We start from the raw sequence: 47,626 nt of genomic DNA on the forward strand, positions 1-47,626 counted from the left end.
GAATGGCGCAAGGTGTCGCAGAGCCTCACGCTGCAGTACGACAAGACCATGTACCTGCTGGAAGACCGCCCCGAGCACCGGGGGCTGATCCACCGCTACATCGAGGTGGCCGAATATCCCGACGGGCGGGTCGAGCTGTGGGCCGATGGCGCTTCCCTGCCCTACACCACGTATCACCGGTTTCCGGAGATCGACCAGGGGGCGGTGGTCGAGAACAAGCGGCTGGGCCACGTGCTGGCGATTGCGGCACGGGTGCAGGCGCTGCGCGACAGCCGGCATCAGGCGGGCCCGTCGCGCACGCTCTCGGGTGGGCCGCCCAGTGCGGTCAAGGCGCCCTTGAACGTCAAGCGCCAGCGGCTGATCAACCGGCTGGATCTGGAGCGCGCCATCGCGGGCACGGACGGCCCCACCCTGCTCCAGGCTCAGGTGCCACCGGCCAGCCCCACTGCCTTACGGGCACCCCACAAAAAGCATCCCGCCCCGCACAAAAAGCACGCTCGGCCTGACATTTCTATTTAGCGGACGGGGTGACCTTTCAGAGCCGCCTGGACAACGCATGTTGGCCGTTTTTTCTGATGTCGTACTTGGGATCAATCTTCAATGGCCCTTCTGTACCAGGAACCCGCGAGAATGGTCGCGCAATCCGGATCAACGTGCCGCAGCAGATCAAACTGCCACCACGATCTTGCCGAACTGCTCGTTCGACTCAAGAAAGCGGTGCGCATCGACGATCTGGTCAAAGGCGAAGGTCCTCGCAATCACCGGCCGAAACGCCCCCGATTCCAGTCCGTCGATGATGAATGCCTTGGCCGCCTCAAGCCTGGCCGGGTCGCCGGTTATCTCGTGCACGAGATAACCGCGCAGCGTCAGGGTTTTGCTCAGTACGTCAAACAAGGGAAAAGGCGTCGGCTCCGTACTGAGGCCGCCATATTCGATGAGTATTCCGCCGCGCGACATCGCTGCCGTCAGCGGGTGGAAGATCGGGCCGCCGATTGCGTCCAGCACGACCCGCACGCCAGCCGGGCCTGTTATCTCCTGCAACCGGGCGGCGAGATCGACGTTGGCAGTGGCAACCACGTGGGCGGCGCCTGCGGTCAGCAGGGCGGGCGCCTTGGCCGAGGTCCGGGTGATCGCGATCGGCGTCGCCCCTACCCTGTTCGCGATCTGGATCGCGGCCAACCCGACGCTGCTGGACGCCGCCGTCACGGCCACAAAGTCTCCCGGGCCGAGTTTGGCGATGTCGATCAGCGCACCATAGGCGGTGAGATACGGCATCCACACTGCAGCGGCCTCCTCCCAAGCCAGCGTTCGCGGATGTCTGACGACAAGTGGGGCGGGAAACGTCACCAACTCGCCGTACGCGGGCCAGCGAACCATCGACTGCGGCGGCACAACGCTGACGGCATCGCCCGGCGCAATCGCCGTGACACCGGGGCCCACCGCCGCGACAACGCCCGCGGCCTCAAGCCCGAGCCCGGACGGAAACGTCGGCCTCTCGATATACGTCCCGGCACGCAGCAGCGCCTCGGCACGATTGAGCCCCAGCGCCTTGACTCGAATTTGTACCTCCCCCGGGCCCGGCGGCGGAACATCGACGTGCTCGATGCGCAGGACCTCGGGTCCCCCATGCTGATGAAACCGGACAACGCGTGCCATGAATCCCCTCCAGTCGAAACTTGTTGAAGTGAATCCACTGTAGTCCCACACGTTTCGCGGATAAATGGCCGATAATCGACGGCAGTCGAAACCAATGGTTTTTAATATGGACCGTCTGACCAGCATGGCCGTATTTGTAAAAGCCGTCGATCTAGGCTCGTTTGCGGCCGCCGCTGATGTGCTGGGCCTATCCGCCCCAATGGTCGGCAAGCATGTTCAGGCATTGGAAACCCGCCTTGGCGTGCGCCTACTGATTCGCACCACGAGACGCCAAAGCCTGACGGACTTCGGGCAGGCCTACTACGATCGCTGCAAGGTCGTGCTGGCGGAGGCCGAGGCCGCAGATGCGCTTGCGGCCGATCAGTTCGGCGAACCGCGCGGGAGGCTGCGTGTCACCATGCCCGTGCACTTTGGCCGGCGTTGCGTGGCCCCGGTGCTCCTGCGATTTGCGCAGACATATCCGGCGCTGGAGCTGGATCTCTCATTCAATGACCGTTTCGTCGATCTGGGCGAAGGCGACTTCGACATCGCCATCCGTACCGGCGATCTGGACGACAAGGCAGGCGTGATCGCGCGTCGTGTCGCACGCCAACCAATGATCGTCTGCGCTTCGCCCGCCTATCTCAAGGCGCACGGCCAGCCCGCGACTGTCGACGCGCTCCAGCGGCACCAAGCCATCGTGTACAGACGCTCAGGCCGGGTCAGCCCGTGGCTTTTTCCCAGAGACGGGCTTCCGCCGGAAGAGATGATTCCGCTCAACCGGATCCGGATGGATGATCTCGACGCCATTGCCGAAGCCGCGACACTGGGCATGGGACTCGCCTGGCTTCCCTATTGGCTGGTCAGCGATCGCATCCGGTCGGGGGCGCTGGTCGCTCTATTGCCGGACCGGCGTGCATTTCTCTACGACGCCTACGCGTTGTGGCTGCGGGCGCCTCACTTGCCACGCAAAGTCCGCATGGCCGTCGACGCGCTCTTTGAGGCTTTGCCCGCGCTGATGACGTAAGTGGCAGGTTCAGGAAGTCGAACGCATGTTGCACCGCGCAACGCCCCAGTCGGACACCCGTTTGAACATTGGCGTGACGTATCGCCGCGGTTACATTGGCCGGGCGTTGAGTCACGCGGGGGAAGCATGTCGTGAAAGCATGATGGCGGTCGAGGACGCGTGCCGACGCACTCCCACACGCACGATAAAGAAGACAGAGGAGACATCATGCATCGCGTATTCCAGAGCACTGCCCTGGCGTTGGCGGCCGGCTTCCTGCTGTACGGCTGTGGTGGCGGCGACGACAACGGTTCGGCCACCACCGCATCCACACCCACTCCCACAGCGCCGACGGTCCAGCCCGAAGAGGTGCGTCCGCAAGACAGCCGGACCTTTACCGTCGATACCAACGCGCTGGCGGCCAAACTGGCGCCGCTGGCCGGCGCGCCTGCGTCCGACCGCTGGTCCGGTCAGCTCGGCAATGCCGGTTATGTCGTGGAAGTGCCCGCCGCCTGGAACGGCAAGCTCGTGATGTATGCCCACGGCTACGCCGGGATGGGGTCCGCGCTGTCCGTCACCATTCCGGGCATCCGCCGGCATCTGCTGGAGGCCGGCTACGCGTGGGCCGCGTCCACCTATTCGACCAACTATTACGACGTCCGCGCCGGCCTGGAGGACACCAACGCGCTGGCGCTCGCGTTCACCGATATTGCGAAGAAGAACGGCCGCACGCTGGCCGCGCCCACCCGCACGTATATCGTTGGCCATTCGATGGGCGGGCATGTCGCGGCTGCCGCCGTGGATGCCGAGAACATCCAGACCGCCGTGCACAAGGTGTCGTACAACGGCTCGGTGCCGATGTGCGCCGTGCTGGGCGACACCGAACTGTTCAACTACTTCGGTGGCTATCAGACCGCCGCGCAGCAGTTGGCCGGCATGCCGGCCACATCGTGGCCGGTCACGAACTGGACGCAGATCGTGACGCCGCTGATGTCGGCGTTGTTCACCACCTACCCCTCGGCGACGACCGCCGCGGGCGACAAGCTCAAGGCCGTGGTCAAGAACCTGACCGGCGGCGAGCGCCCGCTGTTCGAACTCGGCTTCGGGCAAAGCCCCGCGTCGAAGGCTTACCAGGACGCGGTGTGGAGCACGTTCGGCTCCGACGGCACCGTCAACGGCATCCTGACGCAAAACGTGGTGGACACCACTGCCCTGCTCTACCAGTTCGACAACGACCCGGCCCAGTCCGCCGAGGAACAGGCGTTCAATGCGGCGATTTTCCGCGTGCACCCGGTCGCCGATGCCAACCGGCTGCGCCGCGACGGCCTGCGCTGGATTCCGCAGAACGCCGCGAAAATCAGCGTGCCGGTGCTGACGCTGCATACGCTGGGCGACATGTACGTGCCGTTCAGCATGGAACAGATCTACAAGCGCCGCGCCGACGCCAACGGCACGGCGTCCTGGCTGGTGCAGCGCGCAATTCGCGGCATCGCGCACTGCGATTTCACGGTGGCGGAGCAGACCAGGGCCTTCGACGACATGGTGACGTGGGAGCAGACCCACACGCGACCCGCTGGCGACGATGTACTGACAGCGTCCGTGGTGGCCAATGCCCGGTATGGCTGCACGTTCACCGACAACACCGTGGGTGCCGACGACGACCCCGTGACGAAGAACCTGCGACTGGTGATCGCAGCGACGCCCGGCACCAGCTGCCAGTAGCGAGGAGAGACGACGCTCGGCGGCATCCGTCACGCGCAGGCGGATGCCGCCGTCCGCCCGGTCTTCCAGCCCCGGGCAATCCCCGGCGTTGTCGACGCCCCCATTGCCGAATGGTCGCCGCACGCGCTGCCCGCTAGGACGTTGGTCCAATGGCAGCACCGCCCGGATCGGTCTACCGTGTCCTGACCCGTTGCTGGCACATGGGGAGGAACCAGCATGTCGGCTATCAATCCATCACAGAGCGACAGCGTCGAGGATCGGGCACCGGCCCTCGACGTGGTCGACCGCGTATCCGAAATGTGTTTCGGGCTGTACATGGCGCTGACGTTCGTGGGCGCGGTGTCGTCCGCCACGGCCGGGCCCGATGCCGCCCAGACCATGCTGCGAGCCGCCCTTGGCTGCAATCTCGCCTGGGGGCTGGTCGACGCGATCATGTATCTGGTACGGACGCTGGCCGGGCGCGGCATGTTGCAGAAGCTTGCCCTGACGGCCAAGCATGGCGACGCGCCATCGGGCATCGCGGCGATCCGCGACGCACTGCCGCCCGCCATGAATCCGCACATTGCCAACGAGGATCTCGAACCGGTACGGGTACGGCTCGTGTCCGGCGCCACCGTGCCGGACCGCCCGACGCTGCATGGCGGCGACTTTCTTGCCGCGATCCGCATCTTCTTCATCGTCGTGCTGTCGACGTTCCCGGTCGCCCTGCCCTTCGTGCTGCTGCACGACCTGTCCACGGCGCTGGTCGTCTCCAGGGTACTGACGCTGATCATGCTGTTCGTCGGCGGCGCGGCGCTGGGCCACTACGGCGGCATCAACCCGTGGCGGGCCGGATTCTGGATGATGGCGCTTGGCGTGGCCGTCACCATGGCCGTCATCGCGCTGGGGGGATAAGATGCGCGCGCCCCTCGTGGCAGTTGCGCTCTGGCTCGCGGCAAATGGCGTGCAGGCCCAGGAGGTTGCCGTTATCCCGCCGGCGCCCGCGGCGGATACCCCGCCGCCCGCCTGGAGTTTCCTGGCGACCGGCTTCTGGAACATGCCGCGACACGAAGACAGCTACGCTTCGGGCATTTTCGGGGCCGATCATGGCCAGCTGCATCTCGAAGCGCGCGTCAACTACGAGGCGAGGCATGCCCAATCGGGTTTCGTCGGCTGGTCGTTCTCGGGCGGGGAAACTTTCCAGTACAAGGTCACGCCCATCGTGGGCGTCGTGGTGGGCAGCGCGCACGGGCCCATTGCCGGCGTGGAGGCCAGCCTCGCGGTCAGCAAGTTCGATTACTACATCGAAGCCGAATATCTGCCCGGCACGGGCTCCACCACGCCCTATACCTATGCGTGGAGCGAACTGGGATTTCGCCCGGTCCAGTGGCTGCGTGTGGGGCTGGTCGCCCAGCGCACGCGGATCTACGGCGGCGATCGCGAGTTCCAGCGCGGCGGCCTGGTACAGCTCACGTTCGGCAAGGTCACGGGCAGCGTCTACTGGTTCAATCCGGCATCCCACGATCAGGTGGTCATCGCCGCCATGACGTTCGCGTTCTAGCGTGCGCCGCCTGCCGGAATCCAGCCCGGCTACCGGCAGGGGGCCAGATCGTCACGTATGCCGTGGGTGCGGTCGCGCGCCGTGCCTACATGACCCGATGCGAAAAATGGCCGCGCCGCGCTTCGGACATCAGCTGCGCGAAATCGTCCACGTTCATATGGACCAGCGCTTCGCGGTCGCCGGCCTCGAAGTAGACGTCGTCGTGGGTCAGCAGGCTGTCGTCGATCCAGGTCAGCGTGCCATAGGCCATGCCAACCGGCGGCAATGCCTGCCGGTCGCAGTCGCGGCACACCTCGCGCACGCCATCGGCATGGGCGTAGGCCACCTTGCGCCCGGTCTGCTCGCGCAGTTCGGCCAGCTTCAGGTGATGGCTGGCAGGAATCACGGCGGCCAGGTAGCCCTTGTCGTCCTCCAGCAGCACCGTGCGGGCCAGCCGGTCGGCGGGGATGCTGCGGGCTGTGTCGTCGCCGGGGTGGGCCAACTGTCCGGGCCGCCCGGGGCGACGCACGGTCTCGAACCGGGCCTCGGTCCTGCTCAGGCATCGCGCCAGCTTCGTCGCCATGGTCATGATTGCCGCCTCCCGGCGTCGCGCGCCGCAGTGGTCTGGTGTACCGGAACTATAGGTCAGGCGCCGCCCCGAATGGTCGGTGCTAACCCGAATCGTCATGGCGCAACCCCATAGCAATGCCCTATCGCGCCGATTGCAAAGCTCTCATGTTGTTGGCATGCGCTCTCGCCTATATTTCTCGTGCGACAGGGTCTGCCCAGGCAGAGCCTCGTGGAAGTGTTGACGCGTGAAGACAGACAAGAACTACCGTTTGGATCCCCCAAAGGAGAGAGCATGTCTAACGAAAAGTGTCCCTTCAACCATGCCGCCGGCGGCGGGACCACCAATGCGGACTGGTGGCCGAAACAGCTGCGGCTGGACCTGCTGGCCCAGCATTCGGACAAGAGCAACCCGCTGGGCGAGGAATTCGACTACGCCGCGGCCTTCAAGAGTCTCGACTACGCCGCGCTGAAGCAGGACCTGGCCCACCTGATGACCGATTCGCAAGACTGGTGGCCGGCCGATTTTGGCCACTACGGTCCGCTGTTCATCCGCATGGCCTGGCACAGCGCCGGCACGTACCGCATCGGCGACGGCCGTGGGGGTGGCGGACGCGGCCAGCAACGTTTTGCGCCGCTCAACAGCTGGCCCGACAACGTCAGCCTGGACAAGGCCCGCCGGCTGCTATGGCCGGTCAAGCAGAAATACGGCCAGAAGATTTCCTGGGCCGACCTGATGATCCTGGCCGGCAACGTCGCGCTGGAAACCATGGGCTTCAAGACCTTCGGCTTTGGCGCGGGCCGCGAAGACACCTGGGAACCGGACCAGGACGTCTACTGGGGCGATGAAAAGACCTGGCTGGGCGGCGATATCCGTTACGGCAAGGGCGCGGCCGGCAGACAGGACGATGGTGGCGTGCTGGTGGCCGATGTGGAAAAACACGGCGAGGAAGTCAGCCGCACCGATCCGGGCCGCAATCTGGAAAACCCGCTGGGCGCGGTGCAGATGGGCCTGATCTACGTGAACCCGGAAGGCCCGGACGGCAACCCCGACCCCCTTGCCGCGGCCTACGACATCCGCGACACGTTCGGCCGCATGGCCATGGACGACGAGGAAACCGTGGCGCTGATTGCGGGCGGCCACACCTTCGGCAAGACACACGGCGCAGGCCCGGCCAGCAACGTCGGGCCGGAGCCCGAGGCGGCCCCGCTGGAACTCCAGGGGCTGGGCTGGCAGAACAAGTACGGCACCGGCAAGGGCGCGGACACCATCACCAGCGGCCTGGAGGTGACGTGGAGCAGCACGCCAACCCAATGGGGCCAGGGTTTCTGGGAAAACCTGTTCAACTTCGAGTACGAGTTGACCAAGAGCCCGGCCGGCGCCAACCAGTGGGTGGCCAAGGATGCACCCGAGACGGTGCCGCACGCGCACGATCCGTCGAAGAAGCTCAAGCCGACCATGTTGACCACCGACCTGTCGCTGCGCTTCGATCCGGTCTACGAGAAGATCTCGCGCCGCTTCAAGGACGATCCCAAGGCCTTCGCCGATGCCTTCGCCCGTGCCTGGTTCAAGCTGACCCACCGCGACATGGGCCCGGTGGCGCGCTACCTGGGGCCCGAAGTGCCCACCGAGGAACTGCTCTGGCAAGACCCGATCCCGAAGGTGGACCACCCGCTGGTGGACGACAAGGACATCGCCGCGCTCAAGCAGCAGGTGCTGGCGTCGGGGCTGTCGATCTCCGAGCTGGTCAAGACGGCGTGGGCGTCGGCCTCGACCTTCCGCGGCTCCGACAAGCGCGGCGGCGCCAACGGTGCCCGCATCCGCCTGGCCCCGCAGAAGGACTGGGCGATCAACGAGCCCGATCAGCTTGGCAAGGTACTGTCCAGGCTCGAAGCCATCCAGAAGGACTTCAACGGCGCGGCGTCGGGCGGCAAGAAGGTCTCGCTGGCTGACCTGATCGTCCTGGCGGGCAATGCGGCCATCGAGAAGGCAGCGGAAAAGGCCGGCAAGACGCTGACCGTGCCGTTCTCGCCGGGCCGCATGGATGCGTCGCAGGACCAGACCGACGTGAAGTCGATGAGCGCCATGGAGCAGACCGCCGACGCGTTCCGCAACTACATCAACCCGCGCGTGCGCGTGCCGGCCGAGCACATGATGATCGACAAGGCGCAGCTGCTGACGCTGACCGCGCCAGAGATGACGGTGCTGATCGGCGGCCTGCGCGTGCTGAACGTCCATCATGGCAAGGATGCGCACGGGGTGCTGACGGACCGGCCCGAGACGCTGACCAACGACTTCTTCCGCAACCTGCTCGACATGAGCCTGGAGTGGACGCCGCTGTCGCGCGACGTGTTCGAGGGCGCCGATCGCAAGACCGGCGCGGTCAGGTGGACCGGCTCGCGGGTCGACCTGGTGTTCGGCTCGCACGCGCAGTTGCGGGCGCTGTCCGAGGTGTACGCCAGTGCCGACGGCGCAGACAGGTTCTACACGGACTTTGTCGCCGCCTGGGCCAAGGTGATGGACCTCGACCGCTTCGACCTGCGCCAGTGATGTAGCCCGGTGGCATGCGGGGGCGCCGATCGGCATCGGCGCCCCTTTTTCCTTGGCTTTTCTTTGGCTTTTGGCGCCGGGGGCGTTCAGGCGGTGCACGCCCTCAGTGCCTGCAGGCAAAATTCCGCCACCACGCCGGCCATCTGGTCGATGTCGAGCGGTTCGGCCGATACCGCCGATAGGCGCGCGTGGCTGGCGGTAGCGGTGGCCAGGCCGTGGGCGGCGATCCAGACGGCGAAGGCCAGTTGTTCTTCGGTCAGGTGGGCAGGCGCCTTGCCGTCCAGGCACGCGGTCACGGCCTCGCGCACGCGCGAGAACGAGTCGCCGGCGGCCTGCGTCAGTTCCGGGTAGTCGCTGCGGCGCGCGACGCCGGGGCCGAACATCAGGTGGAAGCGCGCCGGATAGGTGTGGGCGAATTCCGCATAGCCCACCAGCAGGCCGCGCAGCCGGTCGGCCGGGGTGGCATTGGGCAGCCGGGCGGCGCGTTCGCTCCTGAAATGCTTGAGTTCGCGGAACGCCTGCGCGGCAATGGCTGCCAGCAGGCCATTGCGGTCCTGGAAGTGGTGCGATGGGGCGCCAGCCGACACGCCAGCAAGCCGGGCGGCGGTGCGCATGCTCATGGCGGCCACGCCTTCGGTATCGATCAGATGCAGGCCCCAGGCGATCAGCGACGCGCGCAGATCGCCGTGGTGCCACTGCCCTTCCGGCTTGGTGGCCGCCCCGGTGGGCGTCTTGCGGGGCCGGGGCGCGCGGGCCGCCTTGGATGGCTGGGTCATGCCGGGTTGCTGCCTGGTTCGCGGGGTTCCATGCTACAGCGGCCGCCGCGGATCTGGCGGCTACAGGGCCGCCTGGCTGTCCAGCGCGGCCTCGCCGTCGGCGGCCGGGGCCGGGCGCCGGCGCAGCGCGGCTTTCACCACGCCGTACTGCACGCAGAACAGCACGCCCTTGGACACCGCCGGATAGACCGCGATAAAGGCCGGCCACGACGCCGGGTGCCAGATCGCCACCGCGGCGTTCAGCGCGGCGGACACCAGCATCAGCACCGCCCAGGCGTAGCCGAAGAACGTCATCTCGGGCTGCACGCGCGGTGCGATGGCGGGCGGCACATAGCGGTTCATCCAGCCGCCGCGCAGCATGACCACGCCGATCACCAGGAACAGGATGCTCGGTTTGGCCATCACGAAGCGCGGATCGGACGTGACCCAGGTGGCGATCGACGACACCACGACCGACGCCAGGCTGATCCACTGCAGCACTGCCACGCGGCGCCGGTGGACGATTTCCCGGCCGACCACGGCCAGTGCCACCACCAGCCCGGCCAGCGTGGCCATGCGGACATCCACGTTCAGCGCCATCAGCACGGCAAACACCAGCACGCCCAGCGTGTCGAGCATGACGGGCCACGCCACCCGCAAGAGCCGGCTCATACGCTGGCTCCTTCCACCCAGTTGCCGTGGAAGCCGAACGGCACGCGCTGCGGCAGTTCCACCGTGGCCACCGGCCCGGCCTCGATGTCCACGGCATCGAGCACCAGCAGTTCACTGGTATGCGATGCGGCGCGCCACACCACGGCCAGCAGCCAGCCGTCGCCCTCGGCACGACCACGCGGCGCGAACACCGGCTCGGAGGTCGCGTCGCCCGGCGGCAGCCACAGCGTGGCCTGGGCGCCGGTCACGGCGTCGAGATGCACGATGCCCTGCCGTTCCCCCTCGTCCGATGGCCCCTGGCGCGCGGCTTCCCCGGGCACCGACGCGGCGAACCAGCCATGCCGGTGCCGGCGACCGGCAAGCCGGTCGTCGATGCGCGGAAATTCGCCCGGGATGTCGCACAGGCGCTGACTCGTGAAGGTGTCGCGGCCATCGGCCAGATCGAAGGTCCAGCGGGTCAGGTAGGCCAGCTGGCGCGACCGGTCGCCCGGCGACCCGTCCGGGCGTGGAAACAGCGGCGCCTCGTCGTAGACCATGACGTCGGCGTGTATCGTGTTGCCGTCTTCCCACGCGTTCATCGCGTGGAACACATAGCACGGTGGGCCCTGGAACCAGCGTGGCACGCCGGACGGTGCATCGCGCCGCATGATGCCGATCATCGACGGCCGGTCTGCCTCGAATGCATACGGCGGCAGGCCTTTCTCCAGCCGCTCGCGGCTGCCTGTCAGCGGCAGGACCGGAAACAGCAGATGCCGCGTGGTCATCATGAAGTCATGGACCATGCTGCAATACGGCGTGTCGAACTTGAGATGGCGGGTCAGCCGCGCATCGGGGCCAATGGTGCCGGTGGTGATGGCGGGCGTCAGCGGACCATCGGCGTTATATCCGAAGAAGAACATTTCGCCGGTCAGCGGATCGATCTTCGGATGGGCCGTGAACGGACCCTGCAGCGGGCCATAGTCGGCGTAGCCCAGCGTTTCCAGCGTGCCGGGCGTCATGCGCGTGGGCGGGTGCGCCTCTTCCAGTGCCAGCAGCCGCTGGCCGTGCCACACGATATGGGTGTTGGCCACGCCCCGGTCGTCGCCCGCCCATTCAGGGGCATCGGGCAGCTTGCCGGCAAACGTGCGGAACAGCGCGCGGCCGGCCCGGTCTTCGTCGCGCCATTTCGGCGTGCGGACCCAGCGGTTGCGATAGCTCGCCGCGCCATCGGCCAGCGCAATGGCGTGGATCATGCCGTCCCCGCCGAACCAGTGCGTGGCCGCCGTCGGAAAACGCGGATTCGGACCATTCCGATACAAGGTGCCGGCCAGTTCCCGGGGCAGTTCGCCCCGCACCTTGAGCCCGGCGGCGTCGATTTCCCGGGTCACGGGCGCAAAGTTGCCCTTGGACCAGATGCTGTCCTGCGCTGGCTGGGCCGCCTTGCCATGCGCCTCTTCCTGCATGCGTTGCTGCGCTGTTTCCACGCTGTCTCCCCGATCCGAACTGATCACTGTTCAGTTTGCGTATTCAAGGCGGCGTCCAAGAGGAAGTCAAGGACATCTGGCGTGGGGATTTCGGCAATACGGATCGGTGGAAGGACTGCGGAGTCGGCGCCCTTGGCGGCTTCGCGCCGGGTTGCCTACCATGACATCACCGTCCATCCCCATCTTCCCGGCCCCTGCCATGCCGACCGACCCCGATCCGACGACCACCGCCCTGCCCCCAGCGCCCCGACTGCCCCTGCACGCCAGCCTGCGCAACGGGCAGCCGGTGGTGGTGCGCAAGATCCGGGAGGATGACAAGGCGGGCATTGTCGAAGCGTTCTCGCTGCTGTCCGACGATTCCCGCTACACACGCTTCATGGCCGCCATGCACGACCTGCCCGAGGCGGCGCTCGACGACGTGGTTCACCCGGTGCCCGGGCAAGACTGCACGCTGGCCGCCGTGGCGGGCACCGCCGAGAGCGGGCATCTGGTCGGCGGTGCGCGCTACGTGGCGCTGCCGGGCCGCGATGCGTGCGAGTTCGCCGTGACCGTGCTCGACGGCTGGCAATCCTCGGGCCTGGGCAGCCTGCTGATGCAGACGCTGATCGCACTGGCGCGGGCGGCCGGGTTCGGCACGATGGAGGGCTACGTGCTGTCGGCCAATCGCGGCATGCGGGGGCTGGCGCACCGGCTGGGCTTCGCGGATACGGTCTGCCCCGACGACGCCACGCTGCGCGTGGTTACGCTCGACCTCCGCCATCCGCCATCCTCCTGACCGAGGGCGCGGCCTGACGGAGGCTGGCGGGCTGAGGGCTGAGGGCTGGCGGGCTGAGGGCTACTCCGCGCCGGCCAGCACGGCCTTCTGGGCGGCCAGCCGGGCGCCCATGGCTTCGGCCAGCGCATGCAGGCCGGACATCGGCCGCACCATGACCTCGAACTCCTCGATCTTGCCGGCCTCGTCAAACCGCAGCATGTCGATGCCTTTCAGCGCCTTGCCATCGACCTCGGCACTGAATTCCAGCACCGCGCTCTTGCCATCGTCCGTGGCAAACGTGCGGTGGTAGGTGAAGTTGTGGAACACCGTGTTCACCGTCTTCAGCACCAGCTTGATCGCAGCACGCCCCGGATATGGCGTATGCGCCACAGGCGAGCGAAATACGATGCGGTCCGATAGCAGCGGGTCCAACTCTTCCATGGCATTGCGCGCCAGCAACGCGTGCCAGGCAGCCAGCGTCTGTTGCGCGGCGGGGGTCAGGCCTTGAACGTCCATGCAGGTCTCCTTTGGGGTGGCGAAGATGGGAATGGGCAATCTTCGGTCAATTATGCAACTGGTTGCATAAAAAGGCATCGTAGCGCGTGGCCCGCCAAATTGCCAGCGCGATACCGCAATACGCGGGAAGCCATGCACAGCCTGCATTCCGCGCCCGAACCTGGGCCAAACTGTCAGAAATGCAAAATCAGACAAACGCCTACAGCTTGTGCATGTGCCTCACTCTAAGCTTCATGGCAGGACCTGACCCGTCCTGTTTAACCTCCCCCTGCAAGCCCGCCTGATTCGCGTCAGGCGGGTTCTTTTTTCGACAGCCAGCGGCCCACCCCCGCCTTAGCGGCCCTGCGGCACGGACCCGATCCCAGCCGCCCCGGCTCCGTCCAGCGCCTGCAGGATCGCGTAGGCGGCCTGCACGCGCGCGGGGATCGGCAGATTGCGGTTGGCCAGCATCACCACGCCGATCCGCCGCCCCGGCACGAATGCCACATACGCGCCAAAACCATTGGTCGAGCCAGTCTTGTTGATCAGTACGTCGGCCGGCGCCGGTTGCGGCGGATCGATGCGCTGCACGGCCTGGGCGTCGCGCACCATGCGCGCGTCGTTGCCGGCCTGCAGCACGTCCAGCGATACCGGCCAGCCATAGCGTTCCCAGCCCAGCCCCTGCGTCATCGCACCCACCCGGAAGTAGCCCGCATGGGTGGCGGCCAGCGCCTGGCGCAGGGCGGCGTCCGAGACAGCCTGCGCATCGATGTTCAGCTCCACGTAGCGGATCATGTCGGCGGCGGTGGTCTTGATGCCGTAGGCCTGCCCATCGAACACGCCGGCCGACGCGCGCACGGGCTTGTCGTCGCGGTAGCCCCATGCGTAGTGGGCCATCTGTGCGCGGGGCACCTGCACCCACGAATGGGTCAGGCCGAGCTTCGGAATCAGTTGCCGCGCCATCGCGCTGTCGAACGAGGTGTCCAGCGCCTGGGCGGCCGCAAGGCCGAACAGGCCGAGGCTGACGTTCGAATAGCGCCGCTGCGTGCCCGGTGCGGCGTCGGGCTGCCAGCGGCGCAGCCATTCGATCATCTGCGGCATGGTGTTGACGGCGTCCGGCACCTGCAGCGGCAGCCCGCCCGCCGTGTACGTGCCCAGTTCAAGCAGGCTGATACGGTCGAACGCGCTGCCGGCAAGCCTTGGCAGGTAGCGGGGGGCCTTGTCATCGAGCGAGAGCACGCCGCGCGCTTGCGCCCAGGCCGCCAGCGTGGCCGTAAAGGTCTTGCTGACCGATCCGATCTCGAAAAGCGTGTCGTCGGTAACGGGCCGGCTGCCCTGCCGAGAGGCCACGCCATAGTTGAAGATCCGGTGCTGGCCGCCGGCGGTAATCGCCACCGCCATGCCCGGCACCTGGTACTGGGCCATGACGGGCTGCACCGCGGCATCGACCGCCCGCTGGATGGCATCGGCGGACGGCGCCGCCTGTGCCGACTGTACCGTCCCGGCGATCGCCAGCGCGAACAGTCCGGCCCGCACCGGAGAACGGATGGCAAGGCAACGGAAAGTGCGAGCGGCTGGAGGCATGGGGCGGACACATTGGGGGCTGGGACGAGGACCGCATTGTAGCCGTGGCGATGACGCGCACCGAAGGCCGGCGACCCGGCCATTAGCGGCCTACAATGGCGGCTTCGCCGTCCTGACAGGTCTGCCATGCAGCCCGGTGCGTGGCTGAACCTGCGACTTACGGCTGGACGTTGCCGCAGCCATGCCATCGCCCGTGCCATTGCCCATCCAGGAGACCCCATGAAACCCCGTATCTCGGTGCTGACGCTCGGCGTGACCGACCTCGAACGCGCGGTGGGCTTCTATCGCGATGGCCTTGGCCTGGCCACGCCGGGCATCGTCGGCAAGGAATTCGAACACGGCGCGGTGGCCTTTTTCGACCTGCAGGCCGGCCTGAAGCTGGCACTCTGGGCACGCGACAATCTGGCCTGGGATACCGGGCTGCCCCCCAGCGCGCCCTGCCCCACGGGCTTCTCGATCGGCCACAACGTGACCAGCAAGGGCGAGGTGGACCAGGTGATGGCGCAGGTGGCCCGCGCGGGCGGGACCATCGTCAAGCCGGCCCAGGATACGTTCTATGGCGGCTACGCCGGCTACTTCCAGGACCCGGACGGCAATCTCTGGGAAGTGGTGTGGAATCCGTCGATCCTGCCGGTCGATTGAGGCCTGCTAGGCCGTCTGCTGGCAGAAGCAAAGCCGGTTGCCGAACGGGTCCTTGACCTGCAGCTGGCGGCCCCAACCGGCGTCTTCCATACCGGGCTTGGCATAGCGGTACTGCCGCGCGGTCAGTTCCCGGTGGAGCGCGTCAACGTCGTCGATCGGCACGAAGATGGCTGACCCCGGCGTGGCGTCGCCGTGGTGCTCGCTGAGATGCAGCGTCAGCCCGGACCGCGACACCTGGGCATAGAGCGGGAAGTCATCGCCAAACCGGTGTTCCCAGTCCAGCGTGAAGCCAAGGAAGTCGAGATAGAACTCTTTCGCCTTGTCGACCGAGAAGATGCGCAGGATTGGGATAGCGGGTGAAAATTGCATGGGAGCCCCCGGATCTCGGCAAAATGCCATTTTGCCACCGGTTGCAGCGCCGTAAATGGCTTTTTGTCCACTTAAAACAAGCAGATCCCGGCCCGAGCTTTTACTTCGATTTATGCAAACCCTATAATTATTGGCATCCAATAATTCAGCATAAACCCGCCATGCGCTACGTATTCAACCGTCCAGAGCTTGCCCGCCAGATGGCGCGGCAGTTACTGCATCCGAGCGTGCTGGACGAAGGGCTACGTTCCGGCCTGTTCCTGTCGGGCCTGCGGCGCATCGGCAAGACCACGTTCCTGGTCAACGACCTGATACCGGCGCTGGAAGAGTTGGGCGCCATCGTGATCTACGTCGATCTGTGGAGCGATACCCAGCGCAGCCCGGCCACCCTGATCCGCGACGCCATCCGCGAAAAGCTGTCTGAACTGGAATCGCTGCCCGCCGCCGCCGTGCGCAAGCTACGCCGGCTGGCGGGCGCCGATATCGGGGCGCTCGGCTTCAAGTTCGGGTTCAAGCTGGACACGCTGGGCGAGCCCGGCGGCGCCACGCTGGCCCAGGCGCTGAAAGAGGTGGTGGACCAGGGCCGAACCGATGTGGTGCTGATTGTCGATGAAGTGCAGCACGCCATCACGTCCGAGGAAGGCAACCAGATGCTGCTGGCGCTGAAAGCCGCGCGTGACGCGATCAATCCCCGGCCGAACACTTCCGGGCACTTCCTGTTCGTCGGCACGGGGTCGCACCGCGCGCTGGTCGGGGAGCTGACGGCGCGCCGCAACCAGGCGTTTACGGGCGCCACGTCGGTGGCCTATCCGGTGCTGGACAAGGAATACGTGGCCTACCTGCTGGAACGGCTGTCCGCCGAGGGCTTTACCGCCCAGCCTTCATTGGAGGTGGCCGTCAAGGCGTTCCAGACGCTGGGCAACCGGCCCGAGGAAATGATCAAGGCGCTGCGCCAGCTCCATTTCCATCTGCCGCCCGGCAGCGATCCCGACGAACACCTGCCCGTGATTGCCAATACGCTGCGCTCGGCCGCTGCCGATATCGAACTGATGAAGCTCGAACAACTGGGCGGCCTGGCCACGGCCATCTTCGACCGGATTGCCTCGGCCGACGGCGATGCGCGCGGGCTGTTCTCGGCCGACGCCGCCGCGGCCTACTCGAAGGCCATCGGCCGGGAGGTCAAGGTGGAAGAGGCACAGCCGGTAGTCAATGAACTGATGGCTACCAACCTGATCATGCGCAAGGGCCACGGGCTGTATGGCATCACCGACCCGTTCGTGCAGGAAATGTGGCGCGAGCGCAAGGCCATCGAAGGAAAGCTCTGACCGCCGGCCGACGCGCCGGCAAGAGAAAGATTTTCGGAAAACCTGTCACAACCGCGTTTCGCCGTTCGTCTTATGGACAAACGGATGCGAATTGCCGCGTCCGTCTTCCTGAATCCGACAAATTCTGACGAATTGGAGAAACGCATGTCTGCACGCCTCAACTTCTTCCCCCTTGCCCAGGCCAGCCAGAAGGCCTTGATCGCACTGTCGCAATCGTGCAAGAAAAGTTCGCTGGGGGAACGCCTGGTCGAAATGGTCCAGTTACGCGTATCGCAACTGAACGGCTGCGGCCTCTGCATCGATATGCACTGGCGCGACCTGATCAAGCAAGGCGTTGACCCCCGCCACCTGAACGCCATCGCCGGATGGCGCGAAGCCCCCTTCTTCGACGCCCGCGAGCGCGCCGCGCTGGGCTGGGCCGAGGCCATGAACGCCCTGCCCCATCGCGACGATACGGACGCCGCCTATCCGGCACTGCGCGAGCACTTCAGCGAGGAAGACATCGCCCAGCTTTGCTATACCGTGGCCGCCATCCGCGCCTGGAACGTGATGAATCTGAGCCTGCGCAACCAGATTCCGGTGAACCCGCCGCCGGGGATGTAAAGCCTCCGGGGGGTCTCTCGCTCTCCCGGTCTGTACATGCCCATGCGGGAGAGCGGAGACAGGCAAAAGACAAAAGGCAAAAAGGCAAAAGGCACGGTCAACCTTCAGCCGCCACCGCCCGCTGCCGCAGCACCTCGACGCGCCTAATAAGGGTTATTACCTAGTTTTCATATAACCAGAAAAGCGTAAGGTGCTGGCCTATGCAGACACGGCCCATCACCCTGACCGAGCGCGTCATCCAGCAGTTGCGCGGCGAGATCGCCGACGGGACATTTCCCGTCGGGGCGCGGCTGCCCACGGGCAAGCAGCTATCGGAACGTTATGGCGTCAGCGCCGCCGTGATCCGCGAGGTCACCGAACACCTGCGTTCGCAAGGGATGATCGAGAGCCGCCAGGGGCTGGGCAGCACCGTGCGATCGCGTGTCAGCGACAGCGGATTCCGCCTGGCCGGCAGTGCCGACGCCACCGACCTGGCCGCGATTTTCGAGTTGCGGATCGACCTGGAAAGCGCGGCGGCGGCCATGGCCGCCCGGCATCGCACCGAGGCGGACGTGACGCGGATGGGCGCCCTGCTCCAGACCATCGCCGCGCATATCGACGATCCCGACCATGGCGTGGAACCCGACATCCAGTTCCATATCGCCATCGCCACCGCCACGCACAACCCGTATTACCTTCAATTGCTGCAGTACATGAACCTGCAGCTTCACCACGCCGTGCGCGCCGCCCGCGTCAATTCCAGCCGCCAGCCGGGCCTGCCGCGTCAGGTGCACGGCGAACACGTGGCGATCTTTGACGCCATCCGCGCGCGCGATGCCGAACTGGCCCGACAGCGCGCCACCGAACACCTGCGCAATGCCGCGGGCCGCCTGGGCCTGCCGCTGCGCCAATCGTAATTTCTCCATTTCGCTTCCATTGCCGATCATGTTCGATACCGCATTCGCCCAACGCCTGACCGAAGCCCTTGGCCCAGAGGTGGTTGCCACCGCGCCCGATGACGTGGCGCCCTGGCTGTCCGATTGGCGCGGCCTGTACAAGGGCCACGCGCAGGCCGTGGTGCGGCCGCGCACGACCGAACAGGTAGCGCAGGCGCTGGCCCTGTGCCAGCAGTCGGGCGTGCCCGTCGTGCCGCGCGGCGGCAACACCGGCCTGTGCGGCGGCGCGGCGCCGGGCAACAGTCCCGCCAACGTGGTGATCAGCCTGGATCGCATGGACAAGATCCGCTCGATCGACACCATCGCCAACACCATGGTGGCCGAAGCGGGCTGCATCCTGGGCAACCTGCGCCGCGCCGCCGAGGAAAACGACCGCCTGTTCCCGCTGTCGCTGGCGGCCGAGGATTCGTGCCAGATCGGCGGCAACCTGGCCACCAACGCCGGCGGCGTCAACGTGGTGCGCTATGGCATGACGCGCGAACTGGTGCTGGGCGTGGAAGCGGTGCTGCCCAGCGGCGAGGTCTTTCACGGCCTGCGCACCTTGCGCAAGGACAACACCGGCTACGACCTCAAGCAGCTGCTGATTGGATCGGAGGGCACGCTCGGCATCATCACGGCCGCCGCGCTGCGTCTGTCGCCGCGCGCCGATTCGCGCGCCGTGGTGCTGGCCGCCGTGGAATCGTCGCAACAGGCGCTGGAACTGTATGCGCTGCTGTTCGCCCGCTGCGGCGCGCGGCTGCAGGCTTACGAGTTCTTCACCGGCGCCTGCCTGGACCTGGTGCTGACCCACGCCGAAAACGTCCAGGCGCCGTTCGCCGAGCGCCATCCGGCCTATGTGCTGCTGGAAATTGCCGATACGGCGCCCGAGGACGTGCTGAACGCGCTACTGGAATCGGTCATTGGCGATGCGCTGGAACAGGGCCTGTGCCGGGATGCGGCCGTGTCCGCGTCGCTGGCCCAGCTGCAGGGCCTGTGGCGCCTGCGCGAGGAAATCTCCGAGGCGCAGCGCGCCGACGGCCTGCACCTGAAGCACGACGTATCGCTGCCGATCGAAAGCATCCCGGCCTTCATGGCATCGATGGAAGCCCGCCTGCTGGCGCGGTACCCGGGCATCCGGCCGTTTATCTTTGGGCATTTCGGGGACGGCAACCTGCACTACAACCTGTCGCGCCCGCTTGGCGCGGACCCGAAATGGGCGCTCGGCGACGGCAAGGCCGTCAGCGACGAGGTGATGGAGGAAGTGGCCCGCTACAACGGCAGCATCAGCGCCGAGCACGGCATCGGCCAGCTCAAACGCGACGCCTTCCTGGCCCTGAAAGATCCGCTGGAACTGCGGCTGATGCGCGCCATCAAGCAGATGTTCGACCCCAGCGGCATCATGAATCCGGGCAAGCTGTTGTAAGGGCGTCCGGTGGACGTTCTTTCAGGCGCTTTGCCGCCTTGCACAATCGCTATACTGGGAGCCTTTTTCTGCATACCGCAACCAAACGGTTCCCAAATTGGCTGATCAAGACCTGAGCAAGCTGAAAATCGACCGCAGTGCCATGGCGCCCGCGCCACGCCGGCGCCGCCGCTGGGTGCGCTACGCGATCATCGTGGCGATCCTGCTGGTGGTGATTGGCGTGGGAGCCCGGCTGGCGGGCCCGCAGCCTGTGGAAACCACCACGATCACGGCGGCCTACCCTTCCCAGAACTACACGCTGCTGAACGCCACGGGTTACGTCGTGCCCCAGCGCAAGGCCGCCGTGGCCTCCAAGGCGCAGGGCCGGCTGGAATGGCTGGGCGTGCTGGAAGGCTCGCGCGTCAAGAAAGACGAGATCATCGCCCGCGTGGAAAGCCGCGACGTGGCGGCTTCGGCCGCCCAGGCGCGCGCGCAGGTGCAGGTGGCCGAAGCCAACCTGCAGTTGCAGCAGGCCGAACTGCGCGATGCCGAGGTCAACCTGAAGCGGTCGGAGATGCTGCTGGAGCCGAAGGCCATCTCGAAGCAGCAGTACGACGCCGACCTGGCCCGCTACAACAAGGCGCGCGCGTCGATCAGCAATGCCCAGGCATCGATCACGTCGGCCAGGGCCAACGCCCGTGCGGCCGAGGTCTCGGTCGAGCAGACCGTGATCCGCGCCCCGTTCGACGGGGTGGTGCTGATCAAGCACGCCAACGTCGGCGACAACATCACGCCGTTCTCGGCCGCCGCCGACACCAAGGGCGCGATCGTGACCATCGCGGACATGGACACGCTCGAAGTGGAAGCCGACGTCGCGGAATCGAACATCGCAAAGATCACGGTGGAGCAGCCCTGCGAGATCCTGCTCGATGCGCTGCCGAACCTGCGCATGGCCGGGCGCGTATCGCGCATCGTGCCGACCGTGGACCGGTCCAAGGCCACCGTGCTGGTCAAGATCCGCTTTGTTGACCGCGACCAGCGCGTGCTGCCCGACATGAGCGCCAAGATCGCCTTTCTGTCCAGGCCAGTGCCGCCCGAAGACAGCAAGCCGCTGACCGCCGTGCAGCCATCGGCCGTGGTGGAGCGTGACGGCAAGGCCGTGGTGTTCGTGGTGGCCGACGGCAAGGTCAGGCAGGTGCCGGTGACCCGGGGCGCCAAGATTGGCGAACTGCAGGCCGTCCAGGGCGTGAAGGCCGGCGAGACCGTGGTGCTGGCACCGGCCGACAAGCTGACGGACGGCGCCCGCGTCACCGTCACCAGGAAGTAGGCCATGGCCACGTCGCTCGACCCTTCCGCCCCGGCCACCGCCGGCGCCCCGCTGGTTTCGATCCGCCACCTGGCCAAGTCGTACCAGCGTGGCGCGCAGACCGTGCCGGTGCTGTCGGACATCTCGCTGGACATCGCGGCCGGCGACTTTATCGCGCTGATGGGCCCGTCCGGTTCCGGCAAGAGCACGTTGCTGAACCTGATTGCCGGCATCGACCGGCCCGACAGCGGCGAACTGCTGGTGGGCGGTGTCGATATTTCGGAGCTGCCCGAGGCCTCGCTGGCCGACTGGCGCGCCGCGCACGTGGGTTTCATCTTCCAGTTCTACAACCTCATGCCGGTGCTGACCGCGTTCGAGAATGTGGAGCTGCCGCTGATGCTGACGCGGCTGGGCCGCGCCGAGCGGCGCGAGCGTGTGGAAATGGTGCTGCGCATGGTCGGCCTGGCCGACCGCATGGACCACTATCCCACCGAACTGTCTGGCGGGCAGCAGCAGCGCGTGGCCATTGCCCGGGCGCTGATTACCGATCCGACGCTGATCGTGGCCGACGAGCCCACGGGCGACCTGGATCGTAGTTCGGCCACGGATATCCTGGCCATGCTGCAGCGGCTCAACAGCGACCTGGGCAAGACCATCATCATGGTCACGCACGACGCCCATGCGGCCGAGGCCGCCAGGTCGCTGGTCCATCTGGAAAAAGGCGAACTGCTCCAGAGCGAGCGGCGCGCCTGAGGCATCGGTCCATGTTCCTGCCCAAGCTGATCGCCCGCAACGCCATGCGCCACAAGCTGCGCACGGCGCTGACCGTGCTGGGCCTGGTGATCGCGGTGCTGGCCTACGGCCTGTTGCAGACCGTGGTCGATGCCTGGTATGCCGGCGCGTCGGCGGCTTCCAACGCACGACTGGTGACCCGCAACGCCATCTCGCTGACGTTTGCGCTGCCCCTCAACTACGAGTACCGGATCAAGGGCGTCGAGGGCGTGACCCAGGTGGCGCGCTCGAACTGGTTCGGCGGCGTCTACCGCGACCCCAAGAACTTCTTTGCCCAGTTCGCCGTCTCGGACAACTACCTGGACCTGTACCCCGAGTTCATCGTCCCGCCCGCACAGCGCGCCGACTACCAGCGCGACCGCCGCGGGGCCCTGGTGGGCCGGCAGCTGGCCGACCTGTACGGCTTCAAGATTGGCGACGTCATCCCGATCAAGGGCACGATCTACGCCGGCACGTGGGATTTCGTCGTGCGCGGCATCATGGACGGCCGCGACGACAGCACGATCACGCGCCAGATGGTGTTCCACTGGGACTACCTGAACGAAACCGTGCGCAAGAAGAATCCCAGGCAGGCCGACCAGGTGGGCGTCTTTATCCTGGGCGTCGATAACCCGGACAACGCCGCCGCGATCTCGCGCAACGTCGACAACGTGTTCCGGAATTCGCTGGCCGAGACGCTGACCGAGACCGAGCAGGCCTTCCAGCTTGGCTTTGTGGCGATGTCGAACCAGATCATCGCGGCGATCCGCGTGGTGTCCTATGTGGTGATCGTCATCGTGATGGCCGTGATGGCCAATGCCATGGCCATGAGCGCCCGCGAGCGCATCACCGAGTACGCCACGCTGAAGGCGCTGGGCTTCGGGCCGGGCTTTCTGTCACTGCTGGTTTTTGGCGAATCGATGATCATCAGCGCGTTTGGCGGGGCGCTGGGCATGGTATTGACGCCGCCCGCGGCCCGCTTCTTCAAGCAGGCGGTGGGCGGGGTGTTCCCGGTGTTCACCGTGTCGCACGAGACCATGGCGATGCAGGCCGGCTGTGCGCTGGTGGTAGGCGTAGCCGCCGCCATCGTGCCGGCGGTGCAGGCAGCCCGGGTGCGCATCGTCGAGGGCCTGCGGGCCATCGGCTGACGGGATCGCGCGCCGATGGTCATCCCGCTCCATTACATCGCCCGCAATGTCTGGGCCCGGCGCCTGACCACGGCGCTGACGGCGGGCGGCCTGGCGCTGGTGGTCTTTGTGTTCGCGACGATGCTGATGCTCGATGCCGGGCTGAAGCAGACGCTGGTGACCACGGGCGAGCGCGACAACGTGGTGGTGATCCGCAAGGGCGCCGAGACCGAGATCCAGAGCGCGATCACGCGCGACCAGGCCGCCGCCCTGGAGATGTATCCGTCCATCGCCATGACGCCCGAAGGCCGCCCGATGGCCTCGCGCGAAGCCGTGGTGCTGATTTCGCTGACCAAGACCGGCTACACCACGCCGTCGAACGTGGTGATCCGGGGCGTATCCCCGCTGGGCGTGCCGCTGCGGCCCCAGGTGCGGCTGACCGAGGGGCGCGTATTCAAGCCGGGGTCGTCGGAGATCATCGTCGGCAGCAGCATCGCCAAGGGCTACGGCAACGTGCGCATTGGCGATCACCTGCGCTTTGCCCAGCGCGACTGGACCGTGGTGGGCCATTTCGATGCCGGCGGCAGCGGTTTCGATTCCGAGATCTGGGGCGATGTGGACCAGCTCATGCAGTCGTTCCGCCGCGCCAGCTATTCGTCGATGGTGCTGCGGCTGGCCAACACCGACGCCTTCGACAAGTTCCGCGCCGACATCGACGTCGACCCGCGCCTGGCCAACGAGGCCAAGCGCGAGCAGCAGTTCTACAGCGACCAGTCCAAGGCGCTGTCGGCGTTCATCAATATCCTGGGGATCACGCTGACGACCATCTTTTCGGTGGCGGCCATGATCGGCGCCATGATCACGATGTACGCATCGGTGGCCAACCGCGTGGGCGAGATCGGCACGCTGCGCGCGCTGGGCTTCCAGCGCGCCAACGTGCTGATGGCCTTCCTGATCGAGGCGGTGCTGCTGGGGCTGGTGGGCGGCATCGCCGGCCTGCTCTGCGCGTCGCTGATGCAGTTCGCATCGTTTTCCACCACCAACTTCCAGACCTTTGCCGACCTGTCGTTCCGCTTTGTGCTGACGCCGGCCATCATCGTCAAGACGCTGCTGTTCTCGATGGCGATGGGCCTGATTGGCGGATTCCTGCCGGCGCTGCGGGCGTCGCGGCTCAATATCGTGGACGCGCTGCGGGCCCGGTAAGCCGCGCTGCCTACCAGCCCCCCTTCCGAAGCGATTCAGGGCGGCGCCTCGCCGTGCCGCCTGGGGGCCTGACGCTCGCGCGATTCCGGTTTGGCGCGCAGGGACCCGAAGCGGTTGGCATAGAGCCACGTGAATTCCGCCCCCAGCAGGAAGATTTGCGCGGAGTAGTACACCCAGACCAGCACCACCACCAGCGACCCGGCCGCGCCGTAGCCGGTGGCCACGCCCGTCTTGCCGATATACAGGCCGATCAGCAGCTTGCCCACCGTGAACAGCACCGACGTGACCACGGCACCCAGCCAGACATCGGGCCATTTCACGGCCGCGTGCGGCATGATCTTGTAGATCATCGCGAATACCACGGTCACCAGCACAAAGCTCAGACTCATGTCGAGCAGATGCCCCAGCAGCTCGCCCTCGCCCAGCATCGGCGTCCAGTACCGGCCGATGGCCGCCAGCGCCGCGCTGGCCACCAGCGAGACGATCAGCAGAAAGCCGATGCCCAGGATCATGCCGAACGACAGCACCCGCGCGCGCAGCAGTTCCCAGATGCCGGAAGGCTTCTTGCGCTCGGGCACGCGCCAGATACGGTCCAGGGCATCCTGCAGTTCGGCAAAGACCGTGGTGGCGCCGACGAACAGCGTGACGGTACTCAGCACCGCCGTGAGCGATCCCTTGGCGGGCGAACTGAGCGAGATCAGCATGCTTTCGATGGCCTTGGCGCCCTCCACGCCCACCAGGCCGCCAATCTGCTCGACCACCGCGCCGCGCGCCGCCTCGTCGCCATACACCAGCCCGGCAATGGCAATCACGATCAGCAGCAGCGGCGCCACGGAAAAAACCGTGTAGTACGCGAGCGCCGCGCCCATGCTGGGCGCATAGTCGTCCAGCCATGCCGAGACGGTATCGCGCAGCAATCGCGCAAAGCTCCGGACCGATCGTCTTTCCGCCACCTTCTGCTGCATCGTCAGGACTCCCATGCGGCTCCTGACTGAAGCCTAGAGGCTGGGCGGCAGGCCAGGTATCGGTCGGGGTCTGACAGGAACCGGCGCCAGCGGCCTACCCCATCACCTCCTCGCAGACCTGCAGCCACGCCCGGGCAGCGTGGGACAGGTAGCGTCCCGGCGACCAGATATGGGCCAGGGCCCAGTCCATTGTGGGTTCGGTCAGGCGGGCCACGGCGAGTTTGTCGCGGGTCTCCAGCCGCTTGAGCAGCGGCTCGGGCAGGAAGGTCGTGCCCAGGCCGGCGGCGGCCATCGATGCCAGGAAGTCCCAGTGGCCGCTTTGCGCCACCACTTGCGGCTCGATGCGGGCTTCCAGAAACGCCTGCCGCAACTTGCGCGTCAGCGAGAAGTCGTCGGTCAGCATCACCAGCGGCTCGTCGCGCAGCGCCTCCAGCGTCACCGTACGGCTGCTGGCCCAGGCAGCGCGATGCGGGCCGACGGCCCAGATGGGATATTTTGCGAACTGGCGCGTCTCCAGCGCCAGGCCGGTATCGCCGGGCAGCACCGTGGCGCCCACTTCAAGTTCACCATTCGCCACTTGTTGTTCGACGACCTGGCCCCCGTGCTCGGACAGGGTCAGTTGCAGGTTGGGATATCGCTTGCGAAACGCACTGACGGCTGGCGAGAAGAACAGGTTGACCATCGGCGGGATGCCCACGGTCAGCTGACCGCGCCCCAGCGATGACAGATCCGCCACTTCGAGCGTGAGCCGATGCACCACCCCCAGCGCCTCCTGGCCCCGGTCGTACACCACCCGGCCCACGTCGGTCAGCCGCACCGACTTGCCCTCCCGAATCAGCAGCGGCTGGCCGACCTCGTCCTCCAGTTGCTTGACCATCTTGCTGATGGTCGATTGCGTGACGTAGAGCGACGATGCCGCCTGGGTGAAGCTTTTCAGGCGCGCGGTCTCCACGAAATAACGCAGCGCGCGGATGTCGATGGGCATGTCAGGCCTTTCATGAATATTCCGACTGAAGGCGCGAATTTTAAATCATGGATGGAATCTTTGCCGGCCGACTACACTGCCCGTCCTACGCCCCCAATTGCCGGACCCCCGGTGCATCCCCATCATGGCTAGCTGGCCGCATGCCCGACAGTGGCTGTTTTCGCTGAAGGCATTCGCTGCCGCGATGCTGGCGCTCTACATCGCCCTGTCGTTCGGCCTGCCGCGCCCGTACTGGGCCATGGCCACGGTCTATTTCGTGTCGAACCCGCTCACGGGCGCCACGCGCTCCAAGGCCGCCTATCGCGTGGCCGGCACGATGCTTGGCGCGATGGCGGCCGTGATCACCGTACCGCAACTGGTGAGCATGCCGATCGTGCTGATGGGCGCCATCGCGCTGTGGATCATGGTGCTGGTCTACCTGTCGCTGCTGCAGCGTACGCCGCGCAGCTATGTGTTCCTGCTGGCGGCCTATACCTTGCCGATCGTCGCGCTGCCCGCCGTCATGCAGCCGGCCGACATCTTCGATATCGCCGTGGCGCGGATCGAGGAGATCGTGATCGGCATCGTTTGCGCGAGCCTGGTCGGCGCCATCGTGTTTCCTGCCAAGGTGGCGCCCGCGCTGCGCGAACGGGCGCGCATCTGGCTGGACGATGCGGCGGCCTGGGCCAGCGATATCGTTGCCGCCAACCCGCGCGCCGCCGCCAGCAGGCACCGCCTGGCGGCCGATATGCTGGCGCTGGACCAGCTGATCGTCCATTTGTCGTTCGATATCGAGAGCCGGCAGGCCGTGGATCACGCACGCGCGCTGCGTGGCCGCATGTCGCGGCTGATGCCAGTATTGTCCAGCCTGGAAAGCGTGCTGCAGGCGCTGCGCGAAACGCCGGATGCCCGGGCGCCCCGCCTGCCGCGCGCGGCGCTGGAACAGGCGGCCGCCCTGCTGCAAACCCGCCACGCGGTGTTGATGGGCGTCTGCGCCGACCTGCGGCAGCGCATCGTAGACCGGCCAGACACGCCGCCGGGCCATCCATCGCGCGCCAGCACGGCTGGCGGAGACGCCGGGCGCGGACCCGAACCCGAACCCGAAGGCGACACGCTCCACCACGACCACGCCATGCTGGTCTTCGGCGCGGTATCGGCCGGGCTGGCCGTGTTCTGCGCCGGCCTGCTGTGGATCTTCTCCGGCTGGGAAGATGGCGGCGGGCCGGTGGCGGTGTCTGCCATCGCCTGCTGCTTTTTCGCCACCATCGACGAGCCGCGCCCCGTGGCGCGATCGTTCATCCGCTGGGCCGCGATTTGCCTGCTGATCTCGTCGTTCTACCTGTTCATGGTGGTGCCGCATGCGCAGACGTTCGAGACCCTGGCCGGCATGCTGTCGGTGCCGTACCTGGGCATTGGGCTGCTGATCCAGCGCCCCGGCTTCAACCTGATCGCCATGCTGCTGTCGGTCAATACCGCGTCATTTGCCAACGTGCAGGCCGTCTATGACGCCAACTTCATCGGCCTGTTCAATACCAGCCTGGCAAATGCCGGCGCGATGCTGTTCGCGCCGCTGTGGGCCATGCTCGCGCGGCCGTTCGGCGCGCACGTGGCGGCGCAGCGGCTGATCCGCGCAAGCTGGCAGGATCTGGCGCGGGCGGCCACCTGGCGAGGCGCCGACGCCCACACCCGCGTGGGTGCGCGGATGCTGGACCGCCTGGGGCAACTGATGCCACGGCTCGGCGCGGGCGGTGGCCGCCTGGCTTCGGATGGCTTTACCGAACTGCAGATCGGCTACTGCACGGTGACGCTGCAGCGCGCGCTGCCGTCGCTGCCCGGCGCGGCCCGCAAGCCGGTGCGTCGCGTGCTGGGTATCGTGGCGCGGCATTTCCGGGCGCAGATCCGGTCCGGCCACGGCGTTGCAGTGCCAAATACCCTGCATCCGTGGATCGAAGCGTCGCTCGGGCCGCTGGCCGCGCTGCAGGATCGCGCCCTGGCCGCCGACGTTCAGTGCGCGCTCGTGGTGCTTGGCGTCACGTTGCGCACACATGAAAAAACCGACTGACAATTGATTTTTTAAATCATCACAGGAATGCACTGGGCGACCTACACTTCGTCCCGTGCCGCACCACTCCGGTGCGACATCGCTCACAAGGCGTTCCGGACGGCGCGTCCTCCCCACCCCCGCCGACGCACCGTCCCCCAATCAGTTGAAGACAAGAGATGCACAACAACACAATCAAATCCCTGCTTGCCACCACGATGCTCTGCGCCTGCACGCTGGCTGCCGCGCAATCGGGCCACGGCATGCAAGACCGCGGCGTCGATGCCGACCGCTACGGCTACACGATGCACAACGGCCCTCGCGACGTCTTTACCGAAGGCGCCAATGTCCTGGAAAAGCGCGATGTCTACAGCCAGGGCGCCTATGGCACGCGCAAGCCCGACCCGTACACCGACGGCGCCCGCACCGTCGCCGGACGCGACCGCACCGGCGTGTCGGCGCCGCCGGCCCACAACGCCTGATCGGCCTGCGACCTGCTTCTTTTCTGCTTTGTTCTCAGCGAGATGAGACTTTGTACCGCGTCCTTCGGGACGCGGTTTTTTTTAGGTTCAGCGGAACCTGAACAGGCCTTCCCAGAACGATTCGAACGCGCTGGCGGGCTTGTGCGCGCGGGCCGTATCGGCCGCCGGCTGCGGGGCGGCCTCGGTGGCGTCGGTGGCGTCGGGCTCGACCGCCGCCTTGCGCGACTCGTGCAGGGCCCAGACGCTGTCGGCGATGCGGCCGGCGAGGTCCGGCTCGCAGTCCCGGCCCAGCAACACGCCAAACAGCACGTCGCGGCCGTGGCCGTCGTCGGCAAAGCGCATGGCGATGGCGACCATCTTCTCGTAGTGTTCCTGCGCGACGCGCCGCGCGGCTTCCTGGGCTTCCTGCTCCTGGGCCGCTTGCTCGGCGTGCTCGGCCTCCCAGCGGCGCATTTCCCGTTCGAAGACCTCGTCGTAGACCTGCCGCTGCTCGGCATCGGACAAGATCGAATAGGCGTCGCGAATCTGCTGGAACGCGGCATGGGCCTCCGCCTCGCGACCCGGATTGCGGTCCGGATGCCACTTCATGGCGGCGCGGCGATAGGCGCGCTTGATCTCTTCGAGGGTGGCGTCGGACTCGACGCCAAGCGTCGCGTAGAGCGTAGTCATGGGGATGGGCGGGTATGGCGGCAACGGCAAACGCGGTCATGCTAGCACGGCGTCGGGACGCCAATTTCCGCCAGCTTTGGCCTGCGCCGAATCATCCACTTTCCGGCGCCGGCTGCATCTTGGTTTTACGAAACTGAAGAAATTGCGACCGCCCAGCGCGGGGCGAAGGCAGGGCAGCCTGCCCCGTCCCGCCACCGAGGCGTTAGAGCACGCTTACGTCCGCCGTATTCGCCGCAACCTCCAGCACCTTGGTGCTTGCCGTCGCCGGCGACGGTGCCGTGCCCCCCGAAAGCCGCTGCATCACGTGGAATGTGCAAGTGAGCTTGTCGGGCGTCAGGGTCACGACTGCGTACCCCTCCGCGTTGGTGTTCACATGCCGTAGCCACGGGTTGAACGTGCGCAGCGTGCTGTCCAGGGTGTCGGTCACCGTGCCGCCCACATTGCTGTAGATCAAATCGCGCAGGGCCGCGAACGCCTGGTCGTTATCGACGAGCTTGCGCACGGAACTGAGCAACGTGTTGCTCGACAGCCCGGCAGTGACCAGATCCACCATGACGGGCGCAGGGCTGGCGGCGTCGTAGTCGTCCATCACCTGGCCGGCAAAGAACGCGTGGATGTCGCCGCTCAGCGTCACGACGTTGCGCACGTTGTGGGTCTTCAGGAACGCCATCAGGTTCTTGCGCTCGGCGTTGAAGCCGTCCCACTGGTCGGCATTGAAAATCATCTTGCCCAGCAGCGAAACGGGCGGCAGGCGCGATTCGACGAATGGCTTGACGTTCGCATCGAAGGTGGCCGTGTTGATGCCGGCCTGCGACAGGACGTTGCGCAACGCCGTATAGGCCAGGCCCGCATAGGTGCCAGCCGTTCGCGCCGCCGCGAGATCGCTGGCCAGCGCCGTGGCCAGCGCGTTTTCGACCGAGGCCAGCGCGCCGTTGGACGATACGAGCGCCCGTGCGATCAGGGTCGATATGGCTTGTGTGATATCCACCTGCATCCGCAGCATCGCCAGCTCGTTGCCCCAGAGCTTCCAGGTGGTGTTGGCGCCGCCAACACGGTCCTGCCACCAGGCGCGCTGCGTGTCACCCAGCATCGACACGGGTGTCAGCGCCCCACCAGCGGCCGAGATCTTGGCGGCTTCGGCCGCGGCCAGCTTGTCGGCCGCCACCAGGTACCGGCTGCCGACCGCGCTGCCCACCGATTCCTCGGTAATGACATGGTCCGCACGGTACAGGCGTTCGTCCGTCATCATCAGCGTGGCCAGATTGCCAAACGTGAACGAGCGGTAGATCTGGATGTCCTGGAACGACGGATTGGCCGGATCGAAGCTGACATCGGCCGGCATGTATTCGAACCAGGCCTGGTTGGCGGCACGCCGGCGCGCGGTACGCGGCGTGAGGTCGTCATCGGCGGCGTAGGTCTGGCGGTCCTGCCAGCAGTTGTCGGAAAATTCGTGGTCATCCCAGATCGCGATCATCGGCGCCGCCGCGTGCAGTGCCTGCAGCCGGGCATCGTTCCGATAGCTGCGGTACAGGTAGCGATAGTCGTCGAGCGTGGTGGCATAGACACTGCCATCGGGCAGGACCGTGCCGTTGGGTAACTTCAGCGCGGTGTGCCGGTCCTCGACGTTGCCGGCGCGCGAGCCGTCGGGCACCGCTTCGTAGACGTAGTCGCCCACGTGGACGATGAAGTCCAGATCCTGCTGCGCCAACTCTTCCATGCCGGCCCAGTGGTTGACGTTCCAGTCCTGGCAGCTCACGAAGGCAAAGTGCAGCTGCGCCAGCGCGGTGCCGGCCGGCGCCGCCGTGCGGGTGCGGCCAACGGTGCTGGCCCGGTTGCCGAGCAGGAAGCGGTAGTAGTACCGCGTACCGGCCGTCAGCCCCGTGACCTTGTTGCGGATCGTATAGTCCCATTCGGGGCGTGCCATCAGGGGCTGGTTCACAAGCAGGCTCTGCGGCGGAAAATCCGCCTGCGTGGACACCTGCAGCCGCACCACCACAGGCCGTTTGCCGTTGCTGCCCTCGACGCGTGTCCACACGATCACGCTGTCCGGTCGCGGATCGCCCGAGGCCACGCCGTGGACGAAATTGAAGTTTTCGGGATTGCCGGTATCGGGCGGTTGTTCGTCCCCGCCTCCGCCACCGCCGCAGGCGGCAAGCCCACCAGCGGCAACGGAAACGGTAAGAAAACCTCCCAGCTTGAGAAAATGACGACGGTCCATGACTGGTTCCTGTATGAGGGGACACGGACAGCCAGGGACGGGATGCCACGCAAGTCGCATCGGGGCTGTCTCGCGTGGCAGGTCGCATCTGGATACTAGTGCGGGGGCGTGCGATGCGCCGTCAGCAAATCGCGGACAACCGTATCGGTGAAAAGATGACTTGGGGCACGCATGGCCCAGGTAAGCCGATGCTTAAGTCCGGCCCCGGCGGGCGCCCGACGCGTGCGCGCCGGGCCAGGGCATCTCTCGGGGGCCAACGATTGGCCTGGCGCCCGGCGTTTCAGCGCGCCTGCCCCACCCATTCACCGATGGCATCGAGCAGCAGCCGCGAGCCGTGTTCGCGCGAGCCCGCATCGTCATAGCCGTCCAGGAATGCGCCATGCTCGGTCAGGGTCAGTTGCGTGCCCTGCCCCACGGCTTTCAGCTCGAATACGGCCAGCGACACCGAGATCTTGCGGTCGCCCATGTGCATCTCGTAGCTGTACACCAGCCGCTCGTTCGGAATCACGTCGAAATAGACCGCGTCGAACGTCGACACCAGGCCGTTTTCCCATTTGCCCTGCAGATGCTCGCGGCCGCCGGGCCGCACGTCCATGGCACGCGACACGGTCTGGTAGCCCGGCCCGCCGCGGAACCACTGGGCCTTGGCCGCCGGGTCGCTGAGCGCGCGGAACAGGAGCGCCGGCGGGGCATCGAACGTGCGCGAAATCGAGAAGGTGCCGTGCGCCACAGAGCGCGCTGGCGCTTCGGCGACGATACGGGCCACTTCCTGCTCCAGACGGTCCAGCGTCTGCTTCCAGCCGGCCTCGGCGCCACGGGTGAAGTCGCCGGCCGACGGATCGAGCAAGGTGTAGTCCTGCGTCACGCTCATCTCGGTGCCGCCGCAGACGGTTTCGAAGCCGACTGTCGTCAGGGCATTGAACAGCGGCTTGCCATCGACGGTGACCACGGTCATGTCGATCACCAGCCGCGCGTGCGGCATGACCTCGACAAAGTGGCCCCGGATCCAGTGCTCGAATTCGCCGCCCTGCGAGCGCATGCACAGGTCGAACTTGCCGCCCGGATGAAACTCGACCTCGCAGGCGGGCACGGTGAAGCCTTGTGGGCAGAACCAGTGCTTCAGGTGATCGGCCGTGCTCCAGGCCTTGAAAACAAGGTCGCGCGGGGCGTTGAAGGCGCGCGATACGGTCAGCCGGTGCTGGGCGTGCTGCGGCGTATCAGTCTTCGTTGCGGTTGCGGTCGCGGGTGCCATCGGATGCTGCCTCCTTTTTCATGGTTTCCAGGTATTCGCCCAGGCGGTCGAAATGGCCTTCCCATTCGGCGCGGCGGGCGCTGATCCACTGCTCTGCCTCGCTCAGCGCATTGGGCGCCATGCGGCAGGTGCGTACCCGACCGACCTTCTCGGTACTGACGAGCCCGGCCTGTTCCAGCACCGACAGGTGCTGCATCACCGCCGGCAACGACATCGCCAGCGGCTTGGCCAGGTCCGAGACCGACAGCGGTCCGCGCGCCAGTTGCACAAGCATCGTGCGCCGCGTGGTGTCGGCCAGGGCCTGGAACGTGGCGTCGAGAGGATCGGAATAGTTAAGCATGTCCTTTAGTATAGAGACTTGCGATAGTTAAGCAAGGACTTTAGTGATCGATCTTACGTGGTGTGTTGGTGCGCGCGCGGCCGGTCATGGCGCCCCCCCTTGACCGCTCCTGCTGCAGGGGTGCGGGAAAGGGCGTATTCTCGTGAACTTGTCTTTCGGGCGTCGTAGGCGTAGTGTTCCGCATCGCCTGGCGCGCCGAAGTGCCGGAGCCGCCCCTCCAGATCAGTTTTGACGGATGAACCAGAAATCCCCTAAATACCCGGATGAACCGCCCTTGCCGTCCACCTGGGATGCCCGCCTTGCCCGCCATCTGGTGCGGCCCCTCAAGAACACCCGTGTCTCCCCGAACCACCTGACCACGCTGCGGCTGCTGATCGGCGTCGCCGGCATCGCCTGCATTGCGCAGGGCGGCTACGCGTGGAGCAACTGGGGCGCGCTGCTTGTCGTCATTTCCAACTTCGTCGATCACACCGACGGTGAGTTGGCCCGCATTAGCGGCAAATCGAGCAAGATCGGTCACTTTTACGACCTGGCCAGCGATGCGCTGATCACGGTGCTGCTGTTTGTCAGCTTTGGCATGGCCGTGGCCAATACGACCGCGCCCGGCGGCACGTCCGAGGTTTTCGGGCCGGTGCTGCGCGGCACGATCGCCGGCCTTGCCGTGGCGCTGATCTTCTTCCTGCGCATGCGTATAGAATCGCGGGTTGGCAAAAGTGGTACCAAACAGGCATCGGCGGGCGGATTCGAGACCGAAGACGTGCTGTACCTGCTGCCGCTGGTGACGCTGACGGACGGTATCGGTCCCTTCCTGACCGCCGCCTCGATCGGCGCCCCGCTTTTTGCCCTGTTGGTCATCATCGATTACTGGCGAGTCATGCGGCGCCCCCAGCCAGTCGCAACCTCCACCGAACACTGAGGCAGCCCATGCCAGAGCAAGTTACCGGCGACATCGCCATCGCCCCGCAGTTGGCGCGCGAAGCCGAACCCGTGGCCGGACGTCCGGCCACGCGCCGCCCGGACGCCGCCGTGGCCGGCGTGGTGTCGCAACTGGACACCCCCGCCCTGCGCCAGGACTTCGAAGGCCAGGGCGCGTTCCTGTACCTGGACAAGTTCCTGGGGCCGGACGAGACCGCCCAGCTGGTGACGCTGGCCCGCGCGCTGCAGTCCGACCTGAACCGCAACTACCTGCCCGGCCACAAGCAGGGCGGCAGCGTCAGCCGCCACACGATCGACGAAAAGGCCCCGTTCATTGCGGAGCTGTATCGTTCGAAGGCGCTGATCGGCTGGCTGGAAGCCGTGACCGGCGACAAGCTCCAGGTCTGCCCGGAAACCGATCCGCACGCCTACGCGCTCTATTACTACACGCGCCAGGGCGACCACATCGGCTGGCACTACGACACGTCCTATTACGACGGCCGCCGCTACACGCTGCTGATCGGCGTGCTGGACGAATCGACCTGCCGGCTCGACTACGAACTCCACACGCGCAACCCCGACATCGCGGACGAACCGGGTTCGGTGCAGATTCCGCCGGGCGGCATCGTGCTGTTCGACGGCGACAAGCTGCGCCACCGCATCACGCCGGCCGGCCCGAACGAGATCCGCGTGTCGCTGACCTTCGAATATGTGACCGATCCGGGCATGCGCCCGTGGCTGCGCTTCATCTCGAACATGAAGGACGCCGTGGCGTACTTCGGGTTCCGCCAGGTGTTCCGGCGCCTGCTGGGCGGGAAGTCAGCGAGGTAATTGGCAGCGTGAATCGTGCAGCTTTCATTTTTCTGTCGGTAGGCGCGGCGCTGTTCGTGGGGCTGCTGGCCTGGCAGGGCTTTGGCGCGGTGACCACCACGCTGATGTCGGCCGGCTGGGGCCTGGCCGTGGTGGCCGCGTTCCATCTGGTGCCGCTGGCGCTCGATGCCGGCGCCATTGCCGTGCTGATGGACCGCAAGACCCGCCACGGGTCGTTCTGCAGCGCGCTCAAGGCGCGCTGGACCGGCGAATCGGTCAACAGCCTGCTGCCGGCCGGCCAGATCGGCGGGCCGGTGCTGATGGTGCGCTACCTGTCGCAGCGCGGCGCGCGCATGCGCGACGCGGCGGCCGCCATCACCGTCAGCACCACCACCCAGGCGCTGTCGCAGATGCTGTTCGCGCTGCTGGGCATTGCCGTGTTCGGCGCCAACGGCGACATGTCCGAGTACCGTACCCCGATCATCGCCGTGACCGTGGTGCTGGGCGCCTGCGTGCTGGCGTTCTGCGTGCTGCAGCGGCGCGGGATGTTCGGCCGCATGATGCGCATCGGGCAGAAACTGTTCGGCAAGCGCGCCGATGCGACGGAAGCCGCAGCCAACGACGGCAGCGACGCCAGGCCGGGCCGCTGGGCCGGGCTGGCCCTGCGTGCCGACGCCGTGGACAGTGCGATTCGGGAACTGTATCGCGACCGCAAGAAGGTTGCGGCCAGCTTCGGGCTTAACCTGCTGGGCTGGATCGCCGGCACCGGCGAGGTCTGGCTGATTCTTCATTTCCTGGGACATCCGGTGGACTGGCACGAGGCGTTGCTGCTCGAAAGCGTGGGCCAGGCCATCCGGGGTGCCGCGTTTGCCATTCCGGGCTCGCTCGGTGCGCAGGAAGGCGGATACCTGCTGCTGGCACCGCTGGTGGGCCTGCCGCCCGACGCCGCGCTAGCGCTGTCGCTGGCCAAGCGCGTGCGCGAGCTGGTGCTCGGCATTCCCGGACTGGTGTATCTGCATTTCAGCGAACGGAAGTTCCAGCGCCGTCGCGCCGCGCACGCCCTGGCGGCTGACCGGGGCTAGCGCGGCCACATTCATTTCTCATGAGAACAACGTGATGCGAGCAATCATTCTTGCCGCGGGCCTTGGCCTGCGACTTCAGCAACAGCCGGGCAAGCAGTTCCCGAAATGCCTGTTGCGCTTTGACGGGCTCACGCTGCTCGAACGTCACCTGCGCCTGCTCGATGCGGCCGGCGTGACCGAAGTGGTGCTGGCGCTCGGCTTCGAGCCGGACCAGGTCAAGGAAGAGCTGGCCCGTATCGGCCGCGACCTCGAAATCGTGATCAACACGCGCTACGACCTGGGCAGCGTGCTGACCGTGCATACCGTGGCCGACGCCATGACGCGCGGCGGCGATGTGCTGCTGATGGACGCCGACGTGCTCTACGACGAGCGCATCATGGCCAAGCTGGTGGCCGGCGACACCGTGAACCGCCTGCTGATCGACCGCGACTTCGAAGCCGGCGACGAGCCCGTGAAGCTGTGCCTGAAGGACGGCGTGCCCGTGGAACTGCGCAAGCAGCTCATGGCCGACCTGCAGTACGACACCATTGGCGAGTCGGTGGGCTTCTTCCGCTTCAAGGAAGACTGCGCACGCCGCCTGGCCGAGATCGTCAAGGGATACGTCGACTCGGGCCGCGCCAACATGCCGCACGAGGAAGCCGTGCGCGACCTGCTGCTGGAACAGTCCCACGTATTCGACACTGCCGACGTGACCGGCGCCCCGTGGATCGAAATCGATTTTCCCGGCGACGTCTCGCGCGCAGCCGTGGAAGTCCTGCCCCAACTTCTGCCTGTAGGAATCGCCCAATGAACGCCATCGACCCGAACCTGCTCGCCAACTCCGGTACTTCGGTGCCCCTGTCGCGCGCCGCGCGACTGCGCCAGATGCTGCTCTCGAACGAGCTCGAATTCATCATGGAAGCCCATAACGGCCTGTCCGCACGGATCGTGCGCGAGGCCGGCTTCAAGGGCATCTGGGCGTCCGGCCTGGCCATTTCGGCCCAGTTCGGCGTGCGCGACAACAACGAGGCCAGCTGGACCCAGGTGGTGGACAACCTGGAGTTCATGGCCGACGCCAGCGACCTGCCCATCCTGCTGGATGGCGACACCGGCTACGGCAACTTCAACAACGTGCGCCGCCTGGTACGCAAGCTGGAGCAGCGCGGCATTGCCGGGGTCTGCATCGAGGACAAGATCTTCCCGAAGACCAACAGCTTCATCGGCGGCGAGCAGCAGCCGCTGGCCGATATCGACGAGTTCTGCGGCAAGATCAAGGCCGGCAAGGATTCGCAGGCCGACGACAACTTCTCGATCGTGGCCCGCGTGGAAGCCCTGATCGCCGGCTGGGGCATGGAAGAGGCGCTGCGCCGTGCCGAGGCCTACCGCCAGGCTGGTGCGGACGCCATCCTGATCCACAGCAAGCTGTCGAAGGCCGACGAGATCGTGACGTTCGCCCGCGAATGGGGCAACCGCGCCCCGCTGGTGATCGTGCCGACCAAGTACTACAGCACGCCGACCGACGTGTTCCGCAAGGCTGGCATCAGCCTGATCATCTGGGCCAACCACCTGATCCGCGTGGCCGCATCGGGCATGCAGGCCGTGGCGAAGGACATCTACGAGAACCAGACGCTGGTCAATGTGGAAGACCGCATCGCCACCGTCAACGAGATCTTCCGCCTGCAGGATGCCGACGAATACTCGGCCGCCGAGAAGATCTACCTGACCGGCGGCCAGGCGCCGGGCTCGGCCGTGGTGCTGGCCGCAGGCCGGGGCAAGGGCCTCGAGGCGCTGACCGAGGACAAGCCCAAGGTCATGCTGCCGGTGGCCGGCAAGCCGCTGCTGCGCTGGCTGGTGGACGGCTTCAAGAACCAGGGCATCAACGACATCACGGTGGTGGGCGGCTACAAGGCCGAGGCCATCGACGCGGCCGGCATCAACCTGGTGCGCAACGACCGCTATGCCGAAACCGGCGAGCTGGCGTCACTGGCGGCCGCCGCCGACACGCTGCAGAACGACACCGTGATCGCCTATGGCGACCTGCTGTTCCGCAGCTATATCCTGCGCGACCTGGTGGACACCGATGCGCCGTTCAGCGTGGTGATCGATTCGTCGGAATCGGCGCCGTCCAACCAGAGCGTGCGTGACTTTGCCTGGTGCTCGGCATCGGACGACCGCGACCTGTTCGGCCAGAAGGTGCTGCTCAAGAAGATCTCGGATGACGTGCCGGCCGGCGACGCCCCGCACGGCCGCTGGATCGGCCTGATGAACGTGCGTGGCGAAGGCCGCGCGCGCCTGCAGACGCTGCTGGGCGAACTGCGCCAGCGCCCGGACTTCGACAAGCTCGACCTGCCCGACCTGCTCAACGCGCTGGTCGCCGCCGGCGAACAGGTGGAGGTCAAGTACGTGCACGGCCACTGGCGTGGCGTGAACGACCTGGAAGACTTCCGCCGCGCCGGCGATTTCGCGCACGGCCAGACGCCGTTCGCGGTGGGCAACGGCGAGGCCGCTCAATGATCGAGGCGGCCCAGTTCGTGGAAGCCGCGCGCGAGCGCGGCTTCGAGTGGTATGCGGGCGTGCCCTGCTCGTACCTGACGCCGTTCATCAACTACGTGGTGCAGGACCCGTCGCTGCACTACGTGTCGGCCGCCAACGAAGGCGACGCCGTGGCGTTCATCGCCGGGGTGACGCAGGGGGCGCGCGATGGCGTGCGCGGCATCACGATGATGCAGAATTCGGGCCTCGGCAACGCGGTGAGCCCGCTTACGTCGCTGACCTGGACGTTCCGCCTGCCGCAGCTGCTGATCGTCACGTGGCGCGGCCAGCCCGGCGGCGCGGCGGACGAACCGCAGCACGCGCTGATGGGTCCGGTGACGCCGCAGATGCTCGACACGATGGACATCCCGTGGGAACTGTTCCCCACCGAGCCGCAGGCCGTAGGCCCGGCACTGGATCGGGCCATCGCCCATATGGACGCCACGGGCCGCCCGTACGCGCTGATCATGCAGAAGGGCAGCGTCGCGCCCTACCCGCTCAAGTCGCAGAAGGGCCCCATCGCACGTGACAGGGCGCTGCCGGAAGTGTCCCGCACCGGCGCGGCCACGCTGCCGAGCCGCACGGACGCGCTGCGGCGCGTGATTGCCCATACGCCGGTCGATTCGACCGTGGTACTGGCATCGACCGGCTTTTGCGGCCGCGAGCTTTACGCGCTGGACGACCGGCCGAACCAGCTCTACATGGTGGGATCGATGGGCTGCCTGACGCCGTTCGCGCTCGGCCTGGCCCTCGCACGCCCTGACCTGAAGGTGGTGGCGGTCGATGGCGACGGCGCCGCGCTGATGCGCATGGGCGTGTTTGCCACGCTGGGCGCCTATGGCCCGGCCAACCTCACGCACGTGCTGCTGGACAACAATGCCCACGATTCCACGGGCGGACAGGCCACGGTGTCGCACAACGTGTCGTTTGCCGGTGTAGCGGCGGCGTGTGGCTACGCGTCAGCCATCGAGGGCGATAACCTGGCCATGCTGGACGCCGTGCTGGCCCGTGCGGCCACGGCCACGGCGGGCCCGAACTTTGTGTGCCTGCAGACCCGCCCCGGCTCGCCGGACGACCTGCCGCGCCCGTCGGTGACGCCCGTGCAGGTGTCCACGCGCCTGGGCCGCCAGATTGGCGCCGACCAGGGCAACGCCAGCCACGCCTGATCCCACGCCTGACTCCAACCCGCTTGAGAGAACACATGCTGCTTCTGAATCCCGGCCCGGTAACGCTGTCCGAACGTGTCCGCAAGAGCCTGCTGCAAACAGACCTGTGCCACCGTGAAAGCGAGTTCTTCGACCTGCAGGACGAAGCGCGCCAACGGCTGCTGGACATCTACGGGCTCGACCCCGCCGCCTGGACGGCGGTGCTGATGACCGGTTCCGGCACGGCGGCGCTGGAAAGCATGATCGCCGGGCTGGTTCCGGCGCAAGGCAAGCTGCTGATCGTGCAGAACGGCGTCTATGGCGAGCGCATCGCGCAGATCGCCACGCAGTACCAGATCCCGCACACGGTGGTGAAGCACGAGTGGATGGAAGCCCCGGACCTGGCCCGCATCGACGCGGCGCTGGCGGCTGACAAGGCCATCACCCACCTGGCCGTGATCCATCATGAGACCACCACGGGCCGCCTGAACGACCTGCCGGCCATCGACGCGCTGTGTCAGGCGCGCGGCGTGCGCCTGCTGGCCGATACGGTCAGCAGCTTCGGCGCCGAGGCGATCGACTTCAGCGGCAATATCGACGCCGTGGCGGCCACCGCCAACAAGTGCCTGCACGGCGTGCCCGGCGCGGCGTTCGTGATCGTGCGTCGCGCGGCGCTGGCCCATGCGGTAAGCCGCACCTACTACCTCGATATCGCCCGGTACGCGAAGCAGCAGGACCAGCGCAACACGCCGTTCACGCCGTCCGTCCATGCGTTCTATGCGCTGGTCGAGGCGCTGCGCGAGCACAGCGACGAAGGCGGCTGGCAAGCGCGCCACCAACGCTATGCCGCGCTGGCCGAGGAAGTGCGCAGCGGGCTGGCGGCGCTGGGCATCGAGGCCTTGTGGCCGGCAGCGCAATCGTCGGTGGTGCTGCGCGCGTACAAGCTGCCGCAAGGCGTCACGTACGAGCAACTGCACGACGGCCTCAAGGCGCGCGGCTTCGTCATCTATGCCGGCCAGGGCGGCCTGTCTTCGCAACTGTTCCGGATCTCGACCATGGGCGCGCTGAAGGCGGCCGACATGCACCGGCTGATCGCCGGCTTCCGCGAACTGCTGCATCGTTGAGGGTCGACGGGCGAATGGGAGAGGGGCGATTCAAAGCTGCTCTTCCACCGGCAGCAGCCGCAGCACGCCCTGCTTGAACTTGTCCCACCCGTTCATGTCCGGTTCGCTGGTGTAGGTGCGCACCGCCCCGCCCTCGCGCGTCACCCACTGCAGCGATTCTCCGTCGTCGCTCAGCACGACCTGGTACGCCGCGTCCAGCATCGCATCGTCAACGCCCTGGGACAGCATGTCGCAGAGTTCCTTGCTGTCGACGACGATGCCCATCTCCGTGTTGAGCCGTGCCGAGCGCGGGTCCAGGTTCAGCGATCCGATAAACAGTTCGTGGCGATCGACCATATAGGTCTTGGCGTGCAGGCTGGCGCGGCTGCTTCCGCCCGGGCCCCGGTGTCGCTTCTGCCTGGCCATCTCGGCATAGGCGGTCGGTTTCAGCTCGTACAGGATGACGCCGGCCTTGAGCAGCGCCTTGCGCCTTGGCGCATAGCCGGCATGGACCGCGGACACATCGGTGGCGCCGTAGGAATTGGTCAGGATGCGCACCTGCACGCCGCGCTTCTGCATGTCGGTCAGCCAGGTCATGGCCGCGTCCGGCGGCACGAAGTATGGCGAAATCAGCGTCAGGTCGTGTTGCGCGCCTTCCAGGAATTTCACCAGCTTCGGAATCGCATGGGTGGAGTCGTCCTCGGGTGGCAGCAGCACCTTGGCCGCACGGTCGGCAATCACGGTGGCCTGGCCCCAGTACTCGGGCAGCTTGTTGTCGCGCAACAGCTGCACGATGCCGGTTTCCAGCAGAGACTGCCCGTACGGCGTGGCCCGCATGTTCACGGCGTGCTCGTCCAGGTAGGTGCGCAACTTCTGCTGCTGGGTGGCCGCGTCGTCGCCGCTCAGCGGCTTGGCCATCGCCGATAGCGGATACACGGCCTCGCTGTTCCAGAAGTCGTCGAACACGGCCGACACCTCGGGCACTACCGGCCCGGCGGCCAGCAGGTCGAGATCGGTGAAATCGGTCTCGGCCGCGCCATAGTACTGGTCGCCGATATTGCGCCCGCCCACGATGGTCAGCTGGTTGTCGGCCGTCAGCGACTTGTTGTGCATGCGGCGATTGATGCGCCGGAAGTCGGTCACGTACTCGAACAGCCGCACATTGCGGCTGGCGAACGGGTTGAATACCCGCACTTCGACGTTGGGATGGGCGTCCACGGCCGACAGCGCGTGGTCCTGCCGTGCCAGGTGGATATCGTCCAGCAGCACCCGCACGCGCACGCCCCGGTCGGCCGCGGCCATGATCTCGGCCAGCAGCGTCAGGCCGGTGTTGTCGGCATCGAAAATGTAGTACTGGACGTCGAGGCTGCGTTGCGCGGTGCGCGCAAGGGCGATCCGCATCGCCAGGGCATCGGTCCCGGACAGCAGCGGATAGAAGGCCGACTGGCCCGGATGCTGCGCCAGCCTGGGCGCCATGCCGCGCGCCAGCATGGTGTCGCTGGTGTCCTGCAGTGCCATCTCGGGCGCCAGCGGCGGTCGTTGCGGCAACCCGGCGCAGGCGCCCATCAGTAGCGCCAGCATCACCATCAGCGGTCGACTCACCTGCCTGAGCGCAGCCTGCGTGACATGCATCGTGCCCCCTCCCCTGATTGTTCCAGCATGAACAACGGACATGTACGGAAACAACGATAGCGATCTTACCGCGCGCTGCTATGCTTTCGATACTTTCATTTTGAAAGCTTTATAGCCCAGCCGCATAAGCATATGACTACCCTTTTCGATCCGCTCCAGATTGGTGACCTGCACCTGCCCAACCGTATCGTGATGGCTCCGCTGACGCGTCTGCGCGCCGCCGATCCGGTACATGTTCCCAACGCGCTGATGGCGGAGTACTACGCCCAGCGCGCCAGCGCCGGCCTGCTGATTTCCGAAGGCGTGCCCGTGTCGCCCGATGGCGTGGGCTACCCGAACGTGCCGGGCTTGTGGTCCGACGAGCAGGTTGCCGGCTGGAAACAGGTGACCGATGCCGTACACCGTGCCGGCGGCCGAATCGTGGCCCAGCTGTGGCACGTCGGCCGCATTTCGGACCCGAGCCTGCTCGATGGCCGTACCCCGGTGGCGCCCAGCGCCATCGCGGCCGGCGGCAACGTCAGCCTGCTGCGCCCGCAGCGTCCGTTCGTGGTGCCGCGCGCGCTGACCGTGGCGGAAATCGCCGATGTCGTGGCCGATTTCGGGCGTGCCGCGGCCAATGCCAAGGCCGCCGGCTTCGACGGCGTGACGATCCACGCCGCCAACGGCTACCTGCTGGACCAGTTCCTGCAAGACGGCAGCAATGTCCGCACCGATGCCTATGGCGGATCGGTCGAAAACCGCGCCCGCATCCTGCTGGAAGTGGCAGACGCCGTGACGGCGGTCTGGAACCCCAGCCGCGTGGGCGTGCACCTGGCCCCGCGTTCGCCGAGCCATTCGATGAGCGAGACCCAGCCGGCGCAAACGTTCGGCTACGTGGCCAAGGCGCTGGGCCAGCGTGGGCTAGGCTTCCTGTTCGTGCGCGAAACGCAGGGGGAAGGTGCGCTGCTGCCGCAGATCAAACAGGCGTTTGGCGGCGCGATCATCGCCAATGACGGGTTCGACCAGGATGCCGCCCAGGCGGTGCTGGCAAGTGGCGACGCCGATGCGGTGGCATTTGGCCGCGCCTATATCGCCAACCCGGATCTGGTGGATCGCCTGAAGCGGCGTGCCGCGCTGAACGCGGTGGACCCCGCCACGCTGTATGGCAGCGCGGGCGAGCCGGCCCAGGGCTACACCGACTATCCGACGCTGTCCCAGGCCGTCCAGGCCTGACTTTGGCCGGCTGTCCCGGACGCCCCGGCATTCCGGCCGGCCCGGGGCATCCCGGGCGCCCGGAACAGGCGGCTTGGCTTGGCTCAGCCCGGCCCGGCCGGTACGGGGTGGATGGGGATCACCGTGCGCGCGCCGCACTGGCGCAGCAGATCGCGCAGTTCCTTGATGACCGGAAACACCTCGTGGTTCCAGTCCTCGCCCTGGCGGTCGTGGGCCGCCTGCTCCATCTCCACGATCTCGCGGTCTTCCTTGAAGATCCGCTCGGTGAACCACACCAGCAGCGGCCACGCGGCATCCAGCAGCAGCGGAATGCCGGGCCGGCGGATCGACAGCATGCCGAACGTGCGATTGGTGCGCTGCGCGGCGTCCAGCGGCACGTAGACGATCCACAGGTCCATGACCAGCGTGCCAGACCCCGAACGGATCTGCAGCGTCTGGTACGGATAGCCGGTGCGCACCGTCATCACGTCCTTGTTGTTCTGCCCGCCGTCCTTGCCGAAGACCAGCGCCTCGCCCACCGGCTGCTTGCCGCCCTCGCGCTCGAACACATAGTCCACCTCGACAAAATCGTCGCCACGGCGCCGGCCCAGCGAGCGCGCCCGCATCATGCCCATCTGCTTGCGGTGCAGGAACTGATGGTTCATGTCCATCAGGTTCTCGTGCATGAACGAATAGTGGCAGTTGACGGCGCGGCCCAGGCGGCGCGTCTTGTACTTGGGGTCCGACACCGACGCGAACTCTGGCAGCGGTTTCTGCTCGGCCAGCCCCGGATCGCCCGGAAACACGAAGATCAGCCCGGCCCGCTCCTGGCACGGGTAGGCGCGCACGCCGTTGGGCAGGCGTTCCTTGCCCAGGTACGGCACGTCGATGCAGCGGCCGGTGCAGTCGTAGGTCCAGCCGTGGTAGCAGCAGCGGATCGACTCGCCGTCCACCACGCCGGCATGCAGCGGCACCTGACGGTGCGCGCAGCGGTCTTCCAGCGCGAACACCTTGCCGGTGGCCGTGCGCACCAGCACGATGGGGTCGCCGGCGAATGTCACGCCATGGGCGCGGCCCGCCTTGACCTCGCGCGACCAGGCCAGCGGATACCAGAAATCGGGATGGATGGGGACACGGCGCAGGTCGCGCGGCGGCGCTTCGGGCAACGCAGGGGGCACGGCCGACGCGGAGCCGGCTGCGGCCGGGTCGGAGCCGTGATCGGGGGTACGGCGGTCTAGCGCAGACTCTGCATACATGCGGGACGTCTCCTTGGGTCCAGGCACTCGATCTCCGGCGCCTGCCATGGCGCGGCGGGAGACATCGGGGCAGGAATTTTTCGAGTCTAACCCAACGGCGGCGTCCGGTCTGTCAGCTTTTATCCGACTGGCGGCCCACTCGCGCCAGCCCTTCGACGGCCGGTCGGCCCGGGCGCACGTCACCCGTCGAAAGGGTGAGAAGCATGCGGTCCACGCCCCAGACGGCTGATTTGCAACACATTTGCGGCGCCTTCGAGCGAACGGCCTGTCTCGGGTTATCCTTTCAGACGATCAAACCAGAGACATGCAAGACCCCCAGATCATGTCCCGTTCCGCCCCCGATCCGGTGCCGCCCCGCGACATCGGCGACGACGCCTCCTACCGCCTCCTGGTCGAGTCGATCTCCGACTACGCCATCTTCCGGCTCGACGCCACCGGACACGTCATGAGCTGGAATGCCGGCGCCGCCCGCATCAAGGGCTATAGCCGCGACGAAATCATCGGCCAGCATTTTTCGCGCTTCTATACCGAAGAAGCCAAGGCGCGCCACTGGCCAGACACGGAGCTGGAAGCCGCCGCACGGCTGGGCCGCTTCGAGGACGAAGGCTGGCGCGTGCGCAAGGACGGCACGCAGTTCTGGGCCAACGTGATCATCACCGCCCTGTACGACGATCAGGGCAAGCTGACCGGCTTCGGCAAGGTCACGCGCGACATGACCGCGCAGCGCGCCACCGCCGAGGCGCTGCGCCAGAGCGAGGAAACCCTCCGGCTGCTGGTCGACAGCGTCAAGGACTACGCGATCTTCATGCTGGACCCTTCCGGGCATGTCATCAGCTGGAACGCCGGCGCGTCGTACATCAAGGGCTATCGCCGCGACGAAATCCTCGGCAAGCACTTCTCGGTGTTCTACCCGCACGACGACGTGGCCGCGGACAAGCCCGGCCGCGAGCTGCTCATCGCCCGCGAGAAGGGCCGCGTGGAGGATGAAGGCTGGCGCGTGCGCAAGGACGGCTCGCTGTTCTGGGCCAGCGTGACCATCACGGCGGTCTACGACGATTCGCGCGCCCTGCGCGGCTTTGCCAAGGTCACGCGCGACATGAGCGAGCGCAAGCGGCTTGAGGAACTGGAGCAATCGGAACGACGCATGAACGAATTCCTGGCGACTCTTTCCCATGAACTGCGCAACCCGCTGGCGCCCATCCGCAACGCGCTGACCGTCATGCAGATGCGCCCGGAGGACCCGCAGGCCATGCATAAGAGCGTGGGCCTGGTCGAGCGTCAGATGTCGCACCTGACGCGGCTGGTGGACGACCTGCTTGACGTGGGCCGCATCGCCGCCGGCAAGATCGACCTGCGGCTGGAGCCCGTTGACGCCAGGGACATCATCGCCCTGGGTATCGAGGCCGCCGATCCGGCCCTGGCGGCCAAGGCACAGACCGTGACCGTGACCGCCGACACCGTGCCGCTGCCGCTGTACGCCGACCGTACCCGGCTGAGCCAGGTCATGCAGAACCTGCTGCTCAATGCATCGAAATTCTCGTCGCCGGGCGCGCAGATCGCCATCTCGGCGTCGGTGCGCCACCGCACGCTGGTGATCCAGGTCATCGACCACGGCCGGGGCATCGCGCGCGAATCGCTGGAATCGATCTTCAACCTGTTCGCCCAGGAAGACCGGCCCGGCAGCAGCGCGCAGGGCGGGCTGGGCATCGGCCTGTCGCTGTGCCGCTCGCTGGTGGAAATGCATGGCGGATCGATTGCCGCCACCAGCGAAGGCCCAGGGCTGGGCGCCACGTTCACCGTGCAGCTGCCGCTGGCGCCTGCGGCCGAAACGCCCCGGAGCGACGACGGCCCCGGCCATGGCGGCGGCCACGGGCGCCGCGTGCTGCTGGTGGACGACAACCGGGACGCGGCCGACAGCATGTCGATCCTGCTGGAAATGTCGGGCCACCAGGTGACCATTGCCTACGACGGCATGGAGGCCATCCACGCCGCCGCGCGGGTACGGCCCGACGTGGCGCTGATCGACCTGGCCATGCCCGGCATGGACGGTTTCGCGGTCATCCACGCGCTGCGCGGCATGCCGGCGCTGTCCGGCACGCGCTACGTGGCGTTGACCGGCTTCGGCCAGGCGTCGGACCGGGATCAGACCGCCGCCGCGGGCTTCGATGTGCATCTGGTCAAGCCGGTGGAACTCGACGTCCTGCTGAAGGTGATTGCCGGAGACTGACGCGCCGCGCAGCAACGGTTTGCTGCCCGGGCGAGGCGGTTCAATTCGGGGCACTCGCGGGTTGTAATGCCTGCCCTCTCCCCCGACCCCTCTCCCCCGACCCCTCTCCCCCGACCCCTCTCCCATAAATGGGAGAGGGGAGACTGTAGTGGTCCAATTTCCTCAGACAGGTCGATAGGTGGAAAATCACGATCGACGAGGAAAGACGACATGACAAAGCAACGCCGCAAGTTTGACGCCGCCTTCAAGCTGGAGGTAGTCCGGATGGTCCGGGATCAGGGCCTATCGGTCGCTGAGGTTTGCCACACGATGGCGATTGGGGAGACTGCCCTACGGCGCTGGCTGGTCCAGTATGACCTTGAAGTGGCTGGCGGCAAGGGAGTGGGCAAGCCGCTGACGCCTGAGCAGCAGCGCATTCGCCAGCTCGAAGAGGAAAAC

General features: G+C 66.7%; 43 protein-coding genes and 1 pseudogene. 28 read left to right on the forward strand and 16 right to left on the reverse strand.

The window, feature by feature from the left end; genetic code table 11:
* Nucleotides 1-519: pseudogene (locus D9X30_RS14280) on the forward strand (ISNCY family transposase); the annotation flags it as partial.
* A gap of 147 nt (nt 520-666) precedes the next feature.
* Here the strand turns inward: D9X30_RS14280 and D9X30_RS14285 are convergent.
* Complete coding sequence (locus tag D9X30_RS14285) at nt 667-1,656, reverse strand: zinc-dependent alcohol dehydrogenase family protein (protein WP_153950166.1); 990 nt, start codon at nt 1,654-1,656, stop codon at nt 667-669.
* Between the two features lie 106 nt (nt 1,657-1,762).
* Here D9X30_RS14285 and D9X30_RS14290 point away from each other — a divergent pair, with 106 nt between their 5' ends.
* The 4 genes from D9X30_RS14290 to D9X30_RS14305 all read left to right on the forward strand — a co-directional run bounded on the left by D9X30_RS14290 (nt 1,763) and on the right by D9X30_RS14305 (nt 5,903).
* A complete protein-coding gene (locus tag D9X30_RS14290; protein ID WP_153950165.1) occupies nt 1,763-2,662 on the forward strand; it encodes a LysR family transcriptional regulator in 900 nt (299 codons plus the stop codon).
* Between the two features lie 207 nt (nt 2,663-2,869).
* Nucleotides 2,870-4,363: an alpha/beta hydrolase family protein gene (locus tag D9X30_RS14295; RefSeq protein ID WP_153950164.1), complete on the forward strand. Its 1,494-nt coding sequence runs from the start codon at nt 2,870-2,872 to the stop codon at nt 4,361-4,363.
* 216 nt (nt 4,364-4,579) lie between these two features.
* Nucleotides 4,580-5,257 carry a VIT1/CCC1 transporter family protein gene (locus tag D9X30_RS14300; protein ID WP_153950163.1) on the forward strand — a complete coding sequence of 226 codons (678 nt, stop codon included), beginning with the start codon at nt 4,580-4,582 and terminating at the stop codon, nt 5,255-5,257.
* A 1-nt stretch (nt 5,258) separates the two neighbouring features.
* Nucleotides 5,259-5,903 carry a hypothetical protein gene (locus tag D9X30_RS14305; protein WP_153950162.1) on the forward strand — a complete coding sequence of 215 codons (645 nt, stop codon included), beginning with the start codon at nt 5,259-5,261 and terminating at the stop codon, nt 5,901-5,903.
* An 85-nt stretch (nt 5,904-5,988) separates the two neighbouring features.
* Here D9X30_RS14305 and D9X30_RS14310 read toward each other — a convergent pair whose 3' ends face one another.
* On the reverse strand, nt 5,989-6,471 hold the full coding sequence (locus tag D9X30_RS14310) for an aminoacyl-tRNA deacylase (RefSeq protein ID WP_153950161.1): 483 nt from the start codon (nt 6,469-6,471) through the stop codon (nt 5,989-5,991).
* Nucleotides 6,472-6,744: 273 nt separating this feature from the next.
* Between D9X30_RS14310 and katG the strand changes: the two genes are divergently transcribed.
* Nucleotides 6,745-9,000, forward strand: coding sequence for a catalase/peroxidase HPI (gene katG / locus D9X30_RS14315; protein ID WP_153950160.1), 2,256 nt, complete (start codon nt 6,745-6,747; stop codon nt 8,998-9,000).
* A gap of 86 nt (nt 9,001-9,086) precedes the next feature.
* Here katG and D9X30_RS14320 read toward each other — a convergent pair whose 3' ends face one another.
* The 3 genes from D9X30_RS14320 to D9X30_RS14330 are packed head-to-tail and all read right to left on the reverse strand — an operon-like array spanning nt 9,087 to nt 11,890.
* On the reverse strand, nt 9,087-9,776 hold the full coding sequence (locus tag D9X30_RS14320; protein WP_153950159.1) for a TetR/AcrR family transcriptional regulator: 690 nt from the start codon (nt 9,774-9,776) through the stop codon (nt 9,087-9,089).
* A 60-nt stretch (nt 9,777-9,836) separates the two neighbouring features.
* On the reverse strand, nt 9,837-10,427 hold the full coding sequence (locus D9X30_RS14325; protein WP_153950158.1) for a septation protein IspZ: 591 nt from the start codon (nt 10,425-10,427) through the stop codon (nt 9,837-9,839).
* Complete coding sequence (locus tag D9X30_RS14330; RefSeq protein ID WP_249640968.1) at nt 10,424-11,890, reverse strand: carotenoid oxygenase family protein; 1,467 nt, start codon at nt 11,888-11,890, stop codon at nt 10,424-10,426. Before D9X30_RS14330 ends, D9X30_RS14325 begins: the two co-directional genes overlap by 4 nt.
* Before the next feature lie 160 nt (nt 11,891-12,050).
* On the opposite strand from D9X30_RS14330, the gene D9X30_RS14335 reads away from it, so the two are divergent.
* The gene (locus tag D9X30_RS14335) at nt 12,051-12,665 is read left to right on the forward strand and encodes a GNAT family N-acetyltransferase (RefSeq protein WP_228771120.1); all 615 of its coding nucleotides are present in this window, start codon (nt 12,051-12,053) and stop codon (nt 12,663-12,665) included.
* 60 nt (nt 12,666-12,725) lie between these two features.
* On the opposite strand, the gene D9X30_RS14340 is transcribed toward D9X30_RS14335, so the two are convergent.
* Together D9X30_RS14340 and ampC are read right to left on the reverse strand one after the other, a co-directional pair.
* On the reverse strand, nt 12,726-13,160 hold the full coding sequence (locus D9X30_RS14340; protein ID WP_153950157.1) for a nuclear transport factor 2 family protein: 435 nt from the start codon (nt 13,158-13,160) through the stop codon (nt 12,726-12,728).
* A gap of 333 nt (nt 13,161-13,493) precedes the next feature.
* Nucleotides 13,494-14,723, reverse strand: a complete 1,230-nt coding sequence (gene ampC, locus D9X30_RS14345; RefSeq protein ID WP_153950156.1) for a class C beta-lactamase — start codon at nt 14,721-14,723, stop codon at nt 13,494-13,496.
* 219 nt (nt 14,724-14,942) lie between these two features.
* Here ampC and D9X30_RS14350 point away from each other — a divergent pair, with 219 nt between their 5' ends.
* Nucleotides 14,943-15,365, forward strand: coding sequence for a VOC family protein (locus D9X30_RS14350; protein ID WP_153950155.1), 423 nt, complete (start codon nt 14,943-14,945; stop codon nt 15,363-15,365).
* Between the two features lie 6 nt (nt 15,366-15,371).
* Here D9X30_RS14350 and D9X30_RS14355 read toward each other — a convergent pair whose 3' ends face one another.
* Entirely contained in the window at nt 15,372-15,734 is a 363-nt protein-coding gene (locus tag D9X30_RS14355; protein WP_153950154.1) for a glyoxalase superfamily protein, read from the reverse strand.
* Between the two features lie 161 nt (nt 15,735-15,895).
* Here D9X30_RS14355 and D9X30_RS14360 point away from each other — a divergent pair, with 161 nt between their 5' ends.
* The 8 genes from D9X30_RS14360 (at nt 15,896) to D9X30_RS14395 (ending at nt 24,385) form a co-directional block, all read left to right on the forward strand.
* Entirely contained in the window at nt 15,896-17,059 is a 1,164-nt protein-coding gene (locus D9X30_RS14360; protein WP_153950153.1) for an ATP-binding protein, read from the forward strand.
* 144 nt (nt 17,060-17,203) lie between these two features.
* Nucleotides 17,204-17,662, forward strand: coding sequence for a carboxymuconolactone decarboxylase family protein (locus tag D9X30_RS14365; RefSeq protein ID WP_153950152.1), 459 nt, complete (start codon nt 17,204-17,206; stop codon nt 17,660-17,662).
* 200 nt (nt 17,663-17,862) lie between these two features.
* Nucleotides 17,863-18,558, forward strand: coding sequence for a FadR/GntR family transcriptional regulator (locus tag D9X30_RS14370; protein WP_153950151.1), 696 nt, complete (start codon nt 17,863-17,865; stop codon nt 18,556-18,558).
* Nucleotides 18,559-18,586: 28 nt separating this feature from the next.
* Complete coding sequence (locus D9X30_RS14375; RefSeq protein ID WP_153950150.1) at nt 18,587-19,999, forward strand: FAD-binding oxidoreductase; 1,413 nt, start codon at nt 18,587-18,589, stop codon at nt 19,997-19,999.
* Between the two features lie 97 nt (nt 20,000-20,096).
* Nucleotides 20,097-21,305: an efflux RND transporter periplasmic adaptor subunit gene (locus D9X30_RS14380; RefSeq protein ID WP_153950149.1), complete on the forward strand. Its 1,209-nt coding sequence runs from the start codon at nt 20,097-20,099 to the stop codon at nt 21,303-21,305.
* Between the two features lie 3 nt (nt 21,306-21,308).
* Nucleotides 21,309-22,037: an ABC transporter ATP-binding protein gene (locus D9X30_RS14385; RefSeq protein WP_153950148.1), complete on the forward strand. Its 729-nt coding sequence runs from the start codon at nt 21,309-21,311 to the stop codon at nt 22,035-22,037.
* A gap of 11 nt (nt 22,038-22,048) precedes the next feature.
* A complete protein-coding gene (locus D9X30_RS14390; RefSeq protein ID WP_153950147.1) occupies nt 22,049-23,203 on the forward strand; it encodes an ABC transporter permease in 1,155 nt (384 codons plus the stop codon).
* Between the two features lie 15 nt (nt 23,204-23,218).
* Nucleotides 23,219-24,385, forward strand: a complete 1,167-nt coding sequence (locus D9X30_RS14395; RefSeq protein WP_153950146.1) for an ABC transporter permease — start codon at nt 23,219-23,221, stop codon at nt 24,383-24,385.
* A 35-nt stretch (nt 24,386-24,420) separates the two neighbouring features.
* On the opposite strand, the gene D9X30_RS14400 is transcribed toward D9X30_RS14395, so the two are convergent.
* Nucleotides 24,421-25,365, reverse strand: a complete 945-nt coding sequence (locus D9X30_RS14400; RefSeq protein WP_228771119.1) for a YihY/virulence factor BrkB family protein — start codon at nt 25,363-25,365, stop codon at nt 24,421-24,423.
* 79 nt (nt 25,366-25,444) lie between these two features.
* Entirely contained in the window at nt 25,445-26,335 is an 891-nt protein-coding gene (locus D9X30_RS14405) for a LysR family transcriptional regulator (protein WP_153950145.1), read from the reverse strand.
* A gap of 124 nt (nt 26,336-26,459) precedes the next feature.
* Here D9X30_RS14405 and D9X30_RS14410 point away from each other — a divergent pair, with 124 nt between their 5' ends.
* Both D9X30_RS14410 and D9X30_RS14415 read left to right on the forward strand, forming a co-directional pair.
* Complete coding sequence (locus D9X30_RS14410) at nt 26,460-28,376, forward strand: FUSC family protein (RefSeq protein WP_153950144.1); 1,917 nt, start codon at nt 26,460-26,462, stop codon at nt 28,374-28,376.
* A 158-nt stretch (nt 28,377-28,534) separates the two neighbouring features.
* A complete protein-coding gene (locus D9X30_RS14415; RefSeq protein ID WP_153950143.1) occupies nt 28,535-28,837 on the forward strand; it encodes a hypothetical protein in 303 nt (100 codons plus the stop codon).
* 87 nt (nt 28,838-28,924) lie between these two features.
* Here D9X30_RS14415 and D9X30_RS14420 read toward each other — a convergent pair whose 3' ends face one another.
* From D9X30_RS14420 to D9X30_RS14435, 4 genes are all read right to left on the reverse strand, one after another.
* The gene (locus tag D9X30_RS14420) at nt 28,925-29,506 is read right to left on the reverse strand and encodes a J domain-containing protein (protein WP_153950142.1); all 582 of its coding nucleotides are present in this window, start codon (nt 29,504-29,506) and stop codon (nt 28,925-28,927) included.
* A gap of 202 nt (nt 29,507-29,708) precedes the next feature.
* A complete protein-coding gene (locus tag D9X30_RS14425) occupies nt 29,709-31,724 on the reverse strand; it encodes an alkaline phosphatase D family protein (protein WP_153950141.1) in 2,016 nt (671 codons plus the stop codon).
* 280 nt (nt 31,725-32,004) lie between these two features.
* A complete protein-coding gene (locus D9X30_RS14430) occupies nt 32,005-32,976 on the reverse strand; it encodes an SRPBCC family protein (RefSeq protein WP_153950140.1) in 972 nt (323 codons plus the stop codon).
* The gene (locus tag D9X30_RS14435; protein ID WP_092595571.1) at nt 32,942-33,316 is read right to left on the reverse strand and encodes an ArsR/SmtB family transcription factor; all 375 of its coding nucleotides are present in this window, start codon (nt 33,314-33,316) and stop codon (nt 32,942-32,944) included. Before D9X30_RS14435 ends, D9X30_RS14430 begins: the two co-directional genes overlap by 35 nt.
* 235 nt (nt 33,317-33,551) lie before the next feature.
* Here D9X30_RS14435 and D9X30_RS14440 point away from each other — a divergent pair, with 235 nt between their 5' ends.
* Genes D9X30_RS14440 through D9X30_RS14470 form a run of 7 tightly spaced genes read left to right on the forward strand, consistent with a single transcriptional unit; the run spans nt 33,552 to nt 40,903 of the window.
* Nucleotides 33,552-34,232 carry a CDP-alcohol phosphatidyltransferase family protein gene (locus D9X30_RS14440; protein WP_153950139.1) on the forward strand — a complete coding sequence of 227 codons (681 nt, stop codon included), beginning with the start codon at nt 33,552-33,554 and terminating at the stop codon, nt 34,230-34,232.
* An 8-nt stretch (nt 34,233-34,240) separates the two neighbouring features.
* Nucleotides 34,241-35,062: a HalD/BesD family halogenase gene (locus D9X30_RS14445; protein WP_153950138.1), complete on the forward strand. Its 822-nt coding sequence runs from the start codon at nt 34,241-34,243 to the stop codon at nt 35,060-35,062.
* A gap of 8 nt (nt 35,063-35,070) precedes the next feature.
* Nucleotides 35,071-36,123, forward strand: a complete 1,053-nt coding sequence (locus tag D9X30_RS14450) for a lysylphosphatidylglycerol synthase domain-containing protein (protein ID WP_249640969.1) — start codon at nt 35,071-35,073, stop codon at nt 36,121-36,123.
* A gap of 34 nt (nt 36,124-36,157) precedes the next feature.
* Nucleotides 36,158-36,913 carry a phosphocholine cytidylyltransferase family protein gene (locus D9X30_RS14455; protein ID WP_153950137.1) on the forward strand — a complete coding sequence of 252 codons (756 nt, stop codon included), beginning with the start codon at nt 36,158-36,160 and terminating at the stop codon, nt 36,911-36,913.
* Nucleotides 36,910-38,616 (forward strand): phosphoenolpyruvate mutase, encoded by a 1,707-nt coding sequence (gene aepX, locus D9X30_RS14460; protein ID WP_153950136.1) that lies wholly within the window; start codon nt 36,910-36,912, stop codon nt 38,614-38,616. Before D9X30_RS14455 ends, aepX begins: the two co-directional genes overlap by 4 nt.
* Entirely contained in the window at nt 38,613-39,800 is a 1,188-nt protein-coding gene (aepY, locus tag D9X30_RS14465; protein ID WP_153950135.1) for a phosphonopyruvate decarboxylase, read from the forward strand. Before aepX ends, aepY begins: the two co-directional genes overlap by 4 nt.
* 35 nt (nt 39,801-39,835) lie before the next feature.
* A complete protein-coding gene (locus tag D9X30_RS14470) occupies nt 39,836-40,903 on the forward strand; it encodes a 2-aminoethylphosphonate aminotransferase (protein WP_153950134.1) in 1,068 nt (355 codons plus the stop codon).
* A gap of 30 nt (nt 40,904-40,933) precedes the next feature.
* Here the strand turns inward: D9X30_RS14470 and D9X30_RS14475 are convergent, their stop codons facing one another.
* On the reverse strand, nt 40,934-42,514 hold the full coding sequence (locus tag D9X30_RS14475; protein ID WP_153950133.1) for a phospholipase D family protein: 1,581 nt from the start codon (nt 42,512-42,514) through the stop codon (nt 40,934-40,936).
* A 132-nt stretch (nt 42,515-42,646) separates the two neighbouring features.
* Here D9X30_RS14475 and D9X30_RS14480 point away from each other — a divergent pair, with 132 nt between their 5' ends.
* The gene (locus D9X30_RS14480; RefSeq protein WP_153950132.1) at nt 42,647-43,726 is read left to right on the forward strand and encodes an alkene reductase; all 1,080 of its coding nucleotides are present in this window, start codon (nt 42,647-42,649) and stop codon (nt 43,724-43,726) included.
* A gap of 83 nt (nt 43,727-43,809) precedes the next feature.
* Here the strand turns inward: D9X30_RS14480 and D9X30_RS14485 are convergent, their stop codons facing one another.
* Nucleotides 43,810-44,961: a Rieske 2Fe-2S domain-containing protein gene (locus tag D9X30_RS14485; RefSeq protein WP_153950131.1), complete on the reverse strand. Its 1,152-nt coding sequence runs from the start codon at nt 44,959-44,961 to the stop codon at nt 43,810-43,812.
* Nucleotides 44,962-45,283: 322 nt separating this feature from the next.
* Here D9X30_RS14485 and D9X30_RS14490 point away from each other — a divergent pair, with 322 nt between their 5' ends.
* Together D9X30_RS14490 and D9X30_RS14495 are read left to right on the forward strand one after the other, a co-directional pair.
* Nucleotides 45,284-47,188: a PAS domain-containing hybrid sensor histidine kinase/response regulator gene (locus tag D9X30_RS14490; RefSeq protein ID WP_228771118.1), complete on the forward strand. Its 1,905-nt coding sequence runs from the start codon at nt 45,284-45,286 to the stop codon at nt 47,186-47,188.
* A gap of 210 nt (nt 47,189-47,398) precedes the next feature.
* A partial coding sequence (locus tag D9X30_RS14495; protein ID WP_153947640.1) for a transposase occupies nt 47,399-47,626 on the forward strand: 228 nt, incomplete at its 3' end.

The sequence above is a fragment of the Cupriavidus sp. U2 genome (assembly GCF_009663685.2).
In the GTDB taxonomy this organism is placed as follows: domain Bacteria; phylum Pseudomonadota; class Gammaproteobacteria; order Burkholderiales; family Burkholderiaceae; genus Cupriavidus; species Cupriavidus necator_C.

What these genes read in the sequence shown, in the direction of transcription:
- D9X30_RS14340 (WP_153950157.1), bottom strand. Translation starts at nt 13,160, where the DNA reads ATGGACGTTCAAGGCCTGACCCCCGCCGCGCAACAGACGCTGGCTGCC.
- D9X30_RS14350 (WP_153950155.1), top strand. Translation starts at nt 14,943, where the DNA reads ATGAAACCCCGTATCTCGGTGCTGACGCTCGGCGTGACCGACCTCGAA.
- D9X30_RS14385 (WP_153950148.1), top strand. Translation starts at nt 21,309, where the DNA reads ATGGCCACGTCGCTCGACCCTTCCGCCCCGGCCACCGCCGGCGCCCCG.
- D9X30_RS14390 (WP_153950147.1), top strand. Translation starts at nt 22,049, where the DNA reads ATGTTCCTGCCCAAGCTGATCGCCCGCAACGCCATGCGCCACAAGCTG.
- katG (WP_153950160.1), top strand. Translation starts at nt 6,745, where the DNA reads ATGTCTAACGAAAAGTGTCCCTTCAACCATGCCGCCGGCGGCGGGACC.
- D9X30_RS14475 (WP_153950133.1), bottom strand. Translation starts at nt 42,514, where the DNA reads ATGCATGTCACGCAGGCTGCGCTCAGGCAGGTGAGTCGACCGCTGATG.
- D9X30_RS14335 (WP_228771120.1), top strand. Translation starts at nt 12,051, where the DNA reads ATGACATCACCGTCCATCCCCATCTTCCCGGCCCCTGCCATGCCGACC.
- D9X30_RS14365 (WP_153950152.1), top strand. Translation starts at nt 17,204, where the DNA reads ATGTCTGCACGCCTCAACTTCTTCCCCCTTGCCCAGGCCAGCCAGAAG.
- D9X30_RS14360 (WP_153950153.1), top strand. Translation starts at nt 15,896, where the DNA reads ATGCGCTACGTATTCAACCGTCCAGAGCTTGCCCGCCAGATGGCGCGG.
- D9X30_RS14410 (WP_153950144.1), top strand. Translation starts at nt 26,460, where the DNA reads ATGGCTAGCTGGCCGCATGCCCGACAGTGGCTGTTTTCGCTGAAGGCA.
- D9X30_RS14435 (WP_092595571.1), bottom strand. Translation starts at nt 33,316, where the DNA reads ATGCTTAACTATTCCGATCCTCTCGACGCCACGTTCCAGGCCCTGGCC.
- D9X30_RS14455 (WP_153950137.1), top strand. Translation starts at nt 36,158, where the DNA reads ATGCGAGCAATCATTCTTGCCGCGGGCCTTGGCCTGCGACTTCAGCAA.
- aepX (WP_153950136.1), top strand. Translation starts at nt 36,910, where the DNA reads ATGAACGCCATCGACCCGAACCTGCTCGCCAACTCCGGTACTTCGGTG.
- D9X30_RS14285 (WP_153950166.1), bottom strand. Translation starts at nt 1,656, where the DNA reads ATGGCACGCGTTGTCCGGTTTCATCAGCATGGGGGACCCGAGGTCCTG.
- aepY (WP_153950135.1), top strand. Translation starts at nt 38,613, where the DNA reads ATGATCGAGGCGGCCCAGTTCGTGGAAGCCGCGCGCGAGCGCGGCTTC.
- D9X30_RS14480 (WP_153950132.1), top strand. Translation starts at nt 42,647, where the DNA reads ATGACTACCCTTTTCGATCCGCTCCAGATTGGTGACCTGCACCTGCCC.
- D9X30_RS14400 (WP_228771119.1), bottom strand. Translation starts at nt 25,365, where the DNA reads ATGGGAGTCCTGACGATGCAGCAGAAGGTGGCGGAAAGACGATCGGTC.
- ampC (WP_153950156.1), bottom strand. Translation starts at nt 14,723, where the DNA reads ATGCCTCCAGCCGCTCGCACTTTCCGTTGCCTTGCCATCCGTTCTCCG.
- D9X30_RS14420 (WP_153950142.1), bottom strand. Translation starts at nt 29,506, where the DNA reads ATGACTACGCTCTACGCGACGCTTGGCGTCGAGTCCGACGCCACCCTC.
- D9X30_RS14295 (WP_153950164.1), top strand. Translation starts at nt 2,870, where the DNA reads ATGCATCGCGTATTCCAGAGCACTGCCCTGGCGTTGGCGGCCGGCTTC.
- D9X30_RS14490 (WP_228771118.1), top strand. Translation starts at nt 45,284, where the DNA reads ATGTCCCGTTCCGCCCCCGATCCGGTGCCGCCCCGCGACATCGGCGAC.
- D9X30_RS14305 (WP_153950162.1), top strand. Translation starts at nt 5,259, where the DNA reads ATGCGCGCGCCCCTCGTGGCAGTTGCGCTCTGGCTCGCGGCAAATGGC.
- D9X30_RS14470 (WP_153950134.1), top strand. Translation starts at nt 39,836, where the DNA reads ATGCTGCTTCTGAATCCCGGCCCGGTAACGCTGTCCGAACGTGTCCGC.
- D9X30_RS14415 (WP_153950143.1), top strand. Translation starts at nt 28,535, where the DNA reads ATGCACAACAACACAATCAAATCCCTGCTTGCCACCACGATGCTCTGC.
- D9X30_RS14430 (WP_153950140.1), bottom strand. Translation starts at nt 32,976, where the DNA reads ATGGCACCCGCGACCGCAACCGCAACGAAGACTGATACGCCGCAGCAC.
- D9X30_RS14290 (WP_153950165.1), top strand. Translation starts at nt 1,763, where the DNA reads ATGGACCGTCTGACCAGCATGGCCGTATTTGTAAAAGCCGTCGATCTA.
- D9X30_RS14425 (WP_153950141.1), bottom strand. Translation starts at nt 31,724, where the DNA reads ATGGACCGTCGTCATTTTCTCAAGCTGGGAGGTTTTCTTACCGTTTCC.
- D9X30_RS14320 (WP_153950159.1), bottom strand. Translation starts at nt 9,776, where the DNA reads ATGACCCAGCCATCCAAGGCGGCCCGCGCGCCCCGGCCCCGCAAGACG.
- D9X30_RS14355 (WP_153950154.1), bottom strand. Translation starts at nt 15,734, where the DNA reads ATGCAATTTTCACCCGCTATCCCAATCCTGCGCATCTTCTCGGTCGAC.
- D9X30_RS14445 (WP_153950138.1), top strand. Translation starts at nt 34,241, where the DNA reads ATGCCAGAGCAAGTTACCGGCGACATCGCCATCGCCCCGCAGTTGGCG.
- D9X30_RS14300 (WP_153950163.1), top strand. Translation starts at nt 4,580, where the DNA reads ATGTCGGCTATCAATCCATCACAGAGCGACAGCGTCGAGGATCGGGCA.
- D9X30_RS14375 (WP_153950150.1), top strand. Translation starts at nt 18,587, where the DNA reads ATGTTCGATACCGCATTCGCCCAACGCCTGACCGAAGCCCTTGGCCCA.
- D9X30_RS14440 (WP_153950139.1), top strand. Translation starts at nt 33,552, where the DNA reads ATGAACCAGAAATCCCCTAAATACCCGGATGAACCGCCCTTGCCGTCC.
- D9X30_RS14310 (WP_153950161.1), bottom strand. Translation starts at nt 6,471, where the DNA reads ATGACCATGGCGACGAAGCTGGCGCGATGCCTGAGCAGGACCGAGGCC.
- D9X30_RS14405 (WP_153950145.1), bottom strand. Translation starts at nt 26,335, where the DNA reads ATGCCCATCGACATCCGCGCGCTGCGTTATTTCGTGGAGACCGCGCGC.
- D9X30_RS14325 (WP_153950158.1), bottom strand. Translation starts at nt 10,427, where the DNA reads ATGAGCCGGCTCTTGCGGGTGGCGTGGCCCGTCATGCTCGACACGCTG.
- D9X30_RS14370 (WP_153950151.1), top strand. Translation starts at nt 17,863, where the DNA reads ATGCAGACACGGCCCATCACCCTGACCGAGCGCGTCATCCAGCAGTTG.
- D9X30_RS14485 (WP_153950131.1), bottom strand. Translation starts at nt 44,961, where the DNA reads ATGTATGCAGAGTCTGCGCTAGACCGCCGTACCCCCGATCACGGCTCC.
- D9X30_RS14395 (WP_153950146.1), top strand. Translation starts at nt 23,219, where the DNA reads ATGGTCATCCCGCTCCATTACATCGCCCGCAATGTCTGGGCCCGGCGC.